Genomic DNA, 57,671 nt, shown 5'->3' with positions numbered 1-57,671 from the left:
CAAGCAGACCAAGGTCGCAAATTCAGAACAAGGAGCAGCAGTGAAGGCGTGGATAATCAGCATTTTGTGTTTATTTAGTTTCTCTTCTCTGGCTAGCATTGAAGTATCGATTATTGGCGACCAAGGTACCATTTCAAACTACCAGCAACTGCTTGAATTAAAAGGCAATAACCTAGGCACAATTGACGATTATCACTCCCCATATTCCGACCGAGCAACAGTTAGCCTGCTGCTGTTAGTGCAAGCGATCAGCTTCAGCGATTTAAACTTTACGATTGAATTTAAAGCCTCCCCCAATACTGGGCGCAGTCTACGAGAAGTGAAACAAGGTGACGTTGCCGTTTACCAAGCCGATATTTGGGAAAGCGACTTTGACGACAGTACCTATAAGTCGGTAGCCATTATTGCCCCAAATACCTTTGAGAAGGGCTTTTATGTTAGCAGCAATTCTCCCTTACTAACTCAGCCGCTAAGCCTAGAGCAACTTAAAGAATTGCCTATTAGTGTGGGTAAAACTTGGCATCAAGACATTGCCCAATTGGAGCAAAGCGGGTTTACTAACATCAATACACTTAACCGCAATCAGTCCTTGCTTGGCATGCTAAGCAAGGAGCGAATACAAATCGCTTTCTTAGAGTTCCCTAATAACCCTGACCTTGCCATTCACGACAGCTACGGTAGCTTTTATCCCATACCTAATTACAAGATTAAGTTTCAACAAAGTCGCCATTTTATGGTGTCTAAAAAGCATCCCTATGGTGCGGAGATTGCCCAAGCTATTGACCAAGGCTTAACTAAGATGGCGCGTTTAGGTTTGATTGAGAAGGCAATGCGGCAATCGGGTGTTAAACAGGAACGGGTAAAACACTGGCAAGCTCCTGAGGTTCAAACGCCAGAGCAAAACTAGTTCAGCAGCAACTCGCTAGCAACGCTATTGGTGGTAGCCTCAAAGCAACCATTCCACCCAAGGCTTAGTGAGCATTAAAAAAGGAGGCTTAAGCCTCCTTTTTAGTCATTGTTTAGGCTGAACTTATTGCTTGTCGTTATTAAAGCGGCGTTGATACATACCACCGTTCACCCGTTTAGCGGCGTCAACCATTGGCTGATAAGGCACATCGGTAATGCCCACAAAGCCAACGTTATAGTTCTCGCCATCAAAAGAGCGACCAGTAATGGGTGAGTCGATGTATTGGAACCAGTGAGCGCCTACAAAGTAAGGGTTATCGATAACTGAATTTAGGTAGTCTTCAAACATCTCTCCGCGTTCAGTTTGATCATTAGCTGTCACCAGGCCTGCATGGTAAAAGCCCTCTTTAACGCCAATATGAAATTCACCAATAATGCTAGGCATGTCTACTTCAGCCAAAAACTTCCAAGGTTCTGGATGCAGGCCTTCTTTGTAGTAGTTATAGCTCACCACATCTACGTGTTTAGCGGCAGCTCTTACGACCTCTGGGTTACACCCCCAATCAGCAAAGCGCGCGCCTAAATAGAGATGGTTAGGTAGCTGAGCTTTTAGTGACTCATTCACCACTTTGAAGTATTCGCTAGCATAAAGCTCAAGTAACATCGCGTAATCACTTATCTGTGCGTCGTTATGCTCCAGCTCACTCAGTCCTTCTGATACTGCTTGCCAAGAGGCAAGATTGCTTCCCCAAGTTTGGTTTAGCTTATCAATATCGCCGTATTTATCTTTGAGGGCTTGAGTGAATACCGCCTTAGTCGGGCTTTCATTATCGTTGCGCCCCAGTGTATGGATGGCAATGCCGTAATGGCCATTAACCGTGCCCATGCGGCCCCAGCTTTTTTCATTATCAATGAAAATGCCTACACACCAAGGTGAACCTTGCATCTCTGCTTTTACTTGGCTTACCGTTGCTTCGGCCCGCTCTCTAAATACTGGATCAAATGGGTCTGGTAGTGGTGCCCAAAAGTCATCGCCACTGGTGACCGTTTTAAAATCGCCAATAATCCAACCGTTAGCAAAGTAAGGAATTTTCTCATTGGAGTAAAACTCAGGCGCTGTCCAGTTACCTAGGCAAGAAAAGCCCCAATTAAGCATGCGGTCCATGGTAACTTCACGCCACTTGCCCATGTAATCAGCGCCGTTTTGACCGTATTTTCGTTGTAAGTTAGCCGAGTAAAAACTAAAGATCTCACCACGTTCCACTGGGCCTTCAAACAGCTCTCGCATGTAACTGTAGTGCTCGGCTAATGGGTCATCGTAGCTAGGCAGCCATTCAAAAAAGTCGCGGCGTTTTTGGTTAGCAACAAATGCTGAGTCAAAAGCGTCTTGGCTAATCTCTAGCTTTTCTTTTGAATCTTCTGGCGTTACATCATCGTCACTGCGGGCCGCCACTTTATCGTGGTCGTAATCCATCCCAGTGATCGTAAACGAATTAGCCAAGCGAATAATGTCTAAACCAGTGGCGAAATAAGGGTGCCCTTCTGGATCGACCAAAGACCATTTACCATCAATTTTTTCGGCGCGGAAATAGCCGGTGGCCGCTAGTTTAGGCCCCCCGGTATAACCGCCAAATCTTGAGCGTTGCGGCATAGCGCCCTGCTCCAACGCTTTAAGTTCTTTAGCGGTAACTGCCAGCAACTCTTCTTCTGAATGAACTTTTTCGGCCGTCTCAACCAAGGCGTTCTGGCCAAATTTATCTAAGCAGCCTCTTAAAAAATCTGGGTTACAATCAGGCGTTAATATCACCCTGAAGTTGTCTAATACTAATTGATGATCAATTAAAGTTCCGTGAATACTAAGCTCAATTTTAGCGACTGCGCTTAGGTCGATATTCATTTCACCCCACATCCAAGTAGCGTAGTGAAACGGCGTATGCCAAGCCGCAGGGTTTGAACGAAAGCCGGACTCATAGTTAAGCCCGCCCTTTAAGTAGTCACCCTTTAACTCGTTTAAATACGTTTTAGTTGAACCACCCGCCACGTTAATACTGCGGCTGTGCATTTGGCCCTGTTTATCGAAGATGTTGATGAATATCTGAGTAGAACGACGTCCTAGGTTAGTGGCATCAAAGGCAAAGCAAAAGTTAGGTAAGGCACTCCAATCGAAGGGTTGTTCGGGCTCAATAAAAATAGAAGTATAGAAGTTTTCTTTACTCTGCGTTTTTAGCTTTAAGGCCTGAGAGCCTGCAGTAATACCATTACCCTTGTTAACTAGCTCGGCGATTACTTTACTAAAGCTAAAAGCACTAGGTATGCCTTCAGCAAAATCATAAATCAGTATTGATTGCTCATGCTCAGAGATAGTTTTAGCAGAGTCAGCCCTTAAGCGCGTTTCCATTACGTGTCCTCAAATGATTAGCGTCCGCTTAGCCACGGCGTCAAGCCTAGGCAATATAACCAAGCCTTAAAGAAAACTTAAGTAACAAGCCTTAAGTTTTAAATTTGCAGGCAGCCAAGTTGCGCTATAAAACAGAAATATAACTAAGGCTAATAATGACTTGCGCCAACTAAATGTCAACCAATGCGACTAATTGGACAACCAATTTTACAAAACTTGTGAACCATGCCTCGTGTTGCACAGCAAGCTTAAAGCCGGCAGCAATAAACATCGCCCAAATAAGTAGTCAAACAGCGCTAAAACACTAAGGGAATAGAAAATTTAGAGGGTAAAGAGAGCAGTGAAAAGAAGGAAAGCAAACCACCAAACCTAAGCTTAGGCTTGGTGGGCAAGCTATACATGTTACAAAGCGCTAAGAGGAATTTTCACCACGGCTTTACGCACCTGACGAGGCGCTTCTACGGCGCACAATGGGCGATGGACTTCATTGGGATAAAACACCGCAAAGTCTCCTTTAGCAAGTTTTACCATTTGCTCATTGCTGGCCGTTTCAAAAAAGGCAACATCATTTTCCAACTCGGTTAAGGCTAAAGCCTCTTCGGCGAGTTCATGGGTATAGCCTATTTGCTCCTCGCCCTCTAAGACAATTTGAATATCTAAATGTTGCTTATGAATTTCTGCCTTACGCTTAGCAAATTCTTCGGTTTCTGGCGACATTAGTAATACAAATACACCTTCAGTAGAAAGATCATACCTACCATCTTCCTGCTCGGCAGCTAAAGCCATCGCCTCAGCAATCCAAGTGGAGAAAGACGGGTTTACATAGTCAACTAAGGCCAGCTTATTCACGTTTCCAAATAACATTGTTACATCCTATCGTTAAGTTTATTTGTCATACTTTAAAACGTTTGATATTTACTACAAGCTCATTGTTGTGTTCTTCGAGTGAGATCACTTGCCCGTTCACATTTTTGGCATTATTTGCAATAGAGCTAGCCAAAGTATTAAGGGTGGTAACATTTTCAGCGATGGTTTGAGTAACACTATTTTGCTGCTTAGCTGCCACAGCCACATGGGTATTCATTTGGTTAATGTTCTCAATGTGCTCACAGATATCTTGTAAGGCTTGAGAAATAGAACCCGCTGCGTTATCTACTTCTTTACTGGATTGCAAACTCGCCCCCATAGAGCTAGCGGCATTTGAAGCATTGTCTTGTAAAGCTGCCACTATCGATTCAATTTCTTGAGTCGACTCTTGAGTTTTTTGTGCCAGAGCTCTTACTTCATCGGCTACCACTGCAAAACCTCGGCCTTGCTCACCTGCTCGGGCGGCTTCAATGGCCGCGTTTAAAGCAAGCAGATTAGTTTGCTCGGCAATGTTGCGAATAACTTCAACCACCGAACCAATGGCCGAGCTGGAATCAATTAACTTGTCGATGCGTGATGAAGTATCGGTAATGCTTTGCGACAAACGGCTAATTAGCTGGCTATTCTCGCGTACCAACTCTACGCCGCGTAAGGTTTGTTCTCGTGCCGTTTGAGATTTATCAGCAGTTTGCTCTGCGTTAACAAACACCTCTTCCGCCGAGGCGCTCATTTCTTGTAATGAGGTCGCTGCTTGCTCCATTTGATCTTGCTGCGATAAAGAGTCTCGCTGAGATTCGCTAGAAGAAGAGCTCAAAGAATGCGACACCGAACTCACCTGCTCGCTTACCGAGCGAATGCTTACCAACAAGTTAGATAAGTTATCCATAAGCAGATTAAAGTTGCTGCTTAGCACTCCAATCTCGTTGCTATTGTGCACCGGAATTCGGCGAGTTAGGTCCCCATCACCGGTGGCAATTTGATGGAGTGAGTTGGCCACATCGTTAATTGGAATAACCACCAATTTACGCACATAGAAAAACACCGCAGCAACCACCACCGCTAATACTAAAATAATGTTGAGCATTACGTTGGTAATTTCACTATTAAGAGTGGCAATTACGCTGCTTTCATCAAACTGCAATTTGAGAGTGCCGATAAAGTCTTCACCGCGCTGCAACTCAACTTGATTGAAACTCTGTTTTTGTTTAGCCATGCTTGCCTGAGAAATAGCCTTCCCACGCTGATCCACTACTTCAACGGCATTAAGAATCGGTGATTGCACCAGAGCATCTACAATCGCTTGCGCTTGCTCAAAATCGTAAACAAATACCGCTTCAATTAGCGATGCTTTAGCCATTTCGGTAATCGCTTGCTGCTCTACTAAGTAGGCATCGGCCAGTTTACTTTTGGTATTGATATAGCTCACGCCACCGCCGAGTAACAGGCCCAACAAGCCAAACAGCAGTAAAATAATAATTAGGGATTTACTTAAACTTGCTTTCACGTTTAGTCTCACTTATGTCTATCTTTCTTGAATGTCTAACCACAATTCTTTGCGGTGCAAAGGTGCGTCGTCAGGCAGCAAAGGATTATTTATTTTTATTATTTGACGCTCTTTTAGACGCGCGGTTTTGAAGGTATTAGAGATGAGAGGTGATTGATAAAAAAGTTGGTCGTAACTGCCATCCGATATAGCTGTTTCTAAACCATCATTAATCGCATCGTAAAGTTCGCGATTTTGTGGATCCACATATAGGTACATCGCCATGGGATACACTAACAAAATGTTGTTTTCTACTGCTAGGTTTACTTCATTTTGAGTGGCAACAACTTCCCAGGCTTCATGAACAGCTAGAGGTAAGTAGTCAAATCGACCACCATCTACCATGTGAAACAAACTTTGAGCTTTAACAGGCTTTACCACTTCAAGTCCTGCATTCTCCAGGATCTCAGTATCACCCCAAAAACGCCCTAATCCGGCCTTTAAGCGCTTTAGGCTTTCTAAGCTAGATACTCCTTCAAAGGTAGCTTGATTACTTTGCTCAATAACAAAAACACGGTGGCCGAGTAGCCCTTTAAAAATTGGAATTTTAATGGCTTTAAGCTGTTGCTGCATCGAGTTAGATGCACCAGCCCAAATGACACTCACCTGGTCTTGCTTTACTTCTTCAACTAACCGAGCCTCGCTGTAATAGGTATCGATAGGTTGAATGTCTTGCGAATAGTTACTTTTTTCAAATGCTAGCTTAATCAAATCAATTACTAAGCGGTCGCGCTCACCCAAAACCATGGGCGTTGTTACTTGTGCTAGAACGCTATTAGATAAGGTTAAACCGCAAAACAAAAAGAAGCTGGCAATGGTTATTTTTTTCATACTTTTTCTCTTACCAAAACGCTATCAATTGCTGTTAAAAACCTTGGTGGAATACCACGCTATTTTTTAAGTTGATAATCTGTTTGAGTACAACATCTTCGGGTGCATCTCGTTTGTATTCTTCACTGTTTTGGTTTTCCATCACCAGAGTGAATACTTTGTATTGATGCAGGTTGGCGGCTTCTAGGTAAAAATCTAAGTCACTAGATTTAGAGAAGGAGTTCGTTACGGCGATGCTATTAGCGCCTTGCTCCATTAGTTCAGCTACTGAGGCTCGACAATATTCATCGGCATGCGGCTTAAGCTCTTCATTCCATTTGTTTTGACCATATTGGGCGTAGTAATCCCAGCAAGACACCACATCTTTGGTGATGGTTTTTGCAAACTCGGTTTTACCGCTGCCAAATGGACCACGGACAATATATAGATACTTCATGTTTCTCCCTGAAAATAAAAAGGCCGCCAAGCAATACAACTTAATTTGCGAGGCGGCACTGTTCTTACACTTTACGGCGTCTTAGCATGAATACGCCGACTAAACCCAATAACGACAACCAGCCAGCGCTACCGCCACCGCCAGTTACGCTACCCGTTGGGGGTGTTGGTGGATCTACGATGTCTTCACCCGAGTGAACCACGCCGATATTGGCTCCGGTATATAGAGGATCGGCTCTACCGGCTGTTTCTGCTCCTGTGTTATTACTAAGGTCAGAACAGTCGTCACCATAAATGCCACAGTTAAATACACGCGCTGCATCAGATAGAGGGGTATATGGCGTATCAGTAACAGAGACAAAACCTACGTTGTAGTTTTCACCGTCCCATGTACGACCAGTAATTGGCGAATCGATGTATTGGAACCAATGCGCACCAACAAAGTTTTTATGGGCATTTACTGATTCAAAGAAATTCACCATTTTTTCAGCACGATCTTCTTGAGAATCAGCACTTACAATGCCTTTACCATATAGGCCACTGTCTAGCGCGCCAAAATGGAATTCACCAATAATCACTGGCTTATCAATGGCTTCTATCTGGCTAAGTGCATCAGCATCCCAGTCCGCAGGGGCAATGCTTTCTTTGTAGACGTTGTAACTCAACACGTCTACAACAGCAGAAGCAGCGCTTACCACGTCAGGGGTGCGTCCCCAATCAGCAAAACGAGACCCCAAATACATATGATTTGGCAATTCAGCTTTCACCGCCGTTTTCACCGTATTGAAATATTGGAAAGCAAATTGCCAAGCAAGATATTGCAAGTCTTCTTCCATTCCGGCGACATAAGCTAGCTCTTCAGCTGGGCGCATTGCATCCCATGAAGCGTAGCTGGTCCCCCAAGCTGTGTTTAAGTCTGCAATACCATCTGGGTAGCGATCATTTGATAGGAAGTAAATAAAGCTATTTTTAGCTGGGCTAGTGCCGGCATCCGTACCATCGGTATTAAATACTGCTAATGTTTGAGCATATCTAGAACCATCGACGTTTTCATCTACCGAGCCCCAGCTCATTTCATTATCAACAAAGATACCCAGTAAATAACCTTCATTACCTGAAACTTGCGCTTTTATCTCTCCAGCCATAGTAGCTGCGTTGGTAGCAAAGTTTGCATCCCACGGATCAGGAAGTGGACCCCAGTAACCGTTGCCGATTTGTTTAACTGGCAAACGATTAGCACCACTGTTAACCCAGCCATTTGCAACGTAAGGTACACTGCCGTTATCGTAAAATGCAGGATCAGTCCAGTTACCTAAAGTGTTAAAACCCCAGTCTTTCATGCGCTTTACTGTAATATCGCGCCAAGTTTCTTCACCGCCGTGGCGAGCGGTTAAGTTACTTCCGTAAAAACTTACAGCTTCTCCACTCGCAACTGGACCACTGTGTACAACATCTTGCTGCTTCACATAATCAGCAGGTGTTTCGGTGAACATTGCTTTACGAACTTCAGATTCCTCAACATTAGATACACCAGTCATGGTGTAAGTATCGGCTAAACGAATGTTATCTAAGCCTGTAGAGAAGAAGGCATTACCAGCAGGGTCAACTAATTGCCAGTTGCCTTCTGCATCTTTACAAGCGTTAAATGATGCAGGAGTAGCCAGTACACAAGCAGTGCTTGGAGAGGAGGCTGGATTACCGCCATATTCATTTCGGTTGGTAAGTTCACCTAATACACTCATTTCTGGAGCACTTAAGGCGCTAAGTTTTTCTTTACTTGATATTTTACCTGCGAAGTTTATATGGTTATTTTGCCCCATCGCGTCAGCAATTTCCGCATAGGCAGAAACATGACTTAGGTCATTGATAACTCGCATGTTATCAAATATAAAATTAACATTGGCTTTATCGCTAAAATAACGAACAGCCGTTATTGCCCTTTTATCCAACTCTACCCAATCATTATCCCAAACATTAGCGCTTGCTGTAGCTGGAATATCACGAAGACCAAGAGTGCTAACTCTTAAGTCCTGGGTATTTAATGGTGCATTATCGTTTAAGCTGGTAAAAATTGTCTTAGTTTCACCAGGTCCAATCCAAGCACCTCGGTTTACGTCTTGCTGACCAAAGTTGGAGTTTACTCGTGTATGTACCCATTGACCTTCAGCACTCGGGTTGGTTACATCAATGGCTATAGCTACTTCTGCTCCTAGGTTAGACCAATCCCAACCAGGGTCTGGAAGGAAACGTATCGAAGTGTAAGCAGCGCCAAACATCACATCTAGTGCTTTTTCTCCTTCTGTCACACTGCTTTCGGTTAAAGTAGTTACAACATCAGGTTCCTTCTGCATGTAATCAGGAATGGTTTCAAAGGACTCTACCTGCTGCAGCGTTTGCACTGGTGCAGTTGGAGCATTAGTCGCCTCTCCCGAAGGTGGTGGCGTAACAACTCTCTCACCAACAGTGATATTATCGAAAAACAGTTGAGCAGACTCATCACTCGCCAACGCAAATTGCACTGATAAAACTTTATTCTTGTCGAAGGCTTCTCCGTGAGTTTGATAATCTCCGCCACCATCAAGATTAAAGTTGAAAGTTTCTGTAGTATTTGCTGGAACAGTAAAGTAGTCGATACTGGTTTGAGTTTGATCATTCCAGTCGTTCGCGGCATCCTGATCAATTAACTTAATTGAAAAATTGATATCTTGATCTGAAGGGTTAGTGACATCTACCGACATAAGCGATTCAGCAGACCAATCCCAAGCTCCCCAGTTCCACACTAATATAGGCTCGTTAGATGTCGTATATTCTGCGCTTATTGACTGAACACCGTCAGTGGCGTGTTCAGTAGACAACGTATAAGTAGTGCCACCTTGATTTGTTACTTGTAGAAACTCAGGGTTATTCTCCAATTCCGAGTAATCATCATACTCAAACGAGGTGATTAGCGTTGCCGCGCTAAGCGGTAGCGCTAAACCAGCGGCTATCGCCGCGGTTAGTAATTTAATCTTCATATTTCCTGCCCATTCCTTGTACCTAGCAGATAGCACTCCCCAACTCGCTGGGGAGTGCTAAATCGTTGTTGCGATTATTTTTTGTAACGAAGCTTGTAAACGTCTTGGTTGAACTTTTTAGCGGCTTCAACCAATGGAACGTATGGTGTATCAGTGATTGAAACAAAACCTACGTTGTAGTTTTCACCATCCCAAGCACGACCCGTTGTTGGCGAATCGATGTATTGGAACCAGTGAGCACCTACGAAGTAAGGGTTGTCTGCAATACTGTTCATGTAGTTGGTGTATTTCTTAGCGCGATCTTGCTGGCTAGCTGCCGACACGATACCGCCATGGAATAAACCTGAGTCTGTTGCGCCGAAGTGGAACTCACCAATAATGCTTGGCTTGTCTAACTCGGCCAACTTGCTCCAATCACCTTTAGAGGTAAGATCTTCGGCGTACAAGTTGTAACTCATCACATCTACATAAGGTGCTGCACCTTTGGCAATTTCAGGAGTTACCCCCCAGTCAGCAAAGCGTGCGCCTAGATATAGGTGATTCGGCAGTACTTTCTTAAGTTCAGCGCGAACCGTTGAGAAGTATTTTGCAGAAAGCATTTCAAGCATTTCGGCATAATCTTTCTTCATGTTTTTGCTTAAACGAGAGCGGTGATCAAATGATTTCTCAAACTCTCCCCAAGACGCAACTTTTACGCCCCAGCTAGTGTTTAGATCTTCAATTGCCCAATACTTTTCTTTTAAGTGTTCGGTAAAGGCCTTTTTAGCTGGGCTCTTCTTAAGGTTGTAGCTCAGCGCGTTCACAACTAGACCGTAGTGGTTGGCGTCATTTTTGGTATTACCCCAGCTAATCTCGTTGTCGACAAATACGCCCATCATCCACGGATCATTTTTGTCTACTTCGGTCATTAACTTCTTGGTCATAGCTTTAACGCTATTCACAAACTCTGGGTCAAACGGGTCGTGAATTGGACCCCAGTAGTCATTGCCGGTGCTAATACGTGCGTGGTCACCAAAGATCCAACCGTTAGCCACGTAGGCTACTTTCTGGTTGTCGTAGAACATTGGGTCGGCCCAGTTACCTAGCGTGGTAAAGCCCCAATCAACCATTCGATCTACAGTGATGTCTTTCCATACTTTTTCAGCTTCTGAGAAAGTACCGCCATATTTACGTTGTAAGTTGGCGCCATAGAAACTAAATACTTCGCCTTTCTTAAGTGCCCCTGAATGCACCCAGTTTGCGTAGTCATAGTTTTCAGCGAGTACGTCGTCATCTTCTGGTAGCCAAGTAAACATTGAACGGCGCACTTCTGAAGCGACTTCTTTACCACTGCGCTTGTCTTTATCAGCAAAGTCATGGCCAGTAATGGTTACTGTGTCGTCCATACGAATGTTGTCTACGCCAGTGGCGAAGAACAAATTACCCTGTGGATCAACCAAGGCCCATTTACCGTCGACTTTTTCGGTGCGGAAAAAACCAGTCGCTTTTAACTTAGGACCGTCAGCCCAGCCACCGTAGATGCTTCGACCAGGCATTTGGCTGGTTGATTTAAGAGACATTTTGGCCAACTTACCCATGGTCTCTAGTTCTTCATCTTCAGTGATTTTTTTCGGCCAATCAGACCCTGTGAACTGACCGTATTGGTCAATTAAGCCTTCGTAGCGAGTGGCGTCGGCGTCAATATTTGGAATAAGTCGAACACTCTTAATATTGAACTCAGCATCTTTAGTTGGGTTTTGTAAGTACAACTGGAAAGATACGATGTTAGAAACATCTAGGCTCTTCTCACCCCAGCCATAACTAATAGCCTGGGCGTTGTATGATTTTTTAGGTGGCTCGGCACGCATACCAGACACAATTTGGCTGCCGGTTTGGCCAAGCGGTAAGTAAAAAGTACCGTCATCGCCAGGGGCTAAGGTTACATAGCTAGACATGCTGTCAACTACGCCGTTGGCAGTGCCACCCCAGTTTTCATTTTCGGCATCATCAACCCTTACAAATAACTGTAATGGCTCATCTGTTTTGCTCTCTAGATCAAAAGCCAAACTAAAATCACCATGCTCGCTCCAATCCCAAGGTTGAGGCGCTTTAAAGGTGATATTTGGATAGGCATTGCTGGCAGCTAATTTAACAGCCAACAAACCGCCCATGTCGGTTTTTAACTCTGTAACAGTTGCTGCTGCGCTGCGGTCAAAAGCAACAAAGGTGGGTTGGCCTTCATCAAAGCTAGTGATTGATGCAACCGTTGGAATTGGGCCACTTACTTTAACTTCTTGTCCAGAGGCTTCGATGAAGTCACCGGTAGCGTCTACTAAATCGAAGTTATCAATAATAACGGTTTGTGCATCCATTGGACCTTGCACAAAGATTTGGAATTCGACGATGTTACGTAAGTTAATTTTCTCGCCACCCCAGTAGCCATCTAACTTACGTTTGGTGCCGTTAAATAACATCTCAACTGGCACAGTTTCGCCAGCGGGTACATTAACCGCATAGTTTAATTGGTTGTCACCTGAGCCCATAACGCCCACGTTGTCAGCCAACTTCAAAATGATGTTTGCTGGGCTATCAGTCGGGTTACTGATATCTAGGCTTAAGCTACCTTTGGCATTCCAGTTCCAAAATCCAGAATCTGGGTGCACTTTAACATTTGGCCAGTACTTAAATTTGTTGGCCTCTGAAACAGAATCGAAGCTTACTTTAAGCGCACTACTACCGTTGGTAACGCCTTGGTCGGTAACCACTTCGGCTTTAGCATGGTCTTTTTTAACTTTTTTGAAAAAAGCAGCGGATTCAAAGTCTGGAACGGTTCCACCTACATCTTCAACGCCGTCTTCGACGTCTCCAGAGCTAGGGGTTGATCCACATCCGTAAACACCCAGTAATGTGAGCGATAACAGTGCGGCAATTTTATTTTTTGTAAATTTCATAAGTTCTACCATTACGAGTGGGAGGCCCGTAAGCCAAGGCTTACGGGCTCTAGTGCTAAGTGGGTATTACTATGGGTGGCCTACCACCAAGTTTCGAACTGCGCGCCCACTGTAGTAGCAGAGTTTTTACCTTTCTCTGTTACGTAAGGGTTGTGACGCCATTCATAACTTGGGTTCTCTACACCTTCACCGTGGCGGTTGTTGTATACCGTAGTTTGAGTATCAGACTGACCGTAAGTCACGAAGAAACGCAGTACAGGGCGATCCCAGAAAGTGCCACCAATATGTACGTTTTGCGATAAGGTCACTTTGTATGAAGAGTTAGTTCCGCTTTCGCCGTAACCTTCACGAGCATTTAGCTTGATTTGGTCGTAGCTCAGCTCTAAGTCAGTAGAAAAACGGTCATCCCAGATGTAAGTAGGACGAATGGTAATGTTGCCCCAATCAGACTTATCAATAGAAACGGTATTGCGGTTCAGCGCTTCTTCATCAAATTTCTGGCCTTCATACACTAAAGCGTATTGAACTCGGAACGAGTCGCCTAGCTCTTGCATACCTTGGAAGAACGCACCAATCTGAGTTGATGGAGTATCCAACCAGCTTTGAGTCATCGACTTACCGATGTCACTGCTGTAACGCACAACAAATTCGTTAAAGTCTGCCCAGTCCCCTTGTTTAATCTGGAAACCAGTTTGATAACTGTTAGGCTGCTGATCTTTTGCGGTTGCACCACCATCACTTAAAGTCGTGTCTGAGCCAGCATAGAAGCCATAGTTAAAGAAAACTGCGGCTGCAATATTATCGGTCAGTTTCATTCCATGTAAGCGTGTATTCACAGAATGATAAGTACCACGGTATCCGGAACGGCCACTCGTATCACAGGTATAACTTGGGTCACTTGAACAAAAGTCACCGCCGAATACATCGCCATTAGCTTCTTTAGTTAGGCCCAAGTTGAATTTGGCAAAACCGAAGTCCCAGTCGTCGATACCTGCACCTACGCCATCATTTTGTAGCATGTGGTAATCGAGAATTTCCGCTTTGTAACGTTGGTAATAACGTTTACCCACCCAAATTACTGCACCAGGGCTTGACTTAAATACGCCTTGGCCTGCAACCCACCATTCATCCAAATTGAATTCTTTCATATTGGTAGCAATGTTGGTTTTAATTACCCAGTTCATGTCGTTAAGAACCAAACCGTAATCAATGTGGAATTCTGCAAAGTTACCTTCGTTACCCAAACGACCCGTTTGAGCATGTGGGTTACCAGCAGTTTCGATAATATTAAAACCGTTGTTGGCTAAATCTGAACGTAAGCCCATTACTTTGTCAGTAGAAGTACCTGTACCACCGCGGCCGTAGCCCCAGAAGCGAGCACCTTCAACCACTTGTGCTCCTAAGTAATCTAAAGCAGCTTCTTGCGCATTAGCCATACTGCAAGAGAGCGCTAAAGCGGATAGTGCAAAAATACGTGTTTTCATACGTTTACCTAACATCCTTATTTAAAAATAGTGTTTCGATTATTTATGCTGCTACGGTTTCTTGTTGATCTGTTGTAGTCAGCTTTTGCTTGGAACTTAGCGTGAACATTGCCAATACCGTGGCAACAGCAGCGAACACACCAAAATAGATATAGCTATGTGGGAATCCGTGTTGGTCGTACATCACACCCATCACTGGCGCAGCAATCGCCGTCATCAGGTTATTGACCACTTGGAATCCAAACATGTAAGTGAAGGAGTTTACTTTCTTATCAAACTGCTCGGCGGTGTAAGCAAATACCGACACAATCAACAGCGGATTAACAATGCCGAACAGCAATTTAGCAACAATGGCTAAGTAAAGGTTCTTCTCACCTAAGCCAGCAAAACCAATCATTAATAGGAATGAGGTAATACCAATAGCGGTAAGAATAAGGCTGCCTTTGGCACCAATTTTACGAATAATAAAAGGAACACCAGCACTAACAAAGAACAAAAAGATAGCGGTAAGCCCGTCCATGTTTGAGCTAAATGAAATACCCTCTTCTTGGGTTGGGAAGAAACTAATGAAGTAGCGAGTGAACTGACTCATTGAGGTCCAGAACACCACCGAAATAGTGCCCGCGTATGTCATGAAGGCCCACATCTTAGGGTTCTTCAATAGGCGAATTACGTCTTCCTTTTGAATCTTGTCTTGTGAGATAACTTCGTTATCAACATCTTCTAAGTGGCTTACTTTAAGCGTCCAAGCGCATAGCAACATCAGTAAGGCCGCAATACTACAGGCGTAGAAAATGAAATCTGGGTTGATGTTATACAGATAACCCGCCAATACTGCCGATACACCCCAGGCAGCGATACCAAAGCCGTTAACCAATCCGAAATCGTTATCATGACAACGCGCAAAACGGTCACTATAAGAGGCGATAACACCACTGCCCGCTTGGAACAGCATGCCCAGGTAAACCGAGCCAGCAACAATACCGAGAACAAAGGTAGAATCATTGCCTAACAGCGGGCCATAAACGTAGATGTAGAAAGGACCAATAAGCAGGCTTAGGAAGGAGATAAAGTAAATGAGGTGTTTTTTAAGGCCTAACTTATCAAGAATGTAACCAAAGGCTGGTTTAAACAAAACCGCAATACCGGTTTGCAAGCCAAACAAAACGCCAATCTGAGAACCATCGATGCCAACTTTGTCATTCAGCCATACTGCAAATAAAGAACCTGAGCTTAACGACCAGAAAAAGTTGTAAAAAAAGTACATAAGGCAAACTTTGCCCATGGCGACTCGGTTAGAATCGGTTTTCATGATTACTCCATTAATTTTGCGATAGCTACTCAATGCCTAGCACACTGGTAAACCAATATCTAAATAACAGGCTTTATCGTACATAATGATTAACCAATTTAAAGTGACACCGCTAACATTTCGGCATAAATACGGCTATTGGTTGGCAAAATGCTAGTCCACCCAGGCAATTGGTTGATGAGTTAATAAGCATTAACATCAACAAAGCCTTTATTTATGGGGGTTCCAAGCTGAAAAGCTTGTCATACAAAAGCATTACCGTATCCAATAAGTGAATTACGAAAGCTTAAATCTAAGTTACAAAAATGTGTCTTTGGTCACTTTTCTTTCATCTGAATCGCAGCTCAATCGCAAGTTAATGTACCATTAAGCCAAATTGGTTTACCTTTGTAGCCAGTAGTTATTGAACACTTTAGTTTTTCGACAAATAGAGGTAGATATGTCAGGGACAGGTAACAAGCTAAGCTTGGCCAGTAAACGCGCAATTGAACGTGGTTACGATACAAAAGGCCCAGAGTGGATGGTTGAATTTGCAGAGCAACCGCTACTAGGTGACTTTGCTTTTGAAGAAGGCGTAATTCGTCGAGACCCAACAGCAGTAATAGAAGTAGCGGGTGTTTACCACTGCTGGTATACCAAAGGCGAAGGCGAAACTCTGGGTTTTACAGGCGACCCTAAAGACAAGGTCTTTCCTTGGGATCTCACCGAAGTTTGGCATGCCAGCTCAGAAGATGGCATCACCTGGAAAGAACACGGTTGCGCCATTGCTCCTGGTGACGCCGGAGCCTACGATGACCGCGCAGTATTTACACCAGAAGTATTAGCCCACGAAGGCAAGTACTACTTGGTATACCAAACCGTGCAAGCGCCTTATACCAACCGCCAGTTTGAAGAAATAGCGATTGCTTGGGCCGATAGCCCATTTGGACCTTGGACTAAATCACCTGCTCCTATTTTAAGCCCAGCTAAAGATGGCGAATGGCGCACAGAGGAAGACAACCGTTTCTTGGTTAATGCTAAAGGCAGCTTTGACAGCCATAAAGTGCACGATCCCTGCCTAATGTTCTTCAAGGGTGAGTTCTATCTTTACTATAAAGGTGAAACCATGGGTGAAGAGATGAACATGGGCGGTCGCGAAATTAAACACGGTGTGGCAATTGCTAAAGACATTCTTGGCCCATATGTGAAATCGGAATACAACCCCATTTCAAATAGCGGCCATGAAGTTGCGGTTTGGCACAAAGGTGGCGGCATTGCTTCGCTAATTACCACCGATGGTCCAGAAAAGAACACAGTGCAATGGGCTGCCGACGGCATCAACTTCGAAATTATGTCACATATTAAAGGTGCGCCTGAAGCGCTAGGTATTTTCCGCCCAAACCAGGAAACCGATATTGAGTCTCCCGGTTTAGAGTGGGGCTTGTGTCATAAATACGATGACTCTTGGAATTGGAACTTCATTTGTCGCTACCGCGTGAAGAAACAAGTACTAGATGCCTCAACGTATCAAAACTCAAACTAAACGCTTAGCCCACCACTCGGTGGGCTAATTATTTTACCCACTAGCCTAGTGCTATTTCTCCTCGTTATATTATTTTGAGTATCCATGTCCACTTCTAGCAAAATCACAAAGCCCTCTCGCCAAACTATCGACTTTAATGCAAATTGGCAGTTTCAGTTACAGGACCCAAGGCACAAATCAGCAGGTAACGAATGGCGAACTATATCGCTGCCCCATGATTGGAGCATTGAGCAGCCTTTTTCATCGCAATACGAAGGCGCTACAGCTTACTTACCCGGTGGCATAGGTTGGTATCTCAAAACCTTTGATTTAGCAGAGCTAAGCGAAAACCAGCGGGCTTTTTTGCTGTTTGACGGTATCTACAACAATGCGACACTTTGGCTTAACAACAAAAAGCTGGGTGAACAGCGCTATGGCTACTCACCATTTTACTTCGAGATTACTGAACAGCTAAAAGCTCACGACAATCAATTACTGATTAAAGTTGATCGCAGTCGTATTGCAGACAGTAGGTGGTATCCCGGCTCGGGCATTTACCGAGATGTAAAACTTATCACGGTAAACTCGCTGCATACTCCGATTTGGAGTAGCGTGGTAGACACTATCGAAATAAACCAGGGCTTTGCCCAAATACTGCATAAATTTAGCATTGTTAGCCCACAAGCTAGCGGCAACATTCAGGTAGATAGCCATGTGATAGAGCTTGATACCGGTCGCCCTGTAGCAAGTTATCAGCATCTACTCGAGCTTAAACAAGGCTTGCAAAAGTGTGAATTTAGCTGCGACGTGCTACAACCTAAATTGTGGTCGCCAGAGTCTCCACAGCTCTATCAAATCACCACCACGCTCAGCCAAGGTAGCAAAGAGCTAGACTGCTTTAGCACTACTTTTGGCCTAAGGGATTTTCAGTTTACCAACCAACATGGCTTCTTTCTTAATGGCCAAGCCACCAAGATTAAAGGCGTGTGTTTACACCACGATGGCGGTTTAGTGGGCGCGGCAGTGCCAGACGCAGTGTGGGAGCGTAGGCTAAAACGTTTAAAACAAGCCGGCGTAAATGCCATTAGAATGGCCCACAACCCAGCATCAGAATCTCTGCTAACACTTTGTGATCGCTTAGGTTTTTTAGTTCAAGACGAGTTTTTTGACGAGTGGGACTTTCCCAAAGATAAGCGCTTAAACATGAATGAGCAGCACAGTGATTATGCCTCACGCGGTTACGCCGAGTTTTTTCGCCACAATGCCAAGCAGGACTTAAAAAATGCTCTAAGAGCACACATTAACCATCCCTGCATTTTTATGTGGAGCATCGGCAACGAAATTGAGTGGACCTACCCGAGAAATGTGGAAGCCACCGGCTTTTTCGATGCTAACTGGAACGGTAATTATTTCTGGAATCTCCCGCCAAATTCGCCTCAGCAAATCAGCAACAAGCTAAAAAGCTTGCCGCACCACGATTATGATATCGGGCAAACCGCTCAGCAGCTAGCTCAGTGGGTTCGAGAAGAAGACTTATCTCGGCCAGTTACCGCAAACTGCATTTTACCTTCGGTGAGTTACTTAAGCGGTTATGCAAAAGCATTAGATGTGATTGGTTTTAGCTACCGCCAAGTGCTTTACGACTATGGCCAACAGCACCACCCGCAACTACCAATTATTAGCAACGAGGCCTTACCTCAGTGGCATGAGTGGAAGGCGGTTAGCGAGCGCCCTCACCTAGCAGGCTTATTCCTTTGGACCGGTATCGACTACTTAGGTGAAGTGCATAAACAATGGCCCAACAAAACACTATCAGCAGGCTTACTCGATACCGCTGGCTTTAAAAAAGCGCCCTATTACTTATTTCAATCACTTTGGTGTGACAAGCCCATGGTGCAAATTCATAATCAAGAGTTTGATGAAGAACGCTTTATTTACAAGCCAGAGAGCTTGAGCCTTGAAGAAAGAGATTCACAGGCTTGGAAGAAGAAACTGTGGATTTGGCCTGAACAGCAACAGCACTGGAACTACAAAGGCAATCAGCTCATTGCTATCGAAGTCATCAGCAATTGCCAAGAAGTGGAACTACAGCTTAACGGCCGCAGTCTAGGCAGTAAAAGCCTTGCAGAACAAGCAGATCGCATTTTTCGCTGGGCGCTACCCTTTCAAACTGGCGAGTTGGTCGCACTAGCAAAGAATAAAGGCAAAGTGGTCGCCCAGCACCGCCTAAGCACAACGCAGGCTGCTAGTGATTTACTCGTTACCGTAGAAGACCCAGCTCCAGAAAAGGGTCAAATTGCCTACCAGCATTTGCTCATACAACTAGTAGACAACGAAGGTAAAGCGGTAAAACATCAAAATACTCAGCTCAACTTCGAATTACAGGGTCCGGCTGAACTTGTAGGCTTAGACAATGGCTACTCGACTAGCATACATGCTTATAAAACCAAGCAAATTAACACCTATCAAGGGAGAGCTTTAGCCTTAATAAAGTGCACAGGGGAAGCAGGCAACATAAGCCTTAGGGTTACCACCCCAGAGGGCTACTTTAAGGTGCAGCAGTGGCAGCTTTAGTAGCGTTATTCTATTAAAAGGCTAAGTAGCGAGCACTTACTACTTAGCTTAACCTGCCGCGCCTAAGTCCTGTAAATAGCAGAGTTCTTGCTCACTATAGCGCTCTTGTAATTGGGCAATAAATACTTTGCTAACATCTTGCTGTGAAGCACTTAAAAAGCCAAGTGCTTGCTGAGCCATTGCCTGAACCGGATAATAAAGCGTGCTATAGCTAGCTTTACTATCAGCAGCGTTATTAGAGGCACCAATAAACTCAAACTGCTTACTCGCACCTAGCTGATCTTTTAGCTGCTGCCACACCGGCCAACTGAGCCGCGCCGACAAACACACAAAGGCCGAGGCTTTAGAACATACAATATCGCGGTTCAAGCAATCGTTAGGATCATGGGATAAGCGACTCAGGCTAATATTGGCTTGCTTAAAAGGGCTATCAATGTGGCTTAGGCTTTGCTCAATAGCTTGAAACTGCTGCGCCTCGCACATTAAACTTAGTTGCTTATGGCCTCGCTCTACCAGTAGTTTTACTGCTAGCCAAAGGCTTGCCACGAGATCTAAATGCAAACACTGCTTGGGATATGCTGGCAAATAGCGTTTCGCCACCAATAAACCAGGATGCAAACGAACAAACTCGGCCAAACGCTCCTCTTTCATATACACACTTTCAAAATATAAAGATTGCACCCCCAAGCTTAGGTAGTTCTCTAACATCTCTATTTCTTGTTGTTCGGAGTGGGCCCCCGACACTAAGTGCAGCGGCATCGAATTAGCCGAGGCATGTGCCGACAGTTCTTTGAGCAAGGTCGCGGTTAAGGGGTCTTGGATCGACTGCACAATCATTGCAGGGCCAATCTTAGGATTGTTAGTTAGGTTTTGCGCATGGTAGTTAGGCGTAAAGTTAAGTGCCTTAATCGCTTGTTGTACTTTTTCTACTTTAGACTCACTAACAAAAGTAGTTTGATTAATTATTCGCGATACTGTGGCCACAGACACGCCAGCTTTTTTTGCGACATCAATAATAGTGGGCATATGTTTCCTTACTGCGCGTTTAGTTATTGTGATAGTTCAGATAAATCAAAAGACGAGCTAAGCTCGTCTTTTTTAGTGCACTTACCTCTTATTTCACTAGGTCTGGGTAGCGTTGCGGGTACAACTTACGGTTAACTTCGGCGGCCCCGGCTACCAGTTTTTCGTAGGGTGAATCGGCCACAGTGACAAAACCATTGTTATAGTTTTCTCCATCCCAAGCTCGACCAGTAGTTGGCGAGTCTAGGTATTGGAACCAATGAGCACCTACGAAATATGGGTTAGCAATAACGCTGTCCATGTAATGGGCATACTTCTCGGCGCGCCCTTGTTGGGTATCTGCCGCTACTAAGCCCGGGTGGAACATACCGCTGTCGGTAGCCCCAAAGTGAAACTCACCAATAATGCTTGGCATATCCAACTCGGCTAAATGGCTCCAGTCGCCTTTCGACATATCATTGCCATACAGGTTGTAGCTCATTACATCTACATACTGAGCAGCACTTTTCGCGGCTTCCGGCGTAATGCCCCACTCGGTAAAGCGAGCGCCCAAGTAAAGATGATTAGGCATAACCTGCTTCATCTGTTGCTGAACAATCGCAAAGTAGCGGTCTGAGTGATCTGCCAAGAACATACTGTAGTCGGCTTTAAGCGCCTCGTTGAGTTCACCTTGGTGAACATAGCCCTTGGCCAGTTCATCCCAAGATTTAAGCTCGCTGCCCCAGGCTTTGTTTAGTGCCTGTAAATCTTGCGCATATTTCGCCTCTAACAAGCCAACAAACGCAGCTTTAGCAAAGCTATCTTTTGCATCAGCACGCAAAGCGGCAATGGCTAAGGCGTAGTGGTTAGCGTCAAACTCGGTATTACCCCAGCTCATTTCGTTATCTACAAAGGTGCCAATACACCAAGGGTCTTGTTCAACCTCGGCAGCCACTTGCATGGCCATAGTTTTCACCGACTCAACAAATTCTGGATCGTAAGGGTCGTGCATTGGCCCCCAGTAATCGTTACCGGTGTTAATCCGTTGGTGATCGCCCACAATCCAGCCGTTAGCCACATAAGCTACTTTTTGATTGCCATAGAAACTTGGATCTGCCCAGTTACCTAACGAGGTAAAGCCCCAATCCAGCATTCGCGCTAAGGTTACGTCGCGCCAAACTGCAATCGCTTCATCACGAGAATCGGGCGCATATTTACGCTGCAAGTTAGCGCTGTAGAAGCTATACACTTCACCATGCTCAAGCGGACCGGTGTGAATCATGGTTGAGTATTGGTAATTCTGGGCGAGTGCATCTTTATAGCTAGGTAGCCAGGTAAACATGCTATTTCGCAGATCCGAAGCAACCGAACGAGAGTCTTGATTATCTACATAGCTGTCTTGAGAAATCTGGCTAGGACGCAAGCTAAGATCTTCCGACAATACCAAATCAGTAAAGCCAACACCGGTGGTGGTGTAGGTATCGTCCATCCGAATGTTGTCTAAACCCGTGGCAAAATACAGATAACCGCTTGGGTCAACTAAAGACCATTTACCGTCTACTTTCTCCGTTCTAAAGTAGCCAGTGGCTTCTAATTTAGGCCCTTGTTTCCAACCACCGTAAGGGGTTCTATCATCCATCTGCTTAGCAGCATCAATCAATTTCACATCGGCTTTAGCACGTGATTGTAACTCTTCGGCAGAATGAACCTTCTCGGCCCAATCTTCATTGGCAAACTGGCCAAATTCGTCCAACAAACCTTCATAACGGCTAGTATCGGCACTTAAATTGGGCACCAAACGAATGTTGTCTATCACTAGACCCACATCACTTTGCAGATCCTGCATGTACAACTGAAAGCTAACAATATTGCTTAGATCTAGCTTCTGCTCACCCCAGCCAAAGTTAATCGCTTGCGCTTGATAAGACTTCTTCGGCGGCTCGCCTCGCATCCCAGAATCAAGCGTTTTAGCCAGCTCTTCTAAAGTAAAGTAGTAAGTACCCGCTTCGCCTGCTGGCAACTGAACATAACCAGTACGACTATGGATAACACCATTGGCACTGCCACCTTGTTTTTCGTTAACGTCATCATCAACGCGGATAAATAGTTGAGCACCAGCCTCGCTAGTGTTTTCAACATCGAAGGCTAAAGTGAAGTCGCCATGCTCAGACCAATTCCAAGGTTTATCTGCACTAAAGGTAACACTGGGATAGGAAGCGTCGGCAGCGTAGTCAATTTTAAGGCCCTTGCCCTGACCTCGGTCTACCGAAGTAATAGTTGTACCGTGAGTTTTACTCACGATACCTTTCGAACCATCGTTAAAATCAGCTAAAGACAATATGGTAGGAATGGGTGCAGCAATCACTTGCGCTTCACGCGCTTCTGATTTTACAAAATCGCCAGTGCGTTCAATAAAGTTAAGATCGCGAATAATCACTTCTTGAGCAGCGATAGGCCCAACAGAGTAAAACTGAATCTCGGCGATGCTTTTTAAATTTAACTTACTGCCACCACGGTAACCCTCAATATTCATTTGAGTACCGTTAAACAGAAAATCGACAATAGTGGTTTTACCGGCAGGCAAAATGATGGGTAAGTCCACTTGGTTATCGGCAGAACCCATAATGCCAATGTTGTCGCTTACCTTCATTTCTATGCGAACATCTTCGCTGCCTGGGTTTTCTAAAGCGACTTTTAGCCCGCCTTTAGTATTCCAATCCCAAGGGCCTGCCTTAGAGTGAATTTTCACATTGGGCCATTTTGATTGCGCTTCAGCTTCTGAAATCGCATCAAAATTCAGCTTCAAGCCATCTTTACTTTGCTGGGCAGTTTTCTTAAGCACCGAAAACTGACTATGACTATGGGTGATTTTTTCTAATACTGCAGCTTCGGTGAAATCAAGCGGCGTTGCCGCGCTGGTCATATCACCCGAAGTGGCTGCATTTTCACTAGACTGCTTAGTGTCATCTGCAATGACGTTTGATGTAGATACCCCAGCTAATACAACTGATACTAGGATTGCTAAGTTGCTTTTTTTAAACAACACAATATTTCCTCCCTTAAAAGGATAACCAAAACCAATATTTGGACAACCACTAAGCAATATTGGATAACCAAATTGCAAAATTAGCACACCAATTTAAGTTCTAATGTGAGCCAAAGCGATATTTGGAAAACTCAAAGCCAATAAAAAAGTCATTAAAAACAATAAGTAATACCAATAAGAAAGGCGCCGTAACTAAGGGGACTAGTCACAGTCAAAAAGAGGAGAAACCTAGATGCCCGCGGAACCATTGCAGGAGAGCACCTAGGCTAGTAGCAACACAGAGCGACACCATATTGCTACCTTTTTTAAAACACTTAACTCACTAGGTAGTCGTAAACACCTTGCGCCACTGGAATGCCATTAAGGTCGCACTCTGCTCGATAAGCCACTTGAAGGTCATTTGGCGCAAGCACTTTATCAACACCCGGTACCGGTGGAACTTCGTGTAGTTCTTTCACCATTGCAGCCATCATTACTGCAAACATGGGATTACCCAACTTCTTCGGGTCAATCACTATCACTAAGCTTGCTAGCTTGCGCATTTTTTCGTAATCACCGTACATTTTTACGATATGGTTACCAAAGTTAGCGCCCATCAACATGCCGGTTAAAGCATCAATCGCTAGTGCAATTCCCGAACCTTTATGCCCACCAAACGGCAGCAAGTTAGCCACTTTATGCGGATCAGTCGTTTCATTGCCCTCTGCATCAATCGCTAAACCTTTACCAATCGACTGACCTGTTTCTTTAGCATGCAGCAACTTACCGTAAGCTGTTGCACTGGTTGCCATGTCGATGATCATAGGAGTAGAACCTTCAACTGGGAAGCCAAAGGCAATTGGGTTGGTTCCCAAAAACTTTGCAGCGCCGCCATGCGGGGCAACACAAGTGTCTGTTTGAGTCATACCAATGGCAATCATACCCGCATTTGTGGCTTGCTCCATAAAGTATGATAGCGCCCCACAATGCGAAGTATTCTTGACACTTACAAAACCTAAGCCGGTATCAGAAGCTAGGTTTATGCCGTGTTTGGTAGCAGCAATTAGCGCGGAATGCCCCATGCCATCATCTGAGTCCAACACCGCCACTGATGGTGATACTTGCTCTACTGAAAAAGTTGCTTTGGCATTCAGGCCGCCTTTAGCAAGACGCTCACAATAGTGCTCTACTCGCATTACGCCGTGAGAATGAACCCCAGTCGCGTCTGCATGAATCAATACTTCGGTTACTTCGTTGGCGGTCGCTTCATCTAGGCCAGCGGCAATTAATTTGTTTAGCGCAAGTGCTTTTAACTCGGCTTCTTTTACGTGTACTGTTGTCATATTTACCTGCGCGACTAAAAGTTGATTACGCCCTTAATAAGCGTTTTGTTGTTTACTACATCTTGTTGGTATGAAAGACCAACGGTGTCAAAATCGTAATCATGGTTTTTCATGATGTTTTCGTCGATTTCGCCTTTGCTCATCAACTCGATCACTCGCTCAAAATCTTCACGAGTTGCATTACGACTGCTTAATAAGGTGGTTTCTTTTTTATGGAATGTTGGGTCGTCTAGCACCAGGTCACCGATGTACAAACCGATGAATACAATCTTGCCGCCATGGCGAATTAGCTCAACGCTGCGGCTCATAGAGCCTTTGTTCCCAGTGGCGTCTAGTAAGGTGCATGCCAAGTTGCCGCCAAAGGCTGCTTTTAGGTCATCAACATAGCTTTCCGCAAGAGGGTTTAAGGTTTTAATGCCTAAGGCTTTTTCTACATGAGCACGGCGCTCATCACTTACGTCGGCTACGACCACTTCTGCACCATTTGCCTTTGCAATGGCAGCTGCTGCTAAACCAATTGGGCCAGCGCCTACTTGTAATACACGTTGGCCAGCTTTAACCTCGGCGCGGCGAACTGCATGCGCACTAATCGCAAAACACTCAATCAACGCGCCTTGGCTATCACTTACGGTTTCAGGCAATTTTACTAAGTTGCTTTCTAATACACTTAGATACTCGGTAAAGCCGCCATCTTGGTGAACACCATAAAGAGAGACATTTTCACAGCAGTTGGTTTTCCCTTCCTGACAAGCAGAACAAACACCACAGGGAATACAAGGAATCACCGAGAAACGTTCGCCTACTTTAGCAGTGCCACACTCACTGCCTACGGCTTCAACTACACCACTAATTTCGTGGCCAAGTACTCGCGGATAGCTAAAAAATGGCTGGCGACCAGCAAAAGCGTGAATGTCGGTGCCACAGATCCCTACTGCTTTTACCTTAAGTAATACTTCGTTTTCAGCAAATGAAGGCTTCTCACGTTCCACATATTCAATCGAGAAAGGTTCGTTACAAACTAATGTTTTCATTATTATTTCCTAATTCACTGCAATCGAGTCAATCACAGACTCAATGCCATATTCTTCAATAGATACAAACGCAGATAGCACCTGCTGGCTAAACTTGTCGTTATCATTACCTAATGTTCCAAAAATTTTGTTAATTGAAAGCAACAGCTTGGCTTGAGCAAGCGGCTCTGCATTGCCTTCAACTATCTGTTTAAATTGCTCTGCTAAGGGGTCAACAATTTGCTCGCCCTGTTTCACCGCACGAATCACCGAGTGCATCCAGCCGGCAATAAGAACCGGTAAACAAGTCACTTTTAAACCTGCTTTTTGCAGATGAAGCAGTGGATCTACAGCACGCTGAGGAAGCTTTTGCGAGCCGTCCATCGCAATTTGAGCGGTCTTATGTTTAACGTTGGCGTTGCTAAAGCGAGCTATCAGTAAGTTGGCGTACTCAGGCAAGTCAACATTAAGGCTAGGGCTTAAAGATTTAGCTTGCTCTTGCGTCATAAGCTTTAGGGTTGCGGCTTTAAACGTAGGGTCTTGCATGCACTGATAGATATATTCGTAACCAGCCAGCGCACCGTTATAAGCCAAGAAAGAGTGGCTACCATTTAGCATGCGCAACTTCATTTCTTCATAGGGCAGTACGTCGGCAACAAACATAGCACCAGCTAAATCCCAGTCTGGACGACCAGCGACAAAGTTGTCTTCGATTACCCACTGCCGAAAGTCTTCACAAACCACGCCGCATGGGTCGGCATAACCAACCTCTGCCTCAATGGCTGCAAATGCTTCTTGGGTCATAGCAGGACAAATGCGGTCAACCATAGTGCTAGGGAAGCTAACGTTTTGCTTAATCCAAGCAGCTAGCTCTTTATCTAACTTAGCTGCGTAAGCCAGTAGTGCATTTTTAGTAAGGTGGCCGTTCTCGGGAATATTGTCACAAGACAATACGCTAATAGCAGCTAGGCCGTTATCACGACGAACTCGCAAGGCCTCGGTAATTAATCCTAAGGCTGATTGCGGCTGCTGAGGGTTAGCTAAATCATGTTGAATCAACGCATTGGCTTCATCTAATTGACCAGATTGAGGATCAACACAGTAGCCTTTTTCTGTAATAGTTAAGGAAACAATCGCCACCTGCGGCTCTGCTATTTTGGCAATGGCAGCAGCAATACCGGTAGCAGGGGTATGAATGGCTTCACTAACAGTGCGCACTAAGCGAGAAGTGGTGGTGTCTTTAGACTTTTCAACCACCGAAAACAAGCAGTCTTGGTTTACCAAATTGGCAATCAGATCTTCGCTGCCAAACATGTTTACTTCACAAATACCCCACAACTCGCCAGAAGCTTGGTTGGTTAAATCGTTATATACGGCTTGATGACCACGGTGAAATGCGCCAAACCCAATGTGAACAATTTTAGTGCTTAACTGTTCCCTGTCGTACTTTGTTACTTCGTTAAACCGATCTTTAATCTGGCTTATTTGATTACCTACTGCCATTCATCCATCCAATTGTTCAACCAATACGGCATTTATACCGACAAACCGGTTCGATAGCCGTGATTACAATCACAAAATGGTAAACCAATTAAGCGTAAATGGCTAACAAGAATACAATAAACAATAGTCCAATACTGACTTAGATCAATAAAAAACCGTGTTAGAATTACCACAAATACAATAAAAACATACACTTAAGCAAAGAAAACACAAGCTAAAATCTATTTATTGCAGAAACAAGCTGAAAATCCATTTTGGTTGACCAAAATAAATTCATCCCATACCATCAACTTTATTAAAGGGATTAACCCTTCTTATTAATGCAATCAAATAGGACAGGTCATGTTTAGCGAGATATTAAGTTTTGGCGAACCGATGTATGAATTCAGTCAAATAAAGCAGTCTAAAGCCATGGAGCCAGATTTTTTAAGTGGCTTTGGTGGCGACGTTTCTAACTTCGCCATTGCAGCCGCACGCCAAGGTGCAAACGTAGGCATGATCACCCACCTAGGCGATGACGAATTTGGTGAGCAATTTAGAGCACTTTGGCAGCAAGAGTCGGTAGCCAGTGATTTGGTGCTGAGTAATAGCAATGCCCACACTGGTGTTTATTTTATTACTCATAACGAACAAGGCCATCATTTCTCTTTCTTAAGAAAGGGCTCTGCAGCTAGCCTGATTAGTAAGCAGCAACTTCCGGTTGAAGCCATTGCTAACGCTAAGTTACTTCACACCACAGCGATCACTCAGGCAATTAGCGACTCTAGCTGTGACGCGGTATTTGCAGCAATAGATCTGGCCCGAGAAACCGATACCTTAGTGTCTTACGATACCAATCTACGCTTGAAGCTTTGGTCACTTAATCGCGCTAAAGCGATCATCAACGAAACCATTAGCCAGGTAGACATTTGCTTCCCTAGCATTGATGAAGCACAGCTGCTCACTGGCCTAAAACATGCGGATGAAATCATCGATCACTACTTAAGGCTTGGTGCAAAAATAGTGGTGTTAAAGCAAGGTTCTGAAGGCGCAACAGTAGCAAACCACAATGAGCGTTTCAGTATTAAACCACATAAAGTCACCGCGGTAGACGCAACAGCCGCGGGAGACTCATTTGCCGGTTCTTTCTGTACCCATTATGTACGTGGAGCTGAACTACAAGAATGTCTTAAATACGCGAATGCTACGGCTTCTATCACCATTACTGGTTATGGCGCAGTGGCGCCGCTACCTACCCTTGCTCAAGTAGAGCAACGTATCGGCCTTAGTTAATCTTACTTTTAATATTACGGACAAACACATGGAAAATTTAAACTCTCTGCTTAAGCAATTTAAAGTGATTCCGGTTATTGCTATCGATAAAGCCAGCGACATCGTGCCGCTGGGCGAACAGCTAAGCAAAAATGGCTTACCGGTAGCCGAAATCACCTTTCGCTCAGACGCTGCAGCTGAAGCAATTCGAATACTTCGCCAAGCCCAACCAGAGATGCTAATTGGTGCAGGCACTATCTTAAACGAACAACAAGTAATAGCTGCTAAAGAAGCCGGTGCTAGCTTTATTGTGTCGCCAGGACTAAATCCAAATACGGTAAAAGCCTGTCAGAAGCACAACATTGCGATTATTCCTGGGGTAAACAACCCTTCTACTGTTGAGCAGGCTTTAGAGTTAGGTTTAGATACCGTTAAGTTCTTCCCAGCCGAAGCATCGGGCGGCATTGCCATGCTTAAGTCTTTACTTGGTCCATATACCAACATTCAAGTAATGCCTACTGGTGGCATCAATCAAAACAATATCGAAAAATATTTAGCCTTACCTGGCGTTTTAGCCTGTGGTGGTACTTGGATGGTAGATAAATCACTAATCAATAAAGGTGAATGGGATACCATTGGTCAATTAGTGAAAGACATTGTGGCGCAGCTTGCCGAGTAAGAGAACAAACATGAATACAGCAATTAAATCAGTTACGGCGCGTTTATTTAAAATCCCTTTAGCGGAGATTTTATCAGACGCCAAACACGGCGATCACGACCACTTTGAATTAGTGACCACCACCATTACTTTAGAAGACGGCAGTGAAGGTACCGGTTATACCTATACAGGCGGTAAAGGTGGCTATGCCATTAAAGCAATGGTTGAGCACGACTTAGCGCCTGCTCTTATCGGTAAAGATGCCAGCCAAATCGACGAAATTTACGACTTTATGGAGTGGCATATTCACTATGTAGGTCGTGGCGGCATTGCCTCGTTTGCGATTTCTTCGGTAGATATTGCCCTTTGGGATCTAAAAGGTAAGCGTTTAAATCAACCTTTATGGGAAATGGCTGGCGGCGGAGACTCTAGCTGTAAAGCATACTGTGGCGGCATCGATTTACAGTTCACCACCGAAAAGCTGCTCGCTAACATCCAAGGCTACTTAGATAAAGGCTATAACGCAGTAAAAATCAAAATTGGTCGCCAAGATGCCAATGAGGATATCGCGCGCATTAAAGCTGTTCGCGAGCTAATTGGTAAAGACGTTACATTTATGATCGATGCCAATTACTCATTAAGTGTTGAGCAAGCTATCGCCCTATCTAAAGCGGTTGAGCAATACGATATTACCTGGTTTGAAGAGCCCACAATTCCAGATGACTACCTCGGCTACGGAAAGATTGCCGACGCCACTTCTATTCCTTTAGCAATGGGTGAAAACCTACATACCATTCATGAGTTTGAGTACGCTTTTGAACGCGCAAAACTGTCTTTTGTGCAGCCCGATGCGTCTAACTGTGGCGGTATTACGGGTTGGCTTAAGGCAGCTAGATTGGCAGACCAACATGGCATTCCTGCCTGTTCTCATGGTATGCAAGAGCTGCATGTAAGCTTAGTTTCTTCTCAGCCTAACTCAGGTTGGTTAGAAGTACATAGCTTCCCTATTGATGAATACACTAAGCGCCCATTGGTGGTTAAAAATCACCGAGCAGTAGCGCCTGATAATCCAGGTGTAGGTGTAGAATTTGACTGGGAAAAAATAAAGCCTTTCGAAGTATAGAAGTAACTCTTAGCCAAAACACCGCACTATCGCGGTGTTTTTTTTGCATTAAAAACTCAGCTAGCTTGCATTTGCTACCTAACTACAAAAAAATCAATAAAACTCAATATTTGTTAACCTTTAGAAAATAAAGATCAACCAATATCGATCTTGATCGACAAATTGGTTATCCAGACATGCTTAAATAGCAGGCGAAAATAACCTTCTAGAGGAACAAAGATGGACATAAAAACATGGAATGCTTACAAGTATGCGTTAATTGTGGCTATTGGTGGCTTTGTATTTGGCTTAGATGCAGCAATAATCTCCGGTACAGTGCGATTTATAGCAGCAGAATTTTCACTTAGTGATCTACAAATTGGCACCGTAGTTGGTGCGCCAAGCTTAGGCGCAATTCTAGCGTTATTAGTGGCGGGGAAAACAGCAGATGCCTTAGGCCGTAAAAACACCCTGATTATTGTTGCCAGCCTATATGTATTCTCGGCACTATTATCTGCATTATCGACGAGCTTTATGATGCTAACCATTGCTCGCTTCATTGGAGGCCTAGCTTTTAGTTCTTTGTCTTTAGCGTCGATGTATATCGGTGAAATAGCGCCCGCTAAACAACGTGGCAAGTTGGTATCGGCCAATCAATTCAACATAGTCATCGGTTTGTTGGCAGCTTACTTCATCAACTATTACCTAGTGCTACAAGTCACTGAAGGCTCGTTGTTGTTTTCGCCGGACACTATCTGGCGCACCATGTTAGCCTCAGAGCTTATTCCCGCAGTATTATGGGTGATATTGCTATGCCGAGTGCCAGAGTCTCCCCGTTGGTTATTGATGAAGAATAAGCAACATCAAGCCCAGCAAGTACTGCGTAAACTGTTACCCGAGCAACGCGCGGAAGAAGTACAAATAGAAATAGAGCAACACCTCAAAGAGCATAAAAATGCCGGCAGCATAACCAGCCAACTTAAACTGCTGTTTTCCTCACCGATGAAAACCATTTTTGCCATTGGCTTTTTAATGGCGGTTGTACAGGGCATAACGGGTATGAACGCAATTTTGTTCTACGCCCCTACAGTATTTGAGCAGATCGGTTTTGGCTTGAATGCCTCTTTTCAACAGGCCATTTATATTGGTATCACCAGTGTGGTGTTCACGGTACTGGCAGTATTCTTTATTGATAAGGTGGGAAGAAAGCCGCTACTTATTTTAGGGCTTATGGCCGTGGTATTAAGCCATGCAACCTGTTGGTATGGCTTTAACAATGCCAGCTACAGTATTAACCAACAGACTATTGAAAAACTAGAAGACGTCATTGACACAACCCCACTTAAGGCTCAGCTAAACAGCCAATACGCCGACGATGTAAGCTTTAAAGAAATGCTAGCGAGTAACTATGATGCCGATACGCTAAGGCTAAATGAAGGCCATATTATTGAAGCCTCCATCAGCGTAAACCCGCTCGTCATATTAATAGGAATACTAGCCTTTATTGCCGCTTTCCATATATCTATTGGACCCATTATGTGGGTGCTGTTTTCCGAAATTTTTCCAAACTCGGTGCGCAGTGTAGCTATTCCTATGTTTGCCTTGGTAACCAGTATAGCTAGCTATCTGATTCAACAGTTTTTCCCATGGCAACTGGCGAACTTAGGGGCGGCAAATACCTTCTTAATGTACTCTGTGTTTGGCTTAATAGGGCTGCTACTACTGTGGCCAATATTGCCAGAGACCAAAAATAAAACCATTGAAGAGATAGAAGATAGCTTAGTGGGTAAAGCGAACAGCAAGACTAAAGCTGAAGCTACCGATTCAGGGATTGAAGGCAATGCACCTAACGCTTAGCAATTAACAGCTAATAAAAAAGCCGCTAAATACAGGTTTAGCGGCTTTCTAATAATGACTTAATGCTTAATGGCTTTCGGTAAAGTTACTGTCAAATTCCATGGCAAAGAAGTAGTCGTCTAAGTCAGTATCGTTATTATCGGAGCTAGCAATTTTTAACAGCTCTTGCTTACTATTTTCAATGTGCTGCCACACCGCTTGCTTAGCATCTTCTGGAGAGCGTTTTTGCAGGGCTAATAAAATACGTTTGTGGTCATTAATCCACATAGACTGTAAACGCTCTTCATGCAGAAACTGGTGGTTAAGTTCATTCCACAGCGGGTTAGTGGTACGCACTGTACTCCACATATCAACCGCCTGGTTAATCAATACACGGTTTTGCGTCGATTCAGCAATCAAGCTGTGAAATTGCTGATCTAGCGATTCAAATTTTTCACTGTCACCGTTTATTTCACTTTCTTGCAGCTGCAGTACTTTTTTAAGTTCTCGCAGCTCGTTAAATTTAATTTGCGTTGCGGCAAAGCCAGCAATACTACTTTCAATAATTTGGCGCGCCTGTAATAGCTCAAACGGCCCAACATCACTCTTAGGCAAAATGGTGCGTTTGTTAACTTTTTCAGGAGAATCAATGAAGTAAATTCCTGCGCCCTGGCGAACAACTACCAAGCCTTTCAATTCCAACATGATGACGGCTTCACGGATGGTAGCTCGGCTAGTTTCAAATCGCTCGCTTAGCTCTCGCTCTGATGGCAGTCGTTCTCCGGCTTTAAATACGCCAGAAAACAACAACTCCTCGATTTGCACGCCAATATCATAGTAGCGTCGCTTGGTATCCATCTTAGCCATAATGTCATTCAACCTTTGGGGAAATGTAGAAACTATCTAACTTTTGGTAAATCAATTCAAGTAAGTTCTAGACCGAAACCAGAATAGTACCGCCTTTTAAGCCTTATCGGTAGTCAACCATAACTACTGATGTCTCATTTTGATCTAAATTGTAGGACTAATAGAATTTTACAATATAAATATATGAAATTTAGTAAATATTTATTTACTACCTTGATTTCCCTCGTCAGCAATAGCAAGTTGTGAGCCTTATCACTTTAATGGTTAACCTTTATATCGTAGAATGCACAAATTGGTTTACCAAAATAGTTAAATATCCACTGGGAATCTAAAGGAAGTTAGATGAGCACTGTTACTCACAAAATGTTTATCAATGGTGAATGGTTGGAATCTTCAACCGGCAATACCATTGAAGTTGTTAATCCAAGTAACGAAAAGCTGGTTGGCTACGCCCCTCAAGCCAGCCGTGAAGAAGCCGCTGCGGCCCTGCACTCATCAGAATTAGCTCAAAAAGACTGGGCCAAACTGCCTGCGCAAAAGCGCGCTGAATTAGTTGCTGCACTTGCCGACGAGTTAGAAGAAAATACCGAACGCTACGCAGAAATGATTACCCAAGAACAAGGTAAATTGCTCAGCGATGCCCGTGGCGAAGTTGCTGGTTCTGTAGGTTTTTTGCGCTATGCCGCCGAGTCGGCTCGTCGCATAGAGGGCGAAATAGTCACCAGCGAAAATCAAGACGAACAAATTTGGGTTCAACGCGTTCCTTTTGGTGTAACTGTAGGCCTATTGGCGTGGAACTACCCCCTAGCCTTAGCCGCTCGTAAGTTAGGTAATGCCTTAGTTACCGGTAATACCATGGTGATAATGCCACCAGCAGATACACCATTAACGGTTCTAGAGTTCTCTAAGCTAATTGCCAAAGTTGGCTTCCCAAAAGGGGTAGTAAACATTGTCTCAGGTCTAGGCGGCGAAGTGGGTGATGAGCTCGTTCGCAACCCAATAACCAAGTTGGTTACTCTCACCGGCAGCTCAGAAGTAGGTTCGATTTTATACCGCTCTGCATCAGAGAACATTACAGCGCTAAACCTAGAGCTTGGCGGCAAAGCACCCTTTATTGTGTTAGACGATGCCAACATCGACGAAGTGGTAGAAATCGCTGTTAACTCAGGCTTTGGCAACTGTGGCCAAATTTGTACTTCTAACGAGCGTATGTATATCCACAAAACGATTTACGCAGAGTTCATGGATAAGTTTATTGCCAAAGTTAAGCAGTTAAAAGTGGGTGACCCAATGCTAGCTAGCACTAACGTTGGCCCCAAAGTAAATGCTCGCGAAGTAGAAAAACTGCTTGAAATGATCAACAAAGCCAAGGCCGAAGGCGCAACCATCGCTTGTGGTGGCGGTAAACCTAGTGGTGAAGAGTTTGCCAATGGTTATTGGTTTGAACCTACCGTGGTTACCGATGTAAACAACCAAATGGACATCATGAAGCAAGAGGTATTTGGCCCTGTTGTAGCAGCAATGCCAATTGATAGCCTAGAGCAAGCATTACAGTACGCCAACGACATTGATTTAGGCTTGTCAGGCTATGTATATACCAACGACATGCGCAAGATTATGCAAGTTGTAAACGAATTGGAAGTCGGCGAAATCTACGTTAACCGGCCCAATGGAGAACTATTAAATGGTTTCCATACAGGCTTTAAACGCAGTGGTATCGGCGGCGAAGACGGCAAACACGGATTGGAGGGCTACTTGCAGAAAAAAACCATTTACCTGAACTACCAGTAATCTTTTTTATTCCTTTTGACAATTGTTAGCACTTTGCCTTGGTAGTAATACCAAGGCCTTTTTTTATCTCTTCCTTACTGAGACCCTGCTCACTATAAATCACGCCACAAGCCAAAAAACCGCTAAGCTGATCACAAGACCCACAACAGGTTAACAACACCAACAAATTGATCGACCAGATCTCATAAATAGGTTAATAAGTGTGCGATATTTGTTATCACACTAAACAGGGAGATAACAATGAAAGGATTCACTAAGCACCCACTACTATTAGCCTGCAGTTTAGGTTTATCACTCAGTACATACGCAGCAGACTGGGATAATATCCCAATTCCAGCCGAGCTGGACGCTGGACAAAGCTGGGAATTACAAGATAGTTATTCCGACTCTTTTAACTATTCTGGCAAGCCAAGCTCCTTTACCAGCAAATGGAAAGACGCTTACTTTCACAACTGGACAGGCCCAGGCCTCACATACTGGTCAAGCGATGAATCGTGGGTAGGTGACGGTAATCTGATTATTAGCGCATCTCGCCGCCAAGGTACTAACCAAGTTAATGCTGGGGTTGTTACTTCTAAAACAAAAGTAAAATACCCGATATTCTTAGAAGCCAATATTAAAGTTAGTAACTTAGAGCTATCTTCTAACTTTTGGCTTTTAAGTGAAAATGACCAACGTGAAATAGATGTGTTGGAAGTGTATGGCGGTGCTCGCCAAGACTGGTTTGCCAAAAACATGTCTACCAACTTCCACGTATTTTTCCGCAATAACGACAACTCCATTAGCAGTGATTTTAACGACCAAACCCACTTTACCCCTACTTGGGGCAATTATTGGCGTGAAGGTTTCCACCGATTCGGCGTTTATTGGAAAAGCCCTACAGAAGTAACCTTCTACATTGATGGCCAAAAAACCACTAAAGGCGCGTGGAGCCAAGTGGTAATGAAAGATAAAGACTATACCGGGGCAATATTAGATAAAAGCCGTTACAACATGGATCAAGAGATGTTCATTATTCTTGATACAGAGGATCACTCTTGGCGCTCAGAAGCTGGCCATATTGCCACCGATGCAGACCTAGCGGATGGCGATAAGAACAAGATGTACGTGGACTGGATCCGTGTTTACAAACCTACAGGTGGTAGCACCACCCCACCAACCGGCGACATTACCCCACCAAGTGGCTATACCAACCTTCAAGCTGCACACTCTAACTTATGCATAGATGTGAAAAGCGGCGCAGTATGGAACGGTAGCACCTATCAACAATGGTCATGCAACACCGGTAATAACAACCAACGCTTCCAGTTTACCGCTCTGGGTAATAACGAATACAGCATTAGTGCAAATGTTAGCCAACTATGTATGGAACTGGCTTCTGGCAGCTCAGCAGACGGAGCTAAAGTTCAACAATGGGTTTGTAACCACGCCAATACGAGCCAAGTATGGAGCCCCATAGATAAAGGCAGTAGCACCTTTGAAATTCGCAATAAACAAAGCGGAAAATGTTTAGAAATAGCTAACAACTCGGGCGCTAACGGCGCAGATCTTAGACAATGGTCATGTGATGGAGGTACCAACCAACGTTTTAAATTCCAGTAGCTTTTAGCAATTCCTTTCTTTCGGCCAGTGGCTCCCTTGCCACTGGCTTTTTTTACATTCCAAATAGCTATGGCTTAATACATCAGCTTACTTACTGGGTGCACAGCAACTGGATCGCACCAATAACTGAGTTGGCACAATGGTGTCTTGGCTGGCTTTACTGCCCTGTAATATCTTCATTAGCGTATTGGCGGCGGTTTTGCCGATGTCTTCTTGCGGCTGGCGAATGGTAGTAAGTTCTGGGTTGGTATATTCGGCGAACAATAAGTCATCAAAGCCCACTATTGATAATTGCTGCGGCACCTTAATTCCTAGCTGAGTGGCCGCTTTCATCGCTCCTAGCGCCATCATGTCGTTAAAGCAAAACAAGGCTGTCATGCTGTAATGTTCATGCAAACGCATAAAGGCGCTATAACCCGACTGAAAACTAAAATCGCCATCTTCAAAGGCTGCCTCATCCAAAGGAATGTTTAACTGCTGCAGGCTGTCTTGATAGCCTGCTTTGCGGTCTACACAAATGGGGTTTTCCATGGGGCCAGTAATACAACCTATTTGGCTATGGCCAATATCTAACAAGTAATCCACTGCACGCTTGGCCGAACCTCGGTTATCAATACGCACCGTAGGAATGGGAAAGCCTGGGAAATACTCACAAGCCATCACCATGGGGATTTCTGTCCCTTGGCGAATTTCCATCGGCAGCTCTGCAGTAAGCGAAATGATCCCATCGGCTTGTTTGCTGCGTACCAAATCCATATAAACCTTGGCCTGCTCTACCGTATGAATTGAGTCCCCCAGCAACACCTTGTAGCCGTTTTGCAAGGCCACCTGCTGAATCCCACGCACAATGCTAGCGAAAAACATATTGGCGATATCGGGCACAATAATCACAATGGTTTTTGATTCGCTACGCCTTAAATTTCGTGCAATCACATTGGGAGAGAATCCCGACTCAGCCACTGCCAGCTCAACTTTCAAGCGAGTTTTTTCCGATACCTTCTCTGGGCTCATCATGGCTCGAGAAACCGTTGCGGTAGATACGCCCGCCAATTTAGCAACATCTTTAATGGTAGGCATCAACTGTCCTTAGTTTGCTCATAAGCGAGGCTAACTTTAGTTATAGCTTAGCTAAAATGTAACGGATTACATCAATTTTCATAAAGTACTTTATTTTAAATCACTTAAGAACTCAATCCAGAATTTGTACAAAAAATAAACTTTTAAATTGATCACATTTACGCAACATGCGCTAGATAAACGCAATTTTATTGTATAAGTTTTATTCAACTACTAAATAAATGCCATGCAGTGCGGCTTTATATGCCTCCAGCTTTAATTAGCGCATGGTTTTTTTATGCCACCAAATGTAATCGATTACATTTAGTGGCAACAAAGTACGACAATTTGGTTTGAACTTCGATAAAAGGATTGCCGATGAAAACCTTACAAGGACCCGCGCTGTTCCTCGCTCAGTTTGCTAGCGACGAAGCACCATTTAACTCACTAAGCTCGATTGCTGCTTGGGCTGCTAGTGTTGGTTACAAAGGGGTGCAAATGCCCAGCTGGGATAAGCGTTTATTTGATTTAGAGCGCGCCGCCGAAGACCTTAGCTACTGCCAAGAAGTGCTAGCACTGCTTAAAGATAACGGCCTAACACTTACCGAGCTATCTACCCACTTGCAAGGCCAACTGGTAGCGGTACACCCAGCCTACGACGAAATGTTTGACGGCTTTGCGCCTGAATCTGTAAGAGGCAACCCAAGCGCTCGCCAAGAATGGGCGGTAAATCAATTATTGTTAGCAGCCAAGGCCTCTAAAAATCTCGGTTTGACTGCACACGCTACCTTCTCGGGCGCGCTGCTTTGGCCGTATATGTACCCTTGGCCTCAGCGCCCACAAGGTTTAGTTGAGACCGGCTTTGCTGAATTAGCTAAACGCTGGTTACCCATTCTTGATGCCTTTGAAGCTGCAGGCGTAGATGTATGTTACGAAATTCATCCCGGAGAAGACTTACATGACGGCGTTAGTTTTGAAATGTTCTTGGATGCAGTTAACCAGCATCCGCGTTGCAATATCTTGTATGACCCTAGTCATTTTGTGTTGCAGCAGCTGGATTATTTAGACTTTATCGACCGCTACCATGCTCGCATCAAAATGTTCCATGTTAAAGACGCCGAGTTTAACCCCACGGGTCAACAAGGGGTGTATGGCGGCTACCAAAGTTGGACCGAGCGCGCTGGGCGATTCCGCTCTTTGGGCGATGGCCAAGTAGATTTTGTCGGTATTTTTTCCAAACTTGCGCAATACAACTTTAGCGGTTGGGCAGTGGTTGAGTGGGAATGCTGCCTTAAACACCCAGAAGCTGGTGCGCTAGAAGGAGCAGCCTTTGTAGAGCAACACATTATTGAAGTCACCGACAAAGCCTTTGACGACTTTGCCGATAGCGCCATCGACCAAGCTGCAAACCTTCGTATCTTGGGTTTATAGGAGAACCTCATGGATAGAATTAAACTAGGTATGGTAGGTGGTGGCAGCGGTGCGTTTATTGGTGCCATTCACCGTATTGCGGCGCGTTTGGATAACCAGTATGAGCTAGTATCGGGTGCGCTAAGTTCCGACCCAATAAAAGCTCAACAATCGGCAAACGAGCTAGGCATAGCCGCGGATCGCTGCTACTTGAGTTACCAAGATATGGCAGAAGCTGAAGCGAACCGTCCTGATGGTATTGAAGCGGTAAGCATTGTTACTCCCAACCATCTACACTTCCCTATCGCTAAAGCATTTTTGGCCGCGGGCATTCACGTAATTTGCGATAAACCAATGACTTGCTCACTGCACGAAGCCATGGAGCTGAAGGACTTAGCGAATAACAGCGGCAAGCTATTTGTGCTCACACACAACTACAGCGCCTACCCCATGGTGCGCCAAGCTCAGCAAATGGTAAGCGAAGGCTTACTGGGAAAACTACGCTTAGTGCAAGTGGAATACGCCCAAGACTGGCTCACTACTGCGGCAGAAAACACCGGCAATAAACAAGCAGAATGGCGCACCGATCCTAAACGTTCTGGCCCTGCCGGCTGCTTGGGTGATATTGGCACTCACGCATTTAATCTTGCGGCATTTATTAGTGGATTGCACTTAGAACAAGTTAGCGCCGAGCTATCCACCTTTGTTGGGGGGCGAGTGCTAGACGACAACGTTCATGCCATGCTGCGTTTTGAGCAAGGTGTTCGCGGCATGTTGTGGAGCTCGCAAGTCGCGCCCGGTAACGAAAATGGCCTGCGCATTCGCATCTACGGCAGTGACGGCGGGATTGAGTGGTCGCAAGAGCACCCTAACCAACTGCTTTATAGCCCCTTCTCTCAAGCAAGTCGCATTATTAGCCGCGCTGGTTATGGCTATAACGCTGAAGCAGAGCACTTAGTAAGAACCCCTGCCGGTCACCCGGAAGGCTATTTAGAAGGCTTTGCCAATATCTACACCGAAACCGCCAGCGCGATACGGGCTGCGCGTAATGGCTCCTCGCCTACCGACATTCTTGCCGATAGTTTGTTGCCAGGGGTGAAACAAGGTGTAGAGGGGCTGCAATTTATTAACGCCATGATCCACTCATCGCAGAACAATGGTAAGTGGACTGCTTTGGAGAACGTTCATGAGCTTGCCTGAACCTATTCTTAGCCTAGAAAAAATAAGCAAAAGCTTTTCTGGGGTTACCGTATTACACGGGATTAGCGTGCAGATACTGCCTGGCGAAGTGATGGGAATTTTGGGTGAAAATGGTGCTGGAAAATCCACCTTGCTGAAGATTATCTCGGGGATTTATCAGCGCAGTGCTGGACGGGTATTAGTCAATGGCAAGGCAGTAGAAATAAACAGCCCGGCCGACGCCAAAGTTTTGGGCATTGCAATGATTCCACAGGAATTCAATTTAATTGCCAGCCTAAGTGTTTTTGAGAATATCTTCCTAGGTCAAGAGCTTAAGAACAGTGTACTGCTAAACAAAAAAGCCATGCGCCAACGCACCCATCAACTATTGAGCTTACTGGAAACCAGCCTATCGCCCGACGCACTGATTGAATCGCTTAGCGTTGCCGAAAAGCAAATGGTGGAAATTGCTAAAGCGCTGGTCAACGATGCGCGCATTCTAATTATGGATGAACCCACCACGGTATTAACCAGCCAAGAAGTGGCGGTGCTGTTTAAGCTTATCGACAAACTTAAGGCGCAGGGCGTAACTATTTTGTTTATTTCCCACAAGCTTAAGGAAGTTAAGCAGCTATGCGACCGCTTAGTTATTTTGCGTGATGGCGAGCTCATTTCGGTGGATCAAGTAAGTGAGATTGATGAACAAGACATGGCCAGAAAAATGGTGGGGCGCGAGCTCAATCAAGTATTCCCTGCTCGCTCGCAAGTACAAAGTAAGGTGGCGCTAAAGGTAGAAAACCTCAATGTGAAAAACCTACTCAGCGATATTAGTTTTGAAGTACGCCAAGGTGAAGTACTGGGTTTTGCTGGTTTAATCGGCAGTGGCCGCACCGAAACCGCAGAAGCTATTATGGGTTTGCGTCGACGCCAAAGCGGCGATATTTTTGTTCATCAGCAAGCCGTGAACATCCACAACATTAAAGATGCAGTAAAACATGGCTTGGCCTACCTCAGCGAAGACCGCCAAGGCTGCGGGCTAACCATGAGTTTTAACCTGCCGGAAAACATTAGCCTTATTTCTCTGGGCAACTATTGCAAGGGCCTGATTAACCACGGTAAAGCCCGCCAACAAGCACAACAGTATGTGGCTAAATTTGACATTAAGGCCGCGTCTTTAGATACCGAGCTGTTGTATCTAAGCGGTGGGAATCAGCAAAAGGTGTATTTATCTAAGTGGATGGATACCCAGCCGCAAATCCTGATCCTCGACGAACCTACTCGAGGTGTAGACGTAAACACAAAAAAAGAAATCTACCACTTTGTGCAAAGCATGACAGAACAAGGTCTAGCGGTGGTGGTGATTTCCTCAGACATGGAAGAACTGATAGGGCTGGCTCACCGGGTATTGGTGATGCGCGAGGGCCAGATTCAAGGAGAGCTGCATGAGCAAGAGATCAACGAACAACAAATCATGTTTTTGGCCGCAGGTTTGCAAAGCCAGGCAGCGCCGGTATCTGCGCCGATGCAGGAGAGCCCCCAATGAGTGAGGTAGCCAAAATGAACCATAAACCGGGAAGTAATCCCTCGGCCAGTTGGCTAAACAAACTGCCGCGCTTCACCCTATCTAATTGGGCGCCATTAGTGGCCTTGCTAATTTTGGTGCTGTTATCGGCCATGGCTAGCGACCACTTTTTAATTCCAAGAAACCTCACCAATGTGCTTAGACAAGTCTCATACACCGGCATTATTGCGCTAGGTATGACCTTCGTGATTATCGCTGGCGGCATCGACTTGTCAGTAGGATCGATGGTGGCCTTGGTTGGCGTGCTGGTGATTATGCTGCTCAATTATTTAGGTGATGGTTGGATGGCCGTCACTGTATCTATCGCGGCAGCTATGGCCATGGGCGCCGCATTTGGCGCGGTAAACGGCTTACTCACCACCAAGGGCAAAATTACCGCCTTTGTCGCTACTCTCGCCACCATGTCTATTTTCCGCTCGCTCACCCTTTACATCAGTGATGCCGGTGAAATGGTATCGCAGAATAACCACTACCCCGATATTGGCGGCGGTTACTGGATGGGCATTCCCATTCCGGTTTGGCTATTTATTGGTTTAGCCTTTGTGGGCCATGTGATTTTGCGCCACACCGCCTTTGGTCGCCATGTATGTGCCGTGGGCTCTAACCCCAAAGTGGCTACCTACTCAGCGATTAACGTACAGCGGGTGTACTTCTTAACTTTTGTGATTGTAGGTTTCACCGTGGGTTTATCTGCGGTGATGCTGTCATCACGATTAAATTCGGTGAGCCCTGGCGATGCGGGCTTGTTTTACGAACTCGACGCCATTGCAGCTGTGGTAATAGGCGGCACTTCGCTGTCTGGCGGCAAAGGCACCTTATGGGGCACCGTAATCGGCGCCATCATATTAGGCATTATTAACAACATGCTGAATTTAATGGGGGTGTCCCCCTACTTACAAGGAACGGTAAAAGGCTTAGTGATTTTGATTGCAGTGCTCATGCAATTTAAACGTGACCGCTAAACCCACACCGTACATTAATACAAAGGAGAGTAACTCATGCGTTTATTGCAACACATAGGAAAACTACTACTTGCCGCCACTTTTATTGCTTCACTGGGATTGAACGCCGCTGTAGCTAAAACCTTAAAAGTGGGTGTATCCGTTCCCTCAGCAGACCACGGTTGGACCGCAGGCTTGTTGTGGTGGGCAGAAAAAGCCGCCGACGACTTTAAGAAAAGTGAAGACGATATAGAGTTTTACGTAGTGGCAGCTAGCTCGGGTTCAAAACAAGTTGGCGATGTGGAAGATTTAATGATCAAAGGTATCGATGCTTTGGTGATTCTGCCGCATAACCCCGCCACCTTACAAAAAGTGATTGAGGAAGCCTACGGCAGTGGCATTTACACCGTGGTTGTAGACCGCGAGTTAGAAACGCCTGCGCAAAACGTGTTTATCGCTGGCGACAACGCCGGCCTAGGCAGTGTAAGCGGCGAGTGGCTAGCCAAAGAAATGGATGGTAAAGGCAAGGTCGTAGTGATTGAAGGCATGTCTATTCCGATTAACAAGCAACGTGTAGATGCGTTTAACGAGGTCATTTCACAGCACAAAGGCATGAGCATTCTCGACAGCCAACCTGCCGATTGGTCTACCCAAAAAGCCTTGGCTGTTATGGAGAATTATCTACAGAAGCACCCAGAAATTGACGCGGTTTGGTGCCAAGATGATGACATGCTAAAAGGGGTAATGCAGGCGATTAAAGAATCTGGCCGAACCGACATTAAAACCGTATTAGGTGGAGCAGGCTCGCAAGACATCATCAAAATGGTGGTAGATGGTAACTCTGTAGTTCGCGCTACGGTTACTTACCCACCAAGCATGGTTGCCTCTGGTATTGCCTTAGCGATTACCGGTGCTCGCCATGAAATGCTTGGCAAAATGTACCACAGTGCACCTTCGCGAGTTATTTTGGCGGCCGAGCTTGTGGACACCAATAATGCCACGGAGTTTGTAGTGGCCGACGCAGCTTATTAGTTTTAGGAGAGACCATAAAGCCCAAGCCTGCTTATTACTTAGCAGCGCTTGGGCTTTATTTTTTAGTCATTAAGTAAGCTTTGTTTCTGCGAGAACAAGCCGAGAGACTAGTCTTCGGTCAGTAGCTCAAAGCTCACATCTACACTATCTTTATAAATAAGTTGAGCAGCCTGATAAGAGCCAGCATTCGCATCGGTTGCGGCAAGGGTGGCGCGCTCTATCTTCATCATTGGAATGGCAGATTGATTACGGTAATTAACTTCAACCACCGGGCCTAGCTGGCCGTCATAGCCTTCGGCCAATTGCTTCGCTTTAACATAAGAGTCACTTACGGCCATTGCCCGCACTTGTTGCTTGTACTGCTCTTCTTGCGAGCTTTTGTATTGTAGTTGGCGCACTTCATTCACCCCACTTAACATGGCAGCATCAAGAATTCGAGTTAAGCCGTCGAGGTTAGCCAGCTCAACAATAATGCTACGCTGGGCCCGGTAACCAACAAATACGCGCTCGCGGTCTTGGTATTTATATTCGGCCTGAATTTGCAGTTGACTCGCTTCAAAGCGATCAGACTCAGTTAATAAATTGGCGAGGTTTGATTGGGTAACCTTCACTATTTTATCAACTTGTTGCTTGGCATCACTGGCCGTTTTTGCCAGGCTAGTAGCATGTAAATCCACTTGCACTTGATCAGCAATAACCACCAATTTCGCCTCACCGCTAGTATGCAGCAAAGCGGCAAATGCAGGAGAGATGCTAACACTGCAGGCAACCAAGCCGGCTAACAATAACTTGTTCATTACTTACCTCTGCTAATCTAGATTGCTTATTCGCTCAACGTAAAGCGCTGAGGAGGAGCAACATAACCTTGATAGGCGTCTACCGGCAAGGCCGATAGCAGCTCAACTTGCTGTTGATTCTCTACCCTTTGCGCTACGGTTACAATTTGTAAATTCCTAGCGGCACGACAGATTGCACTTAAGAAGTGGCTATCGCCATCTTCGGCCAAGGCTTGTGCGGTATAACCGTAGTCAATCTTAACGTAGTTAGGTTTAACCCGACTTAAGTAGTTTAGTGAGTTTAAGTTACGCCCATATTGATCAATACCTATCTGAAAACCAAACTCTCTTAAACTATCTAAGCTGGCCTCTAAATCGGTATTCTCTTGCAGAAAAGCGGTCTCGGGGATTTCAAAAGCCATACGCGATGCTACTGCTTGATATTGCTGAGCCAACTCAACTAACCAAGACAAGAAGCTCGCTTCGCTAATTGCCGATAAGGTTAGGTTAATCGCCAAACTTAGGTTCTGGTCACTTTGCAAGGCTCGCGCGGCTTGCTCTACCACCATTTGGTCAAACTGAGCGCCTAAACTAAATTGCTCAACCGCTGGCATAAACTGGCCTGCAGCATATTGTTGGGCATTCACTTCTATGGTGGTAAATAGCTCGTGGTGCAGTACTTTGTCGCTATGAATAAAGTTAACCACCTGCGCCTTATAAGCCAAGCTTTGGCGACTAATGGTATTTTCTAATAGCTGCTTCCATTGGCTGCGAGGAATATGAGTATGCTCAACATCGGCTAAGCTAAAGAAGCCTTCGCGCAGTTCACGTGCATTATGCAAAGCGGTATCGGCTGCGGTTAATAGCTCGCCAATGGTTTCATCTTTTTGGCGCAATACTAGGCCCATCACCAATGGTCGCGGCATATACTGCTGCCACGTAGCTAAACGGGCTAATAAGTCTTTATTAATTTGCTCGGCGAGCTGCAACAATTGCTGCTGATCGAAACCCTCTGCTAAGACAGCAAATTCTAAATTGCTAATGCGGGCAAACACTAGTTGCTGCTGTTGCTGGGTATAAGTGGTAAACAGCTCACCAACCGAATTAATAAACTCATCTCGGGCACTAAAACCATCGCGCAGGTGAATAGCCTCAATAATGTCGAGCGACAGCAGCGCAACACCACCCACACCAGATTCAGCCAACCAAGATTTGCTTTGACTGATGAAATAAGCGCGATTACCTAAACCTGACACTGAGTCTTGAAAAGCTTGCTGGCGCAACGCGCTGGCTTCCTGAACTTGGCTTTCAAACTGCTGGGCAATATTATCCGACATATGGTTAATGGCCCCAACCACACTGCGTAACTCTTGGGTATGTGGCAGAGGAATGGTTTGGCCAAAATTGCGCTGTTCAATTAGCTTTGCTTGCTGTTGAATTTGCTCTAGTGGTTTTAACAAATAACGTAGCGCGCGCATTAACAGCAGAACGGTAGCTAAATACCCCACCACAAATAGCTTGGCTAAATCAACCATGGCGTTCCATAGCTGCAAGTAAGCAAAGCCTGGGTGCCCCACTACTTTTAGCTCGCCCAGCTGCATCCAGCCACTGGTTAACACTTGCTCTTGAGCACTTGGCTGGAATAGCTCTAGTGAGGTGAACCACTCGGGCACGCCGTCGATAGAGCGAGAGTTTCGGCGGTCAATGTGACTATCATCCGCAAACAATTTAAGGCTAATTTGCTGGTAATAACCACTATCAAACATCGCGTTAATGACGGATTCAGCGCCAATTACATCTTGGTCTTCCAGATAAGGGCTTAGCGATAAGCCTAAGGACGTAGTGGTGTTGTTAACATCCGATAGTTGCTGCTCAGACAAATAACTACGGGTATTGCCAATTTCGATACTAAATACTACAGCCAGCAGGCCGCCGTAGATAAGCAGTACCACAATTAACAACTGGCGATATAAGGTCATAGTGTTCCCCTAAGCATCGAAATTCTTTACTGGTTTTTTAAGTTTATTTAGCCGCCAGCGCTGCTGGAGATCGGCCCAAAGCTTGAGGCGGCTAGATTTGCCGGCTAACTGACCACGGCCTTTTTCTTTCATCAACCAAAGGTGCTGACCATTAAAGCTATAAATGGGTACCAGATCCCCGCGCTGGGTGGCAGGCAATATATTTGGATTGATGTTATCGAGAATAATCGGTACTGATGCAGGCGTTTCATAATACGCCACCACCATATGAAATTGATTGTAAGTAAGAGATTTTACATAGACTAAGCGCATCTTTTCGTCGCTTACGCCCAGTTCTATTAAAGAGAAGTATTTGGCAATGCTAAAGTCGTCACAATCCCCGGCTGCGGCACCTAAAAACTCGACGGGAGTGGCCCAATAATCTTCTTGTCCCCACACATCTATGTCATCAACAAACTGCATTTGGTTGAAAAAATCGTTGATGGCGCGAAGCTGGTCAGCTTCTGCTATAGAATGGCTGTCTTCAATCAAGCCACGCCAGGCTCGAACCCTAAGCTCAGCCTTTTCACCATAGAAGTTGCGAACAGTACTAGCGAGTTCTTCTAGCTGGTAAGCGGTAGCAAATAACAATATTGGCCAAGCCAACAATGCTATCCACCACCTAGCTAAAAGCCCTTGCATTAGCCTATTACTGCTTTAAGTGCGGCGTGTAAATTGACCAACGAGGAATAGCTTCACGGTATTGCTCTTGTACAAAAATTCGAGCTCGGCGATTGGCCGCTTCTGCTTGCTCGGTATCGCCAGCAGCTAACAGCTCTTCTTCTCCAATCGCTTCTAGTTCAATGCGCTCTGCCGCTACGGCATAGTCATCAATGAGCTGCTGGCGCACACTTGCCGCACGACGTTTAGACAGCTTAAGGTTGTATGACTTACTACCACTGGCACTAGCGTAGCCTTCAACACTGATTTTCACATCAGAGTACTTCTGCATAAAGTCAGCAACTTGTTGCAGCTGAGGGGCATATTCGTCGGTCAATTTACTTGAGTCATGACCAAAGAAGACCATCAACTCATATCCGTCATCTACGCTTTGAAATTCTGAACAGCCATCATTATCAACCGCTGCACCGGCTTCGGTATCAGGGCAAAGATCACGTTCATTAATCACACCATCACCGTCTTGGTCTTGGCGGTCATAGTTAGCAGGCTCAGCCTGGTAGGTATCAGCAGTTTGACTACACGCAGTTAAGGCCAAAACAGCCGCCGCGACAATTAAGCTCTTGTTTTTCATTAAAAAGTCCAGTCCTCTGGTCGGTTAACACGTAATGCTTCGAGCAATAGGCCCGTCGCATTGAGTAAACGGTATTTAGCGCGAAGTTCATCAATATCAGCACTGATGAATTCATTTTGCGCTTCAAATAGTTCATTTTCGGTATTCAGTACATCTAACAGGCTACGTTTGCCTAAGTTAAATTGCTTTTTGTAAGCTTCAACAGTTTGAAAACTCGCTTCAACATGCTGTTGTAAAAAGGATTTTTGACGAACCAATACATCCCAAGCATTCCAGGCTAAACGGGTCCCTTCACTCACTTGGCGATAAGCATCTTCACCCACAGCTTTGGCACGATTAACATCGTAGGCGCTACGGCGAATTTCAGCAGCGTCACTGCCACCATTAAACAGGTTGTAACGCAGGCGAAGCATCGCGGCTAACTCATAGTCTTTGGTGTCTTCGTACCCTCTGCGATTTTTATCCCAGTTACCATCTAGTTCCAAGGCGATTTCAGGATAGTTGTTAGCTTTAGCCACAGTAGTTTGTGCATTAGCGGCGGCAACGTCGAATTGAGCAGACTTAAGGGTTGGGTGCACATCTAAGGCGGCCGCCAGTGCTGAGTCTAGATCAGCAGGTATTAAAGCTACATCGGCACCGGGTTGCACCAAATCTTTGGGTAACTCGTTAACCACTCGTAAAAACTGAGTTTGCGCATCCATTAGGTTATTTTTAGCAGATAAAGAGTTAGTCGTTGCTCGGGCAACACGACCGTTCACTTGGGTCAAGTCGGCACTAGAACCAACCCCTGAATCGGTGCGCTTTTTAATGTCTTTTTGAATGGCTAAGTGAGTTTGTAGATTGCTTTCGGCAAGCTCCGACAATTGTTGCTGCTTAATCACTTCTAGGTAAACATCAACAACTCGCAAGGCGATATTTTCGGCGTCATTGTATAACAGCCATTGATCGGCCAAGGTTTCGTTTTCGGTACGTGAGACTTCCCCCGAAGTAGCAAAACCACTGAACAGTAGCTGTCGAATACTTAAGCCAACTTCAGTTGGCGTGCCGCTTTCTGTAATTTCGTCCTCAGTATCTGTTTGTGCCCAACCAGCTCCAGCAGTTAAATCGATAGTTGGGTAATACCCGCCTTTAGCACTTTGGTATTGCTCGCTACTGGCCTTAAATTGATTAAAAGATGACTGCAGCTGAGGATGCTCGGTAAGCACTTTAGCTACCGCTTGTTCTAATGACTGTGCCGAAGCCAAGTTACAAGACATCAATAGACCAGACACTAGGGTTAAGGTCAGCTTATTCATTAACACTCCTTGTCGTAGACTAACCAAAAGGTTAGCAAACAGACTTTCTTATCGTTCGCGTAGCGCTGTTTGTTGCGCTTTAATTATTGGTTTTAGCAAATAATCTAAAATACTTTTTTTGCCAGTGATGATATCTACACTAGATAACATGCCGGGAATTATGGGCAGTGGCGATTCATCATTCCCTAGATAGTTTTTATCGGTTCGTACCCTCACCAAATAATAACTATTTCCTTCTTCATCTAAAATGGTATCGGCACTTATATGCTCAAGTTGACCATCTAATCCACCATAAATAGAAAAATCGTAAGCGCTGAATTTAACAACAGTTTTAAGCCCTGGCCGAAGAAATGCAATATCTTTTGGCTGAATTTTCGCCTCAACCAAAAGGTTATCTTCTATAGGGACAATTTCCATAATGCTCATACCCGGCTGCACTACGCCGCCTACGGTATTAATATAGATTTTTTTGACCGTACCTTTTACGGGCGAAACCACCGAGGTTCTATCAACCCTATCACGTAAGCCTACCTGCCCTTCGCTTAAAGGTTGTAGCTCTGCTTCAATTTGGTTGAGTTCACGGCGAGCTTCACTAAGGAAATTGAGTGCAATATCGCGACGTTTATAAATGGTTTCGCCGATGGCGCTATTGATCTTCGGCTCTAGCAACTTGCTACTTTGCAACTCACCATTTAAGTCGTTAGCTTGGCGGCGCAATTTTAGTATTTCAACTTGCGAGACAATGCCTTCTTCGGCTAAAGGTTTGGTAATACGCAATTCTTCTAAGGCAAGATTATAACTGGTATTTACATGGGTAATTTTGGATTTAAGCTCGAGCAACTCTTGCTGCTTTTGCTCTATTTGACCGGCGGTAATAGATAGCTGATTTTGTAATGCACTTAAACGTGCTGATTTTTGCAATTGCTGGCCGGTAACTTCTGAGGGGTATGCCTGTTTAAATTCATCATCAAAGGCGATATCAACTTCAACAACTTGCACTTGGTCGCGCCATTGCTGGGTTGGTAACTCAGGGCTTAGCTGAATACTGGCGATTTCACTTCTAAGGCGAGCCACGTCGCCTTCTAGGTTGATCACCCTTTGCTGTTGCTCTCTAAAGTCGGAACGAAAGCGGGTATCGTCAATTAATAATAAAGGCTGAGCTGGCTCTACTTGCTCACCTTCTTTAACCAAAACCTGCTTGAGAATACCGCCTTCTAGATTCTGTATGGTCTGAATTTGTTGGGAAGGAATCACCTTACCACTGCCTACTGTTACTTCATCAACTTTGGCCCAGTGAGCCCAATACAGTGAACAGGCGAGTAATACAAAGATAAGCCACAATAAACGCTTAGAGCGACGTGGCGTTTTCATCAAAATAGCAGCGTTAATATCGTCTACAAACTTTAATTCAGCTTCCGAGAGATCTTGCGTGCGCTTACTCATTTGGCGCTCTCACTTTGCCACTGCGCAACAACTCTAGTACTTCTGCTTTGCTGCCATCGGCAACCACTTGGCCTCGTTCCAGAACGATAATTCGGTCCACTAAATCCAACATCGACATTTTGTGGGTAATCAATACAAAGGTTTTATCTTCGGCCACTTGCTTCAAACGTTTTTTGACGAGATTTTCTGAGTAGGCATCCATGCTGCTGGTTGGCTCATCCAATACCAATACAGGCGGATTAAAAAGCAAGGCTCGTGCTAAGGCAACCGCTTGGCGCTGACCGCCCGATAAATAAAGTCCTCGCTCACCCACTTGTCGGTCTAAACCTTCTGGGTCAACATCGGTAAATTGAGTAACCCCGGCTAGCTCGGCGGCTCGGAAAATTAGCTCGTCTTCAATATGCGGCACACCCAAGGTGATATTTTCACGAATAGAGCCAAAGAACAGGTTGATGTCTTGCGGTAAACAGCCCATTTTTTGTCGAATATCTGCCGGGCTAATTTGGTTTAGATCCACGCCATCTAAGCGAATAGCACCTTGCTGAGGTGCATAAAACCCCAATAAAACTTTCTCTAAGCTGGTTTTCCCTGCGCCAATTTTGCCAATAATTGCGACTTTTTCTTTGGCTTTAAGTGAGAAGCTTACATTCTTAAGCACTTGCTGTTCACTACCAGGATAGGTAAAGCTCACATCAGTAAAACTGATCGCTCCGTCAAAATGAGAACGATGCATGTAGCGCTCTAAATTCTCATCAGGCAATTTCATAATGTCTTCTAGGTTTTCCAGAGCGGATTGCGCTTGGTTATAACGCGTTGCCAATAGTGATACTTGAGAAAATGGCACCAAGGCCCGTCCAGTAAGCATAACAGCAGCTACCAAGCCGCCCATAGATAGCTCACCTTGAGAGATTTGGAATACCCCAACCACTACAATTAGTACCGTGGTACTTTGTGAGACAAAGGCATTAACATTACCAACCGAGGTGGCTAATTTACGAATAGCCATATTCCAAGTGGCAATGTTGCCTACTAATTCTTCCCACTTATGCTGAAACTGACTCTCAGCCCCCGCTAGCTTCAAAGATTCGATACCGTTCAAGCTTTCAATTAAATGGGCATTTTTTTGGCTGGCAAAACGACTACCTAGTTCCACTTCTTGATGCATTTTTCGTTTGATGTAAAAAGAATAAAGTAGCATCAGCAAAGCCGCACCAGCAGGCACCAAAGCCAGTGGCCCAGCCACCATGGCGATGACCAACAAGAACAACAAGGAAAACGGTACATCAACCAAAGCAGCGATGGTTGAGGAGGTGACAAACTCTCTGATGGAATCAAACTCTTGTACATTTTTTGCAAAAGCCCCCACCGAAGGAGGCCGCACTTCTGCCTTGATATTGAGTAATTTTTCGAAGATCCGCGCCGAGAGTAAAATATCAGATTTCTTAGCGGCTAAATCTAGGGTGTATGCGCGCATTTGCTTGAGAGCAAAATCAAATACTAGCACTAAGGCCATACCAGCGGTGAGCACCCATAAAGTATCAATCGCGGAGTTGGGCACTACCCGGTCGTAGACGTTCATAACAAACAGCGGAGAAGCGATAGCAAACAAGTTCAGAAATAAGGAAGCGACTAAGGCATCTCGGTAAATAGGAGCAGAGCGGCGCAGTGTATTCCAAAACCAATGGCCTTGCTTGTTGCTTAGCGACTCAGGAGAACGCGCGTCAAAGCGATAGCGTTTACGAACATAACAACAAAAGCCGCTGTAATCCGGTTCGAGCTTATCTAAAGAAATATGTTCATGACTATCGGGAAGTTCTGGCCACGCTACCTCGATGCCTTCATCACTTCGCGAAAGTAGCACACAAGAGCGACCATCTTTTAGCAACAAAATACAAGGTAAGAGTAATTCAGGTATTTTGTTAATTGGTTTTTTAACGATTGAGGCGTCCATACCGGCACGCAAGGCTGCACGAGGCAATAAGGCTGGAGTGAGTAAACCATCCTCTAAGGGCAGGCCAGCAGACAGCGCGCGCGCAGAGAAAGGCTTACCGTAATATTTAGATAAAAATACTAAACTACTCAGTAAAGGGTCTGTTCTTTCTGCGGTTAAATCTAAATCGCGATATTGCTGCTGTGGTTTAGCGTCCTGCACCGAGCATCCTTTCCATAAACAAAAACATCAAGAGTAAGCCTTAGCTTACTCTTGAATCCATATTTTCCCAAACCTTAAGCGGCTAGTTGTCTACATTAAGCTGTTGTTCTTCAATTAATTGGGTCAAAATATCATTTTCACTCATACCACTAAAATCGACATTTTTTAGGGTAATAGTTTGATGAATACTTTCACCATTGCTGGCGCCGTCTTTATCAATTGAAATAATCGTATCATCACCGACTGTTTCAAACGACAAATATGACTCTAAACTTGCCTCGGTTTCGCCTTGCAGCAAATCACTTAAATCAAGCACATCAGGCGCATTATCTGGATCACTATCATCTTTTAGCGTGAAGTCGGTAATGGTGTCGTTGGTGGTAGATTGGTCATCGCCGTCTAACCAGGCAAACATATCGCTGTCATCGCCACCGGTAAGAATATCATTACCTTGACCACCAATCAGCAAGTCTTCACCTGCACCGCCATCAAGCTGGTCATCACCTGCATAGCCCACTAAGGCATCATCTCCAGCATCACCTGAGATAGTATTGGCGACCTCGTTGCCCACTAGGACTTCGTCCCCATCACCGCCATCCACAGAGTCTCCATGAACTCCAATAAGCTCAGCGGTGGTTGTATCCAGCGCTCCATCGCCAATAATGCTGTATTCAAATTCTTCTTGGGTATCAGTAGCCGCTGATTTTAGATAAACAGCGCTGCTGGCATCGATGGTTAGATGCATCTGATAAAAACCGCTATCGGTGTCATCATCGGCGACAATTTGTATGTAGTAATCACCTTCTTCTAGAGCGGTAAAACTACCTCTTGGGCCTTGCCAGTCTTCTTGAAATTGCTTTTCCCCGTTATCGGTGAGTAAAAGGTTACCCTGTGAATCATATATGAAGGCATCTACTTTCACTCTTTCTTGACCAGAAATAGTGGCCATATTTGCCCACAGAACTTCACCTTCAGCTAAAGTTACTTTAATCCAATCTTCATCGGCACTGGTTACAGGATCACTATCGTTTACCAACTCACTCTGGTAGGTAAATGAATAACCTCCCGATACAATCTGGGGAATATTCCCATCATTTAAACTAAATAGAGAGCGGTCACTTAAGTCCACTGCGTCATGGCTATTAAAGTCAACGTCAACAAAGCTTACATCTGCTTCGGTGGCGATAATCGATAATTCTTCGGTTTCAAAGTTGCTATCGTGAATACCTAAGCCGACTCCATCATCAGAATCGAATAACACTTCATCGCTACCACTAACAGAACCGCCAAGCGCATTGCTTGCTCCATCAAAGCTAATTCCCTCACCGGTATCGTTCCATAACAGAGCTAAACTGGGCACGCTGATGGTGCTGCTACCGTCTTGGTTAGTAATAATCACATCACGGTTGGCATCAACCACCGTTTCAAAAACAGTGTTTATTTCGATGTTAATAGAACTGCTATCACCATCAAAATCAGTAACAGTTACCGCTATGTTTTCTTGTTGCCCCCAGCCATCACCACCTACATCAAGCTCATAAGAATATGCGCCGGTAGCAAAGTTGAATAACAATACACCACCTAATGCTGTGGTAATGCTAAGGTTTTTCTCTTGCTCTGGAACTGCATTGGGATCGTACTCATAAATAGTCCCATCAATTGAAATGGCACTTACGTAGCCATCATCAGCCCCCACCATAAAGCCATCTGTTGATGCTGTTTGCAGTAAACCGAGTGAAGCATCAACTTCAGCTTCTAAGTAGCTTTCAACAAGAGTGGTTGATAGATCTGTTACATCATCAACAATAAAGGCAAACTCATCGGTGGGTGATTCTGAAGAAACATCCTTCAATACATCTAAATCAGCCTGGCCAATACCGATACCATAACTGGTATCAATATTGTCTTGAACAAACTCATCCCATGCAGCTAGACCATTAGAGCCGTTATATTCAACGGTATCATCAATCCCATAGCCAAAGTTTGGTTCGCCATCAGAGATAAAGTACAGCAGGGTATTATCTGCATCTGGTTGCTGAGCACTGGTACTAGTTGAAATCACTTCGTTAAGCGCTATATCGTAATGAGTACCACCACCTGAACTTAAATCTTGTAGGTAACTTAAGGCATCTTCAACATTGTCACTGATCCAGCCACTGCTTATTACAGAGTCTGAAAAGCCGACAATTTGCACATTTACGTTACCCGCTGCATCGGCTTGCTCTATTAAATTCGACAAGGCATTAACTGCGATTTCTAGGTAATTTAAACCATCCCCATGCTCACCATTGGTCATACTAGCAGAGGTGTCTAATACCAATACAAGATTGGTCGTTACCAGTAAGGGGCTTGATTCCAAGCTATGTGATACATCGCTGCCTACAGGAGTATCATCAACTATATTCACATCTAGAGTTGCTTGAGTAACAAAGCCAGATGCAGGGTTGGCAACTACATAATTGAAGCTTTCACTGACGTTATCGCCAGCCAAACTAGAGCTTTCAAGCTGGTACTCATAATCACCTTTACTAAAGCCATTATAGTCTTCGGTATAAACACTTAGCTGCCCTTGATTGGTATCAATTGAAATCACACCGTTAGCGTCAGCGGTGTGCGGAACACCTTGATAAACCACAGAGCTCAATTCTAGACCATCAGTTAAGCCATCATCATTTGCTAATAAGTTACCCGTGGCAGAAGTGGATAGAGCGCTAGGGTCCGAACCGCTAGCTAAACCCGACTCCGCAACTTGAGCACTATCATTAGCTAAATTAACGACGTTACCACTAACATTAGCAGTGCTTTCTGCGCCATGTTCATCTTGTAATACGTACGAAAACTCGACTAAGCCACTACCATTTGCACTGGCTGTATAACTGACAACTCCAGCAGCAGTAACGTTCACCACTCCATTTGGTACTGAGATAACTTGAGTAATACCAGGAGTCAGATCCGTACCGTGGATTGATTTTACGCTGATTGCATCGCCATCCAAGTCACTATCGTTGGCAACTAAGTCAAGCAAAACAGTCTCTGATGATGCTATGTTTGCGAAGCCATCATCTTGTGCGTCTGGTGCATCGTTCACTGGGGTAATGTCTAGGTCGGCAGTACCGGTGCTGATGGTCGCGTCACCATCACTAATGTCGTAACTAAAGCTTACGCTGCCGTCATCGTTTTCAGCGGGCGTATACGTCCAGGTACCATTGTTATTGTTGGTGAGAGTGCCATTACCAGTCAGGCTTAGGTTGCTCACCGATAAATCCGCTAAGTCATTATCGATATCTGCGGCATTGGCCAGGAGTTCGGCTTCGGTGATCACTCGACCACCCACTGCATCTTCTGCCACTGGGTCTAACACCACATTGCTGGTGGTAGGTGCATCGTTCACTGGGGTAATGTCTAGGTCGGCAGTACCGGTGCTGATGGTCGCTTCACCATCACTAATGTCGTAACTAAAGCTCACGCTGCCGTCATCGTTCTCGGCTGGCGTATACGTCCAGGTACCATTGTTATTGTTGGTGAGAGTGCCATTACCAATCAGGCTTAGATTACTCACCGATAAATCCGCTAGGTCATTATCGATATCTGCGGCATTGGCCAGAAGTTCGGCTTCGGTGATCACTCGACCACCCACTGCATCTTCTGCCACCGGGTCTAACACCACATTGCTGGTGGTAGGTGCATCGTTCACTGGGGTAATGTCTAGGTCGGCAGTACCGGTGCTGATGGTCGCTTCACCATCACTAATGTCGTAACTAAAGCTCACGCTGCCGTCATCGTTCTCGGCTGGCGTATACGTCCAGGTACCATTGTTATTGTTGGTGAGAGTGCCATTACCAGTCAGGCTTAGGTTGCTCACCGATAAATCCGCTAAGTCATTATCGATATCTGCGGCATTGGCCAGAAGTTCGGCTTCGGTGATCACTCGACCACCCACTGCATCTTCTGCCACCGGATCTAACACCACATTGCTGGTGGTAGGTGCATCGTTCACTGGGGTAATGTCTAGGTCGGCAGTACCGGTGCTGATGGTCGCGTCACCATCACTAATGTCGTAACTAAAGCTTACGCTGCCGTCATCGTTTTCAGCGGGCGTATACGTCCAGGTACCATTGTTATTGTTGGTGAGAGTGCCATTACCAGTCAGGCTTAGGTTGCTCACCGATAAATCCGCTAAGTCATTATCGATATCTGCGGCATTGGCCAGGAGTTCGGCTTCGGTGATCACTCGACCACCCACTGCATCTTCTGCCACTGGGTCTAACACCACATTGCTGGTGGTAGGTGCATCGTTCACTGGGGTAATGTCTAGGTCGGCAGTACCGGTGCTGATGGTCGCTTCACCATCACTAATGTCGTAACTAAAGCTCACGCTGCCGTCATCGTTCTCGGCTGGCGTATACGTCCAGGTACCATTGTTATTGTTGGTGAGAGTGCCATTACCAATCAGGCTTAGATTRCTCACCGATAAATCCGCTARGTCATTATCGATATCTGCGGCATTGGCCAGAAGTTCGGCTTCGGTGATCACTCGACCACCCACTGCATCTTCTGCCACCGGRTCTAACACCACATTGCTGGTGGTAGGTGCATCGTTCACTGGGGTAATGTCTAGGTCGGCAGTACCGGTGCTGATGGTCGCGTCACCATCACTAATGTTGTAACTAAAACTCACGTTGCCGCCATCGTTTTCGGCGGGCGTATACTTCCCGGTACCATTGTTATTGTTGGTGAGAGTGCCATTACC

The 57,671-nt window shown here is 45.1% G+C and carries 38 protein-coding genes; 14 read left to right on the top strand and 24 right to left on the bottom strand.

Annotated elements, in window-relative coordinates; genetic code table 11:
- Positions 1-40: 40 nt before the first annotated feature.
- Complete coding sequence (locus G6R11_RS04725) at positions 41-907, top strand: hypothetical protein (protein WP_163131944.1); 867 nt, start codon at positions 41-43, stop codon at positions 905-907.
- Positions 908-1,030: 123 nt separating this feature from the next.
- Here the strand turns inward: G6R11_RS04725 and G6R11_RS04720 are convergent, their stop codons facing one another.
- The 9 genes from G6R11_RS04720 to G6R11_RS04680 all read right to left on the bottom strand — a co-directional run bounded on the left by G6R11_RS04720 (position 1,031) and on the right by G6R11_RS04680 (position 15,720).
- Positions 1,031-3,304, bottom strand: a complete 2,274-nt coding sequence (locus G6R11_RS04720) for a beta-galactosidase (RefSeq protein ID WP_163131943.1) — start codon at positions 3,302-3,304, stop codon at positions 1,031-1,033.
- Between the two features lie 402 nt (positions 3,305-3,706).
- Positions 3,707-4,168, bottom strand: coding sequence for a YhcH/YjgK/YiaL family protein (locus G6R11_RS04715; protein ID WP_163131942.1), 462 nt, complete (start codon positions 4,166-4,168; stop codon positions 3,707-3,709).
- Positions 4,169-4,196: 28 nt separating this feature from the next.
- Complete coding sequence (locus G6R11_RS04710; RefSeq protein ID WP_163131941.1) at positions 4,197-5,675, bottom strand: methyl-accepting chemotaxis protein; 1,479 nt, start codon at positions 5,673-5,675, stop codon at positions 4,197-4,199.
- Positions 5,676-5,693: 18 nt separating this feature from the next.
- Positions 5,694-6,545, bottom strand: coding sequence for a transporter substrate-binding domain-containing protein (locus tag G6R11_RS04705; protein ID WP_163131940.1), 852 nt, complete (start codon positions 6,543-6,545; stop codon positions 5,694-5,696).
- 34 nt (positions 6,546-6,579) lie between these two features.
- Positions 6,580-6,981, bottom strand: a complete 402-nt coding sequence (locus tag G6R11_RS04700; RefSeq protein WP_163131939.1) for a hypothetical protein — start codon at positions 6,979-6,981, stop codon at positions 6,580-6,582.
- Positions 6,982-7,045: 64 nt separating this feature from the next.
- A complete protein-coding gene (locus tag G6R11_RS04695) occupies positions 7,046-9,994 on the bottom strand; it encodes a GlyGly-CTERM sorting domain-containing protein (protein WP_163131938.1) in 2,949 nt (982 codons plus the stop codon).
- Positions 9,995-10,068: 74 nt separating this feature from the next.
- Entirely contained in the window at positions 10,069-12,924 is a 2,856-nt protein-coding gene (locus G6R11_RS04690) for a beta-galactosidase (protein WP_163131937.1), read from the bottom strand.
- Between the two features lie 80 nt (positions 12,925-13,004).
- Entirely contained in the window at positions 13,005-14,408 is a 1,404-nt protein-coding gene (locus tag G6R11_RS04685) for a carbohydrate porin (protein ID WP_163131936.1), read from the bottom strand.
- Between the two features lie 43 nt (positions 14,409-14,451).
- Complete coding sequence (locus G6R11_RS04680; protein ID WP_163131935.1) at positions 14,452-15,720, bottom strand: oligosaccharide MFS transporter; 1,269 nt, start codon at positions 15,718-15,720, stop codon at positions 14,452-14,454.
- Between the two features lie 439 nt (positions 15,721-16,159).
- Between G6R11_RS04680 and G6R11_RS04675 the strand changes: the two genes are divergently transcribed.
- Positions 16,160-17,242, top strand: a complete 1,083-nt coding sequence (locus G6R11_RS04675; protein ID WP_163131934.1) for a family 43 glycosylhydrolase — start codon at positions 16,160-16,162, stop codon at positions 17,240-17,242.
- Positions 17,243-17,326: 84 nt separating this feature from the next.
- A complete protein-coding gene (locus G6R11_RS04670; protein ID WP_163131933.1) occupies positions 17,327-19,795 on the top strand; it encodes a sugar-binding domain-containing protein in 2,469 nt (822 codons plus the stop codon).
- 48 nt (positions 19,796-19,843) lie between these two features.
- Here the strand turns inward: G6R11_RS04670 and G6R11_RS04665 are convergent, their stop codons facing one another.
- The 5 genes from G6R11_RS04665 to G6R11_RS04645 form a co-directional block, all read right to left on the bottom strand.
- A complete protein-coding gene (locus G6R11_RS04665) occupies positions 19,844-20,821 on the bottom strand; it encodes a LacI family DNA-binding transcriptional regulator (RefSeq protein ID WP_163131932.1) in 978 nt (325 codons plus the stop codon).
- A gap of 88 nt (positions 20,822-20,909) precedes the next feature.
- Complete coding sequence (locus tag G6R11_RS04660; RefSeq protein WP_163131931.1) at positions 20,910-23,843, bottom strand: beta-galactosidase; 2,934 nt, start codon at positions 23,841-23,843, stop codon at positions 20,910-20,912.
- Between the two features lie 314 nt (positions 23,844-24,157).
- The gene (locus G6R11_RS04655; RefSeq protein ID WP_163131930.1) at positions 24,158-25,165 is read right to left on the bottom strand and encodes an Ldh family oxidoreductase; all 1,008 of its coding nucleotides are present in this window, start codon (positions 25,163-25,165) and stop codon (positions 24,158-24,160) included.
- 14 nt (positions 25,166-25,179) lie between these two features.
- The gene (locus tag G6R11_RS04650) at positions 25,180-26,196 is read right to left on the bottom strand and encodes a zinc-binding alcohol dehydrogenase family protein (protein WP_163131929.1); all 1,017 of its coding nucleotides are present in this window, start codon (positions 26,194-26,196) and stop codon (positions 25,180-25,182) included.
- Positions 26,197-26,205: 9 nt separating this feature from the next.
- Positions 26,206-27,678 carry a mannitol dehydrogenase family protein gene (locus tag G6R11_RS04645; RefSeq protein WP_163131928.1) on the bottom strand — a complete coding sequence of 491 codons (1,473 nt, stop codon included), beginning with the start codon at positions 27,676-27,678 and terminating at the stop codon, positions 26,206-26,208.
- A 342-nt stretch (positions 27,679-28,020) separates the two neighbouring features.
- On the opposite strand from G6R11_RS04645, the gene G6R11_RS04640 reads away from it, so the two are divergent.
- The 4 genes from G6R11_RS04640 to G6R11_RS04625 all read left to right on the top strand — a co-directional run bounded on the left by G6R11_RS04640 (position 28,021) and on the right by G6R11_RS04625 (position 32,546).
- The gene (locus tag G6R11_RS04640) at positions 28,021-28,950 is read left to right on the top strand and encodes a sugar kinase (protein WP_163131927.1); all 930 of its coding nucleotides are present in this window, start codon (positions 28,021-28,023) and stop codon (positions 28,948-28,950) included.
- A gap of 28 nt (positions 28,951-28,978) precedes the next feature.
- Positions 28,979-29,608: a bifunctional 4-hydroxy-2-oxoglutarate aldolase/2-dehydro-3-deoxy-phosphogluconate aldolase gene (locus tag G6R11_RS04635; protein ID WP_163131926.1), complete on the top strand. Its 630-nt coding sequence runs from the start codon at positions 28,979-28,981 to the stop codon at positions 29,606-29,608.
- Between the two features lie 10 nt (positions 29,609-29,618).
- Positions 29,619-30,710: a mandelate racemase/muconate lactonizing enzyme family protein gene (locus G6R11_RS04630; RefSeq protein ID WP_163131925.1), complete on the top strand. Its 1,092-nt coding sequence runs from the start codon at positions 29,619-29,621 to the stop codon at positions 30,708-30,710.
- 219 nt (positions 30,711-30,929) lie between these two features.
- Complete coding sequence (locus tag G6R11_RS04625; RefSeq protein WP_163131924.1) at positions 30,930-32,546, top strand: MFS transporter; 1,617 nt, start codon at positions 30,930-30,932, stop codon at positions 32,544-32,546.
- Positions 32,547-32,612: 66 nt separating this feature from the next.
- Here G6R11_RS04625 and G6R11_RS04620 read toward each other — a convergent pair whose 3' ends face one another.
- On the bottom strand, positions 32,613-33,392 hold the full coding sequence (locus G6R11_RS04620; RefSeq protein WP_163131923.1) for an FCD domain-containing protein: 780 nt from the start codon (positions 33,390-33,392) through the stop codon (positions 32,613-32,615).
- A 342-nt stretch (positions 33,393-33,734) separates the two neighbouring features.
- Here G6R11_RS04620 and aldA point away from each other — a divergent pair, with 342 nt between their 5' ends.
- Both aldA and G6R11_RS04610 read left to right on the top strand, forming a co-directional pair.
- Positions 33,735-35,183, top strand: coding sequence for an aldehyde dehydrogenase (gene aldA, locus G6R11_RS04615; protein WP_163131922.1), 1,449 nt, complete (start codon positions 33,735-33,737; stop codon positions 35,181-35,183).
- Positions 35,184-35,423: 240 nt separating this feature from the next.
- A complete protein-coding gene (locus G6R11_RS04610; RefSeq protein ID WP_163131921.1) occupies positions 35,424-36,785 on the top strand; it encodes an RICIN domain-containing protein in 1,362 nt (453 codons plus the stop codon).
- Between the two features lie 87 nt (positions 36,786-36,872).
- Here the strand turns inward: G6R11_RS04610 and G6R11_RS04605 are convergent, their stop codons facing one another.
- The gene (locus G6R11_RS04605) at positions 36,873-37,862 is read right to left on the bottom strand and encodes a LacI family DNA-binding transcriptional regulator (RefSeq protein ID WP_163131920.1); all 990 of its coding nucleotides are present in this window, start codon (positions 37,860-37,862) and stop codon (positions 36,873-36,875) included.
- Positions 37,863-38,219: 357 nt separating this feature from the next.
- Between G6R11_RS04605 and G6R11_RS04600 the strand changes: the two genes are divergently transcribed.
- The 5 genes from G6R11_RS04600 to G6R11_RS04580 are packed head-to-tail and all read left to right on the top strand — an operon-like array spanning position 38,220 to position 43,985.
- The gene (locus G6R11_RS04600) at positions 38,220-39,272 is read left to right on the top strand and encodes a sugar phosphate isomerase/epimerase (RefSeq protein WP_163131919.1); all 1,053 of its coding nucleotides are present in this window, start codon (positions 38,220-38,222) and stop codon (positions 39,270-39,272) included.
- Positions 39,273-39,281: 9 nt separating this feature from the next.
- Positions 39,282-40,451, top strand: a complete 1,170-nt coding sequence (locus tag G6R11_RS04595; RefSeq protein ID WP_163131918.1) for a Gfo/Idh/MocA family protein — start codon at positions 39,282-39,284, stop codon at positions 40,449-40,451.
- Positions 40,438-41,973, top strand: a complete 1,536-nt coding sequence (locus G6R11_RS04590) for a sugar ABC transporter ATP-binding protein (protein ID WP_163131917.1) — start codon at positions 40,438-40,440, stop codon at positions 41,971-41,973. The genes G6R11_RS04595 and G6R11_RS04590 overlap by 14 nt, the downstream gene beginning before the upstream one ends.
- Entirely contained in the window at positions 41,970-42,974 is a 1,005-nt protein-coding gene (locus tag G6R11_RS04585; RefSeq protein WP_240352402.1) for an ABC transporter permease, read from the top strand. Before G6R11_RS04590 ends, G6R11_RS04585 begins: the two co-directional genes overlap by 4 nt.
- A 36-nt stretch (positions 42,975-43,010) precedes the next feature.
- Positions 43,011-43,985 (top strand): substrate-binding domain-containing protein, encoded by a 975-nt coding sequence (locus G6R11_RS04580; protein ID WP_163131916.1) that lies wholly within the window; start codon positions 43,011-43,013, stop codon positions 43,983-43,985.
- Between the two features lie 107 nt (positions 43,986-44,092).
- On the opposite strand, the gene G6R11_RS04575 is transcribed toward G6R11_RS04580, so the two are convergent.
- From G6R11_RS04575 to G6R11_RS04540, 8 genes are all read right to left on the bottom strand, one after another.
- Positions 44,093-44,782, bottom strand: a complete 690-nt coding sequence (locus tag G6R11_RS04575; protein WP_163131915.1) for an SIMPL domain-containing protein — start codon at positions 44,780-44,782, stop codon at positions 44,093-44,095.
- A gap of 26 nt (positions 44,783-44,808) precedes the next feature.
- Positions 44,809-46,740, bottom strand: coding sequence for an EAL domain-containing protein (locus G6R11_RS04570; RefSeq protein WP_163131914.1), 1,932 nt, complete (start codon positions 46,738-46,740; stop codon positions 44,809-44,811).
- Between the two features lie 9 nt (positions 46,741-46,749).
- The gene (locus G6R11_RS04565) at positions 46,750-47,421 is read right to left on the bottom strand and encodes a transglutaminase-like cysteine peptidase (RefSeq protein ID WP_163131913.1); all 672 of its coding nucleotides are present in this window, start codon (positions 47,419-47,421) and stop codon (positions 46,750-46,752) included.
- A 7-nt stretch (positions 47,422-47,428) separates the two neighbouring features.
- Positions 47,429-48,031, bottom strand: coding sequence for an OmpA family protein (locus G6R11_RS04560; RefSeq protein WP_163131912.1), 603 nt, complete (start codon positions 48,029-48,031; stop codon positions 47,429-47,431).
- Positions 48,031-49,326: a TolC family outer membrane protein gene (locus G6R11_RS04555; RefSeq protein ID WP_163131911.1), complete on the bottom strand. Its 1,296-nt coding sequence runs from the start codon at positions 49,324-49,326 to the stop codon at positions 48,031-48,033. Before G6R11_RS04555 ends, G6R11_RS04560 begins: the two co-directional genes overlap by 1 nt.
- A gap of 48 nt (positions 49,327-49,374) precedes the next feature.
- Positions 49,375-50,769 (bottom strand): HlyD family type I secretion periplasmic adaptor subunit, encoded by a 1,395-nt coding sequence (locus G6R11_RS04550; protein WP_163131910.1) that lies wholly within the window; start codon positions 50,767-50,769, stop codon positions 49,375-49,377.
- Positions 50,762-52,921, bottom strand: a complete 2,160-nt coding sequence (locus tag G6R11_RS04545) for a type I secretion system permease/ATPase (protein ID WP_163131909.1) — start codon at positions 52,919-52,921, stop codon at positions 50,762-50,764. The genes G6R11_RS04550 and G6R11_RS04545 overlap by 8 nt, the downstream gene beginning before the upstream one ends.
- Positions 52,922-53,003: 82 nt before the next feature.
- Positions 53,004-57,671: cadherin-like domain-containing protein (locus G6R11_RS04540; RefSeq protein ID WP_163131908.1), on the bottom strand; the 4,668-nt coding region annotated here is incomplete at its 5' end.

The sequence above is a fragment of the Agarivorans sp. Alg241-V36 genome, assembly GCF_900537085.1.
Classification (GTDB): domain Bacteria; phylum Pseudomonadota; class Gammaproteobacteria; order Enterobacterales; family Celerinatantimonadaceae; genus Agarivorans.
The sequence above is the reverse complement of the archived record's forward strand: the minus strand, read 5'-3'. Positions and strand labels throughout refer to the sequence as shown.

What these genes read in the sequence shown, in the direction of transcription:
- G6R11_RS04720 (WP_163131943.1), bottom strand. Translation starts at nt 3,304, where the DNA reads ATGGAAACGCGCTTAAGGGCTGACTCTGCTAAAACTATCTCTGAGCAT.
- G6R11_RS04715 (WP_163131942.1), bottom strand. Translation starts at nt 4,168, where the DNA reads ATGTTATTTGGAAACGTGAATAAGCTGGCCTTAGTTGACTATGTAAAC.
- G6R11_RS04705 (WP_163131940.1), bottom strand. Translation starts at nt 6,545, where the DNA reads ATGAAAAAAATAACCATTGCCAGCTTCTTTTTGTTTTGCGGTTTAACC.
- G6R11_RS04700 (WP_163131939.1), bottom strand. Translation starts at nt 6,981, where the DNA reads ATGAAGTATCTATATATTGTCCGTGGTCCATTTGGCAGCGGTAAAACC.
- G6R11_RS04695 (WP_163131938.1), bottom strand. Translation starts at nt 9,994, where the DNA reads ATGAAGATTAAATTACTAACCGCGGCGATAGCCGCTGGTTTAGCGCTA.
- G6R11_RS04690 (WP_163131937.1), bottom strand. Translation starts at nt 12,924, where the DNA reads ATGAAATTTACAAAAAATAAAATTGCCGCACTGTTATCGCTCACATTA.
- G6R11_RS04685 (WP_163131936.1), bottom strand. Translation starts at nt 14,408, where the DNA reads ATGAAAACACGTATTTTTGCACTATCCGCTTTAGCGCTCTCTTGCAGT.
- G6R11_RS04680 (WP_163131935.1), bottom strand. Translation starts at nt 15,720, where the DNA reads ATGAAAACCGATTCTAACCGAGTCGCCATGGGCAAAGTTTGCCTTATG.
- G6R11_RS04675 (WP_163131934.1), top strand. Translation starts at nt 16,160, where the DNA reads ATGTCAGGGACAGGTAACAAGCTAAGCTTGGCCAGTAAACGCGCAATT.
- G6R11_RS04670 (WP_163131933.1), top strand. Translation starts at nt 17,327, where the DNA reads ATGTCCACTTCTAGCAAAATCACAAAGCCCTCTCGCCAAACTATCGAC.
- G6R11_RS04665 (WP_163131932.1), bottom strand. Translation starts at nt 20,821, where the DNA reads ATGCCCACTATTATTGATGTCGCAAAAAAAGCTGGCGTGTCTGTGGCC.
- G6R11_RS04655 (WP_163131930.1), bottom strand. Translation starts at nt 25,165, where the DNA reads ATGACAACAGTACACGTAAAAGAAGCCGAGTTAAAAGCACTTGCGCTA.
- G6R11_RS04650 (WP_163131929.1), bottom strand. Translation starts at nt 26,196, where the DNA reads ATGAAAACATTAGTTTGTAACGAACCTTTCTCGATTGAATATGTGGAA.
- G6R11_RS04645 (WP_163131928.1), bottom strand. Translation starts at nt 27,678, where the DNA reads ATGGCAGTAGGTAATCAAATAAGCCAGATTAAAGATCGGTTTAACGAA.
- G6R11_RS04640 (WP_163131927.1), top strand. Translation starts at nt 28,021, where the DNA reads ATGTTTAGCGAGATATTAAGTTTTGGCGAACCGATGTATGAATTCAGT.
- G6R11_RS04635 (WP_163131926.1), top strand. Translation starts at nt 28,979, where the DNA reads ATGGAAAATTTAAACTCTCTGCTTAAGCAATTTAAAGTGATTCCGGTT.
- G6R11_RS04630 (WP_163131925.1), top strand. Translation starts at nt 29,619, where the DNA reads ATGAATACAGCAATTAAATCAGTTACGGCGCGTTTATTTAAAATCCCT.
- G6R11_RS04625 (WP_163131924.1), top strand. Translation starts at nt 30,930, where the DNA reads ATGGACATAAAAACATGGAATGCTTACAAGTATGCGTTAATTGTGGCT.
- G6R11_RS04620 (WP_163131923.1), bottom strand. Translation starts at nt 33,392, where the DNA reads ATGGCTAAGATGGATACCAAGCGACGCTACTATGATATTGGCGTGCAA.
- aldA (WP_163131922.1), top strand. Translation starts at nt 33,735, where the DNA reads ATGAGCACTGTTACTCACAAAATGTTTATCAATGGTGAATGGTTGGAA.
- G6R11_RS04610 (WP_163131921.1), top strand. Translation starts at nt 35,424, where the DNA reads ATGAAAGGATTCACTAAGCACCCACTACTATTAGCCTGCAGTTTAGGT.
- G6R11_RS04605 (WP_163131920.1), bottom strand. Translation starts at nt 37,862, where the DNA reads ATGCCTACCATTAAAGATGTTGCTAAATTGGCGGGCGTATCTACCGCA.
- G6R11_RS04600 (WP_163131919.1), top strand. Translation starts at nt 38,220, where the DNA reads ATGAAAACCTTACAAGGACCCGCGCTGTTCCTCGCTCAGTTTGCTAGC.
- G6R11_RS04595 (WP_163131918.1), top strand. Translation starts at nt 39,282, where the DNA reads ATGGATAGAATTAAACTAGGTATGGTAGGTGGTGGCAGCGGTGCGTTT.
- G6R11_RS04590 (WP_163131917.1), top strand. Translation starts at nt 40,438, where the DNA reads ATGAGCTTGCCTGAACCTATTCTTAGCCTAGAAAAAATAAGCAAAAGC.
- G6R11_RS04585 (WP_240352402.1), top strand. Translation starts at nt 41,970, where the DNA reads ATGAGTGAGGTAGCCAAAATGAACCATAAACCGGGAAGTAATCCCTCG.
- G6R11_RS04580 (WP_163131916.1), top strand. Translation starts at nt 43,011, where the DNA reads ATGCGTTTATTGCAACACATAGGAAAACTACTACTTGCCGCCACTTTT.
- G6R11_RS04575 (WP_163131915.1), bottom strand. Translation starts at nt 44,782, where the DNA reads ATGAACAAGTTATTGTTAGCCGGCTTGGTTGCCTGCAGTGTTAGCATC.
- G6R11_RS04570 (WP_163131914.1), bottom strand. Translation starts at nt 46,740, where the DNA reads ATGACCTTATATCGCCAGTTGTTAATTGTGGTACTGCTTATCTACGGC.
- G6R11_RS04565 (WP_163131913.1), bottom strand. Translation starts at nt 47,421, where the DNA reads ATGCAAGGGCTTTTAGCTAGGTGGTGGATAGCATTGTTGGCTTGGCCA.
- G6R11_RS04560 (WP_163131912.1), bottom strand. Translation starts at nt 48,031, where the DNA reads ATGAAAAACAAGAGCTTAATTGTCGCGGCGGCTGTTTTGGCCTTAACT.
- G6R11_RS04555 (WP_163131911.1), bottom strand. Translation starts at nt 49,326, where the DNA reads ATGAATAAGCTGACCTTAACCCTAGTGTCTGGTCTATTGATGTCTTGT.
- G6R11_RS04550 (WP_163131910.1), bottom strand. Translation starts at nt 50,769, where the DNA reads ATGAGTAAGCGCACGCAAGATCTCTCGGAAGCTGAATTAAAGTTTGTA.